General features: G+C 30.8%; 56 protein-coding genes (1 of these 56 running past the window's edge). 25 read left to right on the top strand and 31 right to left on the bottom strand.

Annotation, left to right across the window (positions count from 1 at the left end; all coding sequences use genetic code 11):
* The 3 genes from N534_RS14750 to N534_RS0111350 form a co-directional block, all read right to left on the bottom strand.
* On the bottom strand, nucleotides 1-1995 hold a 1995-nt coding region (locus N534_RS14750), incomplete at its 3' end, for an Ig-like domain-containing protein (RefSeq protein WP_038006004.1).
* A gap of 370 nt (nucleotides 1996-2365) precedes the next feature.
* Entirely contained in the window at nucleotides 2366-3499 is a 1134-nt protein-coding gene (locus N534_RS0111345; protein ID WP_028892601.1) for a cysteine desulfurase family protein, read from the bottom strand.
* A 30-nt stretch (nucleotides 3500-3529) separates the two neighbouring features.
* Complete coding sequence (locus N534_RS0111350) at nucleotides 3530-4075, bottom strand: Smr/MutS family protein (protein ID WP_028892602.1); 546 nt, start codon at nucleotides 4073-4075, stop codon at nucleotides 3530-3532.
* An 83-nt stretch (nucleotides 4076-4158) separates the two neighbouring features.
* Between N534_RS0111350 and N534_RS0111355 the strand changes: the two genes are divergently transcribed.
* Complete coding sequence (locus tag N534_RS0111355; RefSeq protein ID WP_028892603.1) at nucleotides 4159-4806, top strand: arsenate reductase; 648 nt, start codon at nucleotides 4159-4161, stop codon at nucleotides 4804-4806.
* On the opposite strand, the gene ppk2 (N534_RS0111360) is transcribed toward N534_RS0111355, so the two are convergent.
* Nucleotides 4795-5574, bottom strand: coding sequence for a polyphosphate kinase 2 (gene ppk2 / locus N534_RS0111360; protein WP_028892604.1), 780 nt, complete (start codon nucleotides 5572-5574; stop codon nucleotides 4795-4797). The genes N534_RS0111355 and ppk2 (N534_RS0111360) overlap by 12 nt on opposite strands.
* A 2-nt stretch (nucleotides 5575-5576) precedes the next feature.
* Nucleotides 5577-6371: a polyphosphate kinase 2 gene (ppk2, locus tag N534_RS0111365; protein WP_369791961.1), complete on the bottom strand. Its 795-nt coding sequence runs from the start codon at nucleotides 6369-6371 to the stop codon at nucleotides 5577-5579.
* A 131-nt stretch (nucleotides 6372-6502) separates the two neighbouring features.
* Here ppk2 (N534_RS0111365) and N534_RS0111370 point away from each other — a divergent pair, with 131 nt between their 5' ends.
* The 10 genes from N534_RS0111370 to N534_RS15120 all read left to right on the top strand — a co-directional run bounded on the left by N534_RS0111370 (nucleotide 6503) and on the right by N534_RS15120 (nucleotide 15372).
* Nucleotides 6503-7447, top strand: coding sequence for a lipid A deacylase LpxR family protein (locus N534_RS0111370; protein WP_028892606.1), 945 nt, complete (start codon nucleotides 6503-6505; stop codon nucleotides 7445-7447).
* Nucleotides 7448-7533: 86 nt separating this feature from the next.
* Complete coding sequence (gene dnaN / locus N534_RS0111375) at nucleotides 7534-8652, top strand: DNA polymerase III subunit beta (RefSeq protein WP_028892607.1); 1119 nt, start codon at nucleotides 7534-7536, stop codon at nucleotides 8650-8652.
* Between the two features lie 132 nt (nucleotides 8653-8784).
* Nucleotides 8785-9549 (top strand): ParA family protein, encoded by a 765-nt coding sequence (locus N534_RS0111380; RefSeq protein WP_028892608.1) that lies wholly within the window; start codon nucleotides 8785-8787, stop codon nucleotides 9547-9549.
* A 9-nt stretch (nucleotides 9550-9558) separates the two neighbouring features.
* Entirely contained in the window at nucleotides 9559-10446 is an 888-nt protein-coding gene (locus N534_RS0111385; protein WP_028892609.1) for a ParB/RepB/Spo0J family partition protein, read from the top strand.
* A complete protein-coding gene (locus N534_RS0111390) occupies nucleotides 10447-11025 on the top strand; it encodes a DUF5683 domain-containing protein (RefSeq protein ID WP_028892610.1) in 579 nt (192 codons plus the stop codon).
* 1 nt (nucleotide 11026) lies between these two features.
* Nucleotides 11027-11728: a 4-hydroxy-tetrahydrodipicolinate reductase gene (gene dapB / locus N534_RS0111395; protein WP_028892611.1), complete on the top strand. Its 702-nt coding sequence runs from the start codon at nucleotides 11027-11029 to the stop codon at nucleotides 11726-11728.
* A 79-nt stretch (nucleotides 11729-11807) separates the two neighbouring features.
* Nucleotides 11808-13394: a signal peptidase I gene (lepB, locus tag N534_RS0111400; RefSeq protein WP_028892612.1), complete on the top strand. Its 1587-nt coding sequence runs from the start codon at nucleotides 11808-11810 to the stop codon at nucleotides 13392-13394.
* Entirely contained in the window at nucleotides 13394-14014 is a 621-nt protein-coding gene (locus tag N534_RS0111405) for a WbqC family protein (protein WP_028892613.1), read from the top strand. The genes lepB and N534_RS0111405 overlap by 1 nt, the downstream gene beginning before the upstream one ends.
* Before the next feature lie 21 nt (nucleotides 14015-14035).
* Nucleotides 14036-14608: a Crp/Fnr family transcriptional regulator gene (locus N534_RS0111410; RefSeq protein WP_028892614.1), complete on the top strand. Its 573-nt coding sequence runs from the start codon at nucleotides 14036-14038 to the stop codon at nucleotides 14606-14608.
* A gap of 176 nt (nucleotides 14609-14784) precedes the next feature.
* Nucleotides 14785-15372 (top strand): Crp/Fnr family transcriptional regulator, encoded by a 588-nt coding sequence (locus tag N534_RS15120; protein ID WP_028892615.1) that lies wholly within the window; start codon nucleotides 14785-14787, stop codon nucleotides 15370-15372.
* A gap of 169 nt (nucleotides 15373-15541) precedes the next feature.
* Here N534_RS15120 and N534_RS0111420 read toward each other — a convergent pair whose 3' ends face one another.
* The 5 genes from N534_RS0111420 to N534_RS0111440 are packed head-to-tail and all read right to left on the bottom strand — an operon-like array spanning nucleotide 15542 to nucleotide 21109.
* Nucleotides 15542-17047 carry a lipopolysaccharide biosynthesis protein gene (locus N534_RS0111420; RefSeq protein ID WP_028892616.1) on the bottom strand — a complete coding sequence of 502 codons (1506 nt, stop codon included), beginning with the start codon at nucleotides 17045-17047 and terminating at the stop codon, nucleotides 15542-15544.
* Nucleotides 17048-17051: 4 nt separating this feature from the next.
* Nucleotides 17052-18134: a non-hydrolyzing UDP-N-acetylglucosamine 2-epimerase gene (gene wecB / locus N534_RS0111425; RefSeq protein ID WP_028892617.1), complete on the bottom strand. Its 1083-nt coding sequence runs from the start codon at nucleotides 18132-18134 to the stop codon at nucleotides 17052-17054.
* Nucleotides 18131-19411 carry a glycosyltransferase family 4 protein gene (locus N534_RS0111430; RefSeq protein WP_028892618.1) on the bottom strand — a complete coding sequence of 427 codons (1281 nt, stop codon included), beginning with the start codon at nucleotides 19409-19411 and terminating at the stop codon, nucleotides 18131-18133. Before N534_RS0111430 ends, wecB begins: the two co-directional genes overlap by 4 nt.
* A 1-nt stretch (nucleotide 19412) precedes the next feature.
* On the bottom strand, nucleotides 19413-20585 hold the full coding sequence (locus tag N534_RS0111435) for a glycosyltransferase family 4 protein (RefSeq protein ID WP_028892619.1): 1173 nt from the start codon (nucleotides 20583-20585) through the stop codon (nucleotides 19413-19415).
* Nucleotides 20582-21109, bottom strand: coding sequence for a methyltransferase (locus N534_RS0111440; RefSeq protein WP_028892620.1), 528 nt, complete (start codon nucleotides 21107-21109; stop codon nucleotides 20582-20584). Before N534_RS0111440 ends, N534_RS0111435 begins: the two co-directional genes overlap by 4 nt.
* A 309-nt stretch (nucleotides 21110-21418) precedes the next feature.
* Here N534_RS0111440 and N534_RS0111445 point away from each other — a divergent pair, with 309 nt between their 5' ends.
* A complete protein-coding gene (locus N534_RS0111445; RefSeq protein ID WP_028892621.1) occupies nucleotides 21419-23107 on the top strand; it encodes an AraC family transcriptional regulator in 1689 nt (562 codons plus the stop codon).
* Here N534_RS0111445 and N534_RS0111450 read toward each other — a convergent pair whose 3' ends face one another.
* A complete protein-coding gene (locus tag N534_RS0111450; protein WP_028892622.1) occupies nucleotides 23108-25510 on the bottom strand; it encodes a YfhO family protein in 2403 nt (800 codons plus the stop codon). It lies immediately after the preceding gene.
* 1 nt (nucleotide 25511) lies between these two features.
* Entirely contained in the window at nucleotides 25512-25793 is a 282-nt protein-coding gene (locus N534_RS0111455) for a DUF4834 family protein (RefSeq protein WP_051435914.1), read from the bottom strand.
* A gap of 140 nt (nucleotides 25794-25933) precedes the next feature.
* Between N534_RS0111455 and N534_RS15125 the strand changes: the two genes are divergently transcribed.
* The 7 genes from N534_RS15125 to N534_RS0111490 all read left to right on the top strand — a co-directional run bounded on the left by N534_RS15125 (nucleotide 25934) and on the right by N534_RS0111490 (nucleotide 33470).
* On the top strand, nucleotides 25934-27277 hold the full coding sequence (locus N534_RS15125; protein WP_051435915.1) for a transporter: 1344 nt from the start codon (nucleotides 25934-25936) through the stop codon (nucleotides 27275-27277).
* Between the two features lie 18 nt (nucleotides 27278-27295).
* A complete protein-coding gene (locus N534_RS0111465) occupies nucleotides 27296-28414 on the top strand; it encodes a hypothetical protein (protein ID WP_028892624.1) in 1119 nt (372 codons plus the stop codon).
* Nucleotides 28414-29124 carry a 16S rRNA (uracil(1498)-N(3))-methyltransferase gene (locus N534_RS0111470; protein WP_028892625.1) on the top strand — a complete coding sequence of 237 codons (711 nt, stop codon included), beginning with the start codon at nucleotides 28414-28416 and terminating at the stop codon, nucleotides 29122-29124. The genes N534_RS0111465 and N534_RS0111470 overlap by 1 nt, the downstream gene beginning before the upstream one ends.
* A gap of 42 nt (nucleotides 29125-29166) precedes the next feature.
* Nucleotides 29167-30345, top strand: coding sequence for an AraC family transcriptional regulator (locus N534_RS0111475; protein WP_028892626.1), 1179 nt, complete (start codon nucleotides 29167-29169; stop codon nucleotides 30343-30345).
* Nucleotides 30346-30881: 536 nt separating this feature from the next.
* On the top strand, nucleotides 30882-31523 hold the full coding sequence (locus N534_RS0111480; protein WP_028892627.1) for a DUF4159 domain-containing protein: 642 nt from the start codon (nucleotides 30882-30884) through the stop codon (nucleotides 31521-31523).
* Nucleotides 31507-32418 (top strand): bile acid:sodium symporter family protein, encoded by a 912-nt coding sequence (locus tag N534_RS0111485; protein WP_028892628.1) that lies wholly within the window; start codon nucleotides 31507-31509, stop codon nucleotides 32416-32418. Before N534_RS0111480 ends, N534_RS0111485 begins: the two co-directional genes overlap by 17 nt.
* Nucleotides 32419-32420: 2 nt before the next feature.
* Nucleotides 32421-33470 carry a lysophospholipid acyltransferase family protein gene (locus N534_RS0111490; RefSeq protein ID WP_038006009.1) on the top strand — a complete coding sequence of 350 codons (1050 nt, stop codon included), beginning with the start codon at nucleotides 32421-32423 and terminating at the stop codon, nucleotides 33468-33470.
* On the opposite strand, the gene N534_RS0111495 is transcribed toward N534_RS0111490, so the two are convergent.
* The 4 genes from N534_RS0111495 to N534_RS0111510 all read right to left on the bottom strand — a co-directional run bounded on the left by N534_RS0111495 (nucleotide 33448) and on the right by N534_RS0111510 (nucleotide 38753).
* Nucleotides 33448-36375 carry a glycoside hydrolase family 3 N-terminal domain-containing protein gene (locus N534_RS0111495; RefSeq protein ID WP_028892630.1) on the bottom strand — a complete coding sequence of 976 codons (2928 nt, stop codon included), beginning with the start codon at nucleotides 36373-36375 and terminating at the stop codon, nucleotides 33448-33450. The genes N534_RS0111490 and N534_RS0111495 overlap by 23 nt on opposite strands.
* Nucleotides 36376-36437: 62 nt before the next feature.
* A complete protein-coding gene (locus N534_RS0111500) occupies nucleotides 36438-36923 on the bottom strand; it encodes a hypothetical protein (protein WP_028892631.1) in 486 nt (161 codons plus the stop codon).
* A 75-nt stretch (nucleotides 36924-36998) separates the two neighbouring features.
* Entirely contained in the window at nucleotides 36999-37829 is an 831-nt protein-coding gene (locus N534_RS0111505) for a 3'-5' exonuclease (RefSeq protein WP_028892632.1), read from the bottom strand.
* A 69-nt stretch (nucleotides 37830-37898) separates the two neighbouring features.
* Nucleotides 37899-38753: a phosphate--nucleotide phosphotransferase gene (locus tag N534_RS0111510; protein ID WP_038006036.1), complete on the bottom strand. Its 855-nt coding sequence runs from the start codon at nucleotides 38751-38753 to the stop codon at nucleotides 37899-37901.
* 144 nt (nucleotides 38754-38897) lie between these two features.
* Between N534_RS0111510 and N534_RS14770 the strand changes: the two genes are divergently transcribed.
* Nucleotides 38898-39413 carry a flavodoxin family protein gene (locus N534_RS14770; RefSeq protein ID WP_038006011.1) on the top strand — a complete coding sequence of 172 codons (516 nt, stop codon included), beginning with the start codon at nucleotides 38898-38900 and terminating at the stop codon, nucleotides 39411-39413.
* On the opposite strand, the gene N534_RS0111520 is transcribed toward N534_RS14770, so the two are convergent.
* The 6 genes from N534_RS0111520 to N534_RS0111545 are packed head-to-tail and all read right to left on the bottom strand — an operon-like array spanning nucleotide 39403 to nucleotide 42878.
* Entirely contained in the window at nucleotides 39403-40158 is a 756-nt protein-coding gene (locus N534_RS0111520) for a LytTR family DNA-binding domain-containing protein (protein ID WP_028892634.1), read from the bottom strand. The genes N534_RS14770 and N534_RS0111520 overlap by 11 nt on opposite strands.
* Before the next feature lie 17 nt (nucleotides 40159-40175).
* Complete coding sequence (locus N534_RS0111525) at nucleotides 40176-40484, bottom strand: 2TM domain-containing protein (RefSeq protein WP_028892635.1); 309 nt, start codon at nucleotides 40482-40484, stop codon at nucleotides 40176-40178.
* Nucleotides 40468-40809 carry a 2TM domain-containing protein gene (locus tag N534_RS0111530; RefSeq protein WP_028892636.1) on the bottom strand — a complete coding sequence of 114 codons (342 nt, stop codon included), beginning with the start codon at nucleotides 40807-40809 and terminating at the stop codon, nucleotides 40468-40470. The genes N534_RS0111525 and N534_RS0111530 overlap by 17 nt, the downstream gene beginning before the upstream one ends.
* Before the next feature lies 1 nt (nucleotide 40810).
* Complete coding sequence (locus N534_RS0111535) at nucleotides 40811-41098, bottom strand: 2TM domain-containing protein (RefSeq protein WP_028892637.1); 288 nt, start codon at nucleotides 41096-41098, stop codon at nucleotides 40811-40813.
* A 1-nt stretch (nucleotide 41099) separates the two neighbouring features.
* The gene (locus tag N534_RS0111540) at nucleotides 41100-42434 is read right to left on the bottom strand and encodes a 2TM domain-containing protein (RefSeq protein ID WP_231517324.1); all 1335 of its coding nucleotides are present in this window, start codon (nucleotides 42432-42434) and stop codon (nucleotides 41100-41102) included.
* A 27-nt stretch (nucleotides 42435-42461) separates the two neighbouring features.
* Nucleotides 42462-42878 (bottom strand): DUF2141 domain-containing protein, encoded by a 417-nt coding sequence (locus N534_RS0111545; protein ID WP_028892639.1) that lies wholly within the window; start codon nucleotides 42876-42878, stop codon nucleotides 42462-42464.
* A 149-nt stretch (nucleotides 42879-43027) separates the two neighbouring features.
* On the opposite strand from N534_RS0111545, the gene N534_RS0111550 reads away from it, so the two are divergent.
* Nucleotides 43028-43522 carry an RNA polymerase sigma factor gene (locus tag N534_RS0111550; protein ID WP_028892640.1) on the top strand — a complete coding sequence of 165 codons (495 nt, stop codon included), beginning with the start codon at nucleotides 43028-43030 and terminating at the stop codon, nucleotides 43520-43522.
* A 4-nt stretch (nucleotides 43523-43526) separates the two neighbouring features.
* Entirely contained in the window at nucleotides 43527-44135 is a 609-nt protein-coding gene (locus N534_RS0111555; protein ID WP_028892641.1) for a hypothetical protein, read from the top strand.
* Nucleotides 44136-44174: 39 nt separating this feature from the next.
* On the opposite strand, the gene N534_RS0111560 is transcribed toward N534_RS0111555, so the two are convergent.
* A complete protein-coding gene (locus N534_RS0111560) occupies nucleotides 44175-45194 on the bottom strand; it encodes a low specificity L-threonine aldolase (RefSeq protein ID WP_028892642.1) in 1020 nt (339 codons plus the stop codon).
* Nucleotides 45195-45230: 36 nt separating this feature from the next.
* On the opposite strand from N534_RS0111560, the gene prfB reads away from it, so the two are divergent.
* The 3 genes from prfB (at nucleotide 45231) to N534_RS0111575 (ending at nucleotide 49635) form a co-directional block, all read left to right on the top strand.
* Nucleotides 45231-46325 carry a peptide chain release factor 2 gene (gene prfB, locus N534_RS0111565; RefSeq protein ID WP_028892643.1) on the top strand — a complete coding sequence of 365 codons (1095 nt, stop codon included), beginning with the start codon at nucleotides 45231-45233 and terminating at the stop codon, nucleotides 46323-46325.
* Nucleotides 46326-46344: 19 nt separating this feature from the next.
* Nucleotides 46345-46686 carry an arsenate reductase (glutaredoxin) gene (arsC, locus tag N534_RS0111570; protein ID WP_028892644.1) on the top strand — a complete coding sequence of 114 codons (342 nt, stop codon included), beginning with the start codon at nucleotides 46345-46347 and terminating at the stop codon, nucleotides 46684-46686.
* Nucleotides 46687-46806: 120 nt separating this feature from the next.
* A complete protein-coding gene (locus N534_RS0111575) occupies nucleotides 46807-49635 on the top strand; it encodes a pitrilysin family protein (protein WP_028892645.1) in 2829 nt (942 codons plus the stop codon).
* Nucleotides 49636-49696: 61 nt separating this feature from the next.
* On the opposite strand, the gene N534_RS0111580 is transcribed toward N534_RS0111575, so the two are convergent.
* The 8 genes from N534_RS0111580 to N534_RS0111615 form a co-directional block, all read right to left on the bottom strand.
* Nucleotides 49697-50818, bottom strand: a complete 1122-nt coding sequence (locus N534_RS0111580; RefSeq protein WP_028892646.1) for a hypothetical protein — start codon at nucleotides 50816-50818, stop codon at nucleotides 49697-49699.
* A 7-nt stretch (nucleotides 50819-50825) separates the two neighbouring features.
* Nucleotides 50826-51779 carry a glycosyltransferase family 2 protein gene (locus N534_RS0111585; protein ID WP_028892647.1) on the bottom strand — a complete coding sequence of 318 codons (954 nt, stop codon included), beginning with the start codon at nucleotides 51777-51779 and terminating at the stop codon, nucleotides 50826-50828.
* Complete coding sequence (locus N534_RS0111590) at nucleotides 51779-52558, bottom strand: DUF3050 domain-containing protein (RefSeq protein WP_028892648.1); 780 nt, start codon at nucleotides 52556-52558, stop codon at nucleotides 51779-51781. Before N534_RS0111590 ends, N534_RS0111585 begins: the two co-directional genes overlap by 1 nt.
* Before the next feature lie 71 nt (nucleotides 52559-52629).
* On the bottom strand, nucleotides 52630-53442 hold the full coding sequence (locus N534_RS0111595) for an enoyl-ACP reductase (protein WP_028892649.1): 813 nt from the start codon (nucleotides 53440-53442) through the stop codon (nucleotides 52630-52632).
* 50 nt (nucleotides 53443-53492) lie between these two features.
* Nucleotides 53493-55145, bottom strand: a complete 1653-nt coding sequence (gene recN, locus N534_RS0111600; protein ID WP_028892650.1) for a DNA repair protein RecN — start codon at nucleotides 55143-55145, stop codon at nucleotides 53493-53495.
* A 247-nt stretch (nucleotides 55146-55392) separates the two neighbouring features.
* Complete coding sequence (locus N534_RS0111605) at nucleotides 55393-56283, bottom strand: DUF4835 family protein (RefSeq protein ID WP_028892651.1); 891 nt, start codon at nucleotides 56281-56283, stop codon at nucleotides 55393-55395.
* On the bottom strand, nucleotides 56276-57487 hold the full coding sequence (gene coaBC, locus N534_RS0111610) for a bifunctional phosphopantothenoylcysteine decarboxylase/phosphopantothenate--cysteine ligase CoaBC (protein ID WP_028892652.1): 1212 nt from the start codon (nucleotides 57485-57487) through the stop codon (nucleotides 56276-56278). The genes N534_RS0111605 and coaBC overlap by 8 nt, the downstream gene beginning before the upstream one ends.
* Nucleotide 57488: 1 nt before the next feature.
* Nucleotides 57489-57671: the 3' portion of a DNA-directed RNA polymerase subunit omega gene (locus N534_RS0111615; RefSeq protein ID WP_028892653.1), read on the bottom strand. 138 nt of this gene lie beyond the right edge of the window; the window shows 183 of its 321 coding nt (coding positions 139-321); its start codon lies off the right edge, out of view; its stop codon occupies nucleotides 57489-57491.

Raw genomic sequence — 57671 nt, forward strand, 5'->3', positions numbered from 1 at the left:
TAGTGTTGCCATAGCATCTGAACAGCCTCCTGCTCCTGTTAACGTATATGTTATTGTTGCCGTTCCTGCTGCAACTCCTGTTACAACTCCTGTTGAAGCTTCTACCGTTGCTATTGCTGTATCAGATGAACTAAAGCTTCCTCCTGTATCGCCATCACTTGTAAATGTTGTCGTTCCTGCTACACAAATCGCTTGAGTACCACTTAACGCTCCAGCATCTGGTGCCGTAGTTACTGTTACGGTAATACCTATACTTGTATCTTCACATCCTGATGGAGTATTTTTAACAGCACGAACAGTAACAATTTGACCATTTGTAAGTGATGTCGTATCAAATGTATTATCAGTAGATAATGCTTGAGCATTTAAACCATCTACTAAGAACTGGTATTGGTCTGCTCCTCCAGCTGTAAAAGTTACACTATCTCCAGCGCATATTGTATTATCTGCATCATTACTCACCAACGTTGCAATTGGAGGATTCACTATATTCACAGCTGTATCTGAAAGAGCTGTTGCTAAATTAGTAGCATCTATCGTTGCTGTATTAGTAAGTGTATTACATTCAGTATCTGAATTTACCGTTGCCTTAAATGTTACTGTTACTGTTTCTCCTGGTTGAATATCTATACCTTCAGAACTCGTAATTAAATTAGCTACTGTACCATTGGTATCATTAGTTTGAGTGCGTGTATATGTTGTATATTCATAACCTACAGTAATTATAGCATAATTAACTTCATTTAAGAATCCATTTGGATCAATATCATACCAATCAAAACGATATTCACCGAAAATAGAACCACTTATTGAACTAGTACTTCTACTAACAGTATTCCAACCTCCGGGGCTATTTCCTCCAAACTCATCATTATCTGAATCGCCATTATGATCTACATAAAAAACATAACCAGGAAAATATACTGCTAAATCAATATCACTCCTCCAATCATCCGTGTGCCCATTACCATTTCTATCAGGTGTAGAACCATCCACTTCAAAAGAAAAAGAAGTAAACATTGCATTCGAATAAGGAACATCTGCTGACGTTAATGTAAAAGACTGACTTCCGGATTGATCAAATTTTAAATCCCCTAAATCCCTCTGAAAACTACTAGTACTAGTGTTTCCTACACTAGTATAATACTGTCTTGTGATACTATTATTTACATAAGTTACTTCTGAAGGTAATATATCAATTAAGTCAACGTTATCAGCTGTAACACTACCTGTATTTTCTATTTGTATAGTATAAGTAATTTCATCACCTACATTAACATTTCCTGAAGGACTTGAAGATTTAGTGATATTTAGTGTTGGTTCTTCTGGACAACAAACTGAGTAATTTGAAAACCAAATAGATTGTGCTACAGCAACATTTCTTGTTGTCCCTGCCTCGTATATAATTACTAATTTTTTAATAGGCTGAGAAGAGTTTACTAAGACAGCTCCACTATCACTCGTATCTGTGTTATTATTTGATGTACCTGTAGCTGTTTGTCCTGATATACTATAGGTTGGCGTACCTCCTGAATTTGTTAAAGATAGAGGTATATTAACACCATCATTTTCTGCGGTAAATTTTACAATATCTAAATGACTTGTACTTTCATCAATATCCTCTACTCTAAAATTACTTAATATTAAGGGACTTGAAAATGTTAGCTCCCATACAACTTGGTCTCCTATGGTAACATTACCCATAGTTACTCTATATCTACTTGATGATTCAGCTCCTGTATCTGTTAAATTTAAAGGTGACTGATCTGTAAAAGTAGAAGACAAAATAGTTTCTACACCACATGAAGTTGTTGTGTAACTACCATTTAAATCACTCCCACTACTGTACATTTGATTCCAATTTATTACTTCAGAACCATTTGTACATTGCGAATAAGATAAATTTGAGTAAAAGAAAGAAGTTATTAAAAGTAATAATAATTTACTTCTAACTAAGTTTTTTACCGAATTAATTGAAATGTAATTTTCCCCCATATCAACACATTTAATTTATATATAAAATTTAGCCCAAAATCTTTCTGGGTTTTTAATTTTTAAAAACATGGTGGGATACAAAAAACCCCACACAAAAAAACTTAAGTTGCTCTATTACAACTTTTTTCTCGTGGGGGGCTTCTATTTTTCGAATGCGCAAAAGTAAACTTTTTTTGCTATTTCTTATAGATTAGACGTAATTTTAACAATCCAAGTCACTTTATAAGAAAAAAAAATATTTAAAACCAAAAACATCAATAAAAACTATTGGTAAATTTCATCTAAAAAGAACCTTTGTTAAGCTTTTCCATAGTTCTCAAACACCTTACTCATCTATAAAAAGCTTTTAAAAAATATTAGAGACATATAATTATAGCTTTAACACTTTTTTTAATTGATTTACAACATAATCAATCTCAGTAATTGTATTTAACTTACTAAAGGAAAATCGTACTGAAGTTTTTTTAGCTTCTTCTTCTCTTAAAAAAGCATTTAACACATGAGAACCTTTATTACTACCACTTTGACAAGCACTTCCTCCAGACACCGCAATTCCAGATAAATCCAAATTAAACAGTAACATTTTATCTTCTAAAGGAAATCTTACATTAATAATAGTATAACTTGTTTTATCAACAGGCTCTCCATTTATTTCAACATTCGGAACAAGTTCTGTTATTTTTTTTACGAAATAATCTTTTAGTCCTTTAATATATATGGTGTCTTCTGTAAGATTTTTAAAAGCTATGTTTAACGCTTCTCCCATACCTATTATAGCATGAACATTTTCAGTACTAGACCTCGCTCCTTTTTCTTGTTCTCCTCCAAAAAACATTGGCTGAATTGGTATTCCTTTTTTAATATAAGCAAACCCAACTCCTTTAGGACCATGAAATTTATGTGCACTCGCCGCTATAAAATCTATTGAAGTTTGTTGTAAATCTATCGGATAATGACCAATAGCCTGAACCGTGTCTGAATGAAAATAAGCATTGTATTTTTTACACATACTTACTACCTCTTCAATTGGTAAAATATTACCAATTTCATTGTTCACGTACATTAAACTCACTAAGGTTTTTTCGTTTGACTTTTCTAAAGCTTCCCCCAAACTACCCAATACAACAGCCCCGTTTTCATTTACCCTAACATAATCTACATTTATTTTATGTTTTTTTTCTAAAAACTGAACTGTATTTAAAACAGCATGGTGCTCTACCTTAGATGTAATAATTCGTTTTACTCCTAAATGTAAAACCGCATTTTGTAAAATTAAATTGTCTGCTTCTGTTCCTCCAGCAGTAAAAATAATTTCACTTGCAGAAACATTTAAATGCTTCGCTATATTTTTTCGAACTGTTTCAATAGCTGCTTTTGCTTTTCTTCCATACTGATGAGTTGAAGATGGGTTTCCAAAATTAACAAGCATTGATTCTTGCATTACCTGAACTACCTCTGGCAACATAGGTGTTGTGGCTGCATTATCTAAGTATACTGAATTCATAACACAAAAGTAAAGTTTTAGATAGTACGATTAGTAATTTTGATAAACATATACTTCAGTTGCACCTTGACCATATTTTTGATAAGAAGCATCGTAATATTTTACCGGATAATTATTTAATAAATAAAGTAATTCTGTTTTTAACACTCCATCACCTACTCCATGGATTAATACTAATTTTGATATTTTTTTTGATATACAGTACTCTAATTTTTGTTTTGCTGTATCCAATTGCAGAGATAAAATATCAAAATTATCCATCCCTCTTGTTGATTTTACTAATTTTTCAGCATGTAAATCAACTTCCATTACAACCTCATTTCTATCTTTTACAAAAGACGATTTTTTTGCTTTTTTTGACGGTTGAATTTTAGCTTTCAGCATCGGATTATTAATGTCTGAAAATTTACTTAACTCATTCTGATCTACTTCAATCTTTACCAATTCTCTTTTTAAAAAGCGGTACTCCATCCCCTCAAAATCTTTAACAAAAACTTCTTCTTTATTAATTTTTGTTACGAATCCTCTAATATCAGCGTCAATCACCGCTACTTTATTGCCGATTTCTAAACACATTCTTAACCTTTATTTAATTAGCTAAAAGGGTATTAGCTCGTATTTTTGCAAATAATTACACACTGCAAAAGAACTGCAAATAAATGATAAACACTAAAAATATCAACACAAAAGTTTTCTTTGAAGAAGCACGAAAAGAAATGATAATTACTGACGATAGAAAAAATTTATTACTTTCTATCTCTGACGCTATCTTCGATGAATATCTTGAAAGAGATAAAATAAATTTAAACTTTATTTGCACTCACAACTCACGAAGAAGTCAATTAGCTCAAGTGTGGAGTTTCTTTGCTGTCGAGTATTTTAATTTAAGAAACATTTTTACTTATTCGGGAGGTACTGAAACCACATCTTTTCATAGAAACACTGTAAAATGTTTACAAAAAACTGGGTTTATTTTTAATGTTGTTGATTTTTCTCACCAAAACCCTAGATATTTAATTTCTTTTGAAGACACTAAAAAATCTATTTTAGGCTTTTCTAAAGTTTTTGATCATCCTCAAAACAGCTATCCTTTTGTTGCCATAACAACATGTGACAGTGCCGATAAAGACTGCCCTTTTATTCCTGATGCGATAGAGCGTTTTCACTTACCTTATTCAGACCCTAAAACTTCAGACAATACCGATTTAACCGAAGAGACTTACCTACAAACGAGTAAGCAAATTGCAGGAGAATTGTATTTCATTTTTGAGGAATTTAAAAATCGATTACCTGAATCATACCTCTAGATTTTTATCATAAGGAATACTTTTTAAAATGTGATTAATCACATTAATACGGGCTGCTGTTTTTCTGTTTGCACGAATGACTTTCCAAGGAGAAATCTCGGTATTTGTTTTAGAAAACATTGCTTTTTTATATTCTGTATAATCATCCCACAACTCTTGCGCTCTTTCATCAACAGGAGTCATTTTCCATTGTTTAAGCGGATCGTTCTTAATATCATTAAATCGCTTAGCTTGCTCTTTTTTAGTTATAGACATGTAAATTTTAACCAAGCGGATACCTGATTCTAAAATCATTCTTTCAAAATCATTTACTTGATTCATAAATACCTGATACTCTTCTTGAGTACAAAATCCATTCACAGGCTCTACTACTGCTCTATTGTACCAACTACGATCGAAAAAGAGTATTTCTCCTGCCTTTGGAAACTGCTCTACATAACGTTGAAAATACCATTGCGTTTTCTGATCTTCATTAGGTTTAGGTAATGCTACAATTCGCATATGACGCGGATTGATTCGCTCAGTAATTCTACGAATCGCCCCTCCTTTTCCTGCTGCATCACGTCCTTCAAAAATTACTATAATTCGTTCGTTTTCTCTAATCGCCCAAGCTTGTAAACGAATCAACTCTACTTGTAATTTTTTCAACTTTCGCTCATAATCTACATAACGAATTGACTTCTCTATATTAAAAGGCTTTGATAATAACGCTTTTAAACCTCTTGTACTATTTAACTTATTTACGTCTCTTTGAGTTAATTTTCTCATTCTTAATCTAACTGTTTTACTGAACGATAATAACGCATTACTACATTTGGATCTGGTGTAAGAATAGTTTGCGCTTCATCCTTTCCATCATAATTAAACTGTGTTAATACATGGCGCATACACTCTACCCTTGCCTCTTTTTTATTATTTGTCTTTACTACAATCCATGGGCTATATGTTGTATGGGTTCTACTAAACATTTCGTCTTTGTAAAAGGTATAATCGTCCCATAATTCTTGCCCTCTTTTATCTACTGGACTAAACTTCCAACGTTTTAACGGATTATCATTTCTTGAATTAAATCGACGTAGCTGTTCTTCTTTTGAAATGGATAACCAAAACTTAATTATCATTACTCCATCTTCATATAACATGTGTTCAAACTCTGGAACTTGTACCAAAAAGTTCTTATACTGATCATCAGTACAAAACCCCATCACAGGCTCTACAACAGCTCTGTTATACCAACTCCTATCAAAAAAAACAATCTCCCCTGGGTTTGGTAATTCTTTTATATATCGTTGAAAATACCATTGTCCTTTTTCAACATCAGTTGGTTTATTTAAGGCTACTAAACGTGTAGAACGAGGGTTTAGGTGCTCCATAAATCTACGGATACTCCCTCCTTTTCCTGCCGCGTCTCTTCCTTCAAAAATTACAGCTACTCTTTTATTCTTTTTAGCAATCCATTGTTGAAGTTTCACCAACTCTATTTGAAGCTTTTTTAATTCTTCTTCATAGTCTAACTTCATTTGAACTTTTGCTATAGAAATTCCTTTCTTTCTAATTTTAGCCATTAGTTCTTCATTAGAAGAAACACTTTCAAAGTCTTCAATAGTTAATACAGATTCTTTACTCATAAAACCACTAATTATTCTTCTTAATAATTTAACCTAGGTTGTGCTAAAATAATACGATATTTACAGCTATGAAAAAAAACATAACACTTTTATTCATCTTATTTTCACTCACTATCTTCTCGCAACGAAAATACGCTAAAGAGTTCAGCTTCCTAAACGACAATGACTTATACACTTCTACTTACTATGATAGATACTATACAAACGGTGTGTTTTTAACTTATCGTTATCTTAGTGAAAAACAATTTAAAAATATTGAAAAAAAAAGCTACGAAATTCAACTAGGACACCATATGTACACACCTCATAAAGCGATTGTAGAAACCGTGGAAGAACATGATCGACCATTTGCTGGATATCTCTACGGAAGTTTTGGCATCAATTATTTCTTCAAAAAAGAATCAATCTTAAAAACATCTGTACAGATTGGTAGCATTGGATCTTCTGCTTTTAGTGAAGAACTGCAAGATTTTATCCATGATATTTATGGATTTAAAAAAGCTAGCGGTTGGAAATATCAAATAAAAGATGCTTTTGCCTTCAATTTAAAAACTGAATATATTAGAAAACTTGCCAAAGACAACATTTTTGATCTTAACTGGAGAAATACAGCAAGAATTGGTACAGTTTATACCGATTTATCAACTGGTTTATATAGCCGTATTGGTTTTAAACCTTTAGAAAGCATTATAAACTCTATTGCTTTTAACGGAAATTTAAACAACCAAAACACCCAGTTTAACAACAATTCGGAAGTTTTTTTATATATTAATCCCATGATTCGTTATGCAGCGTATGACGCAACCATAGAAGGAAGTTTTTTAACTGACGGAAGCCCCGTTACTTTTGACATTCAACCTTTTGTATTCACTACTGAGCTTGGAATACGTTTTACTAGTAACCGTTTTAATTTTGGTTATGCTATGAATTATCACACAAGAAAACTGAAAAGTGCTCGAGTTCCAAAAGGTAATATTTACGGAACCATTCAATTAAATTATCAGTTTAACTAAGGTTAAAATCTGGTTAAAAAAAATAATTTTTATAATCATCAAATTAAAATATATTTGTAAGTCTAATAATATAGAAAAACTATTCAATGAAATTTATCGTATCTAGCTCACAGTTATTAAAACAGCTACAAGTTTTAGGAGGAGTTATAAACAGCAATAACACATTACCAATTTTAGATAATTTTTTATTTGAACTATCTGAAAACGAATTAAAAATATCTGCATCTGACCTTGAAACTACAATGTCTTCAGTTATTGATGTTGAAAGTACAGATACTGGAGCCATTGCTATTAACGCTCGTTTATTGTTAGATACTTTAAAAACATTTCCTGAGCAACCGCTTACTTTTAAAGTAGAAAGCGATAGTACTATTGAAATTATTTCTGAGCAGGGTAAGTATGATATGGCTTATTTTAGTGGAGATGAATTCCCTAAGGCAGTGGAACTACCTTCTCCAAGTAGTACTGAAATTCCATCACATATTTTAGCAACTGCTATTTCTAAAACTATTTTTGCTGCAGGAAACGACGATTTACGTCCTGTAATGAGCGGTGTTTTTTTCCAGTTCAACTCTAAGGAATTAACATTTGTAGCTACAGATGCTCATAAATTAGTAAAATATACACGTACAGACATTACCGCTGAAAAATCAGCAGAATTCATTATGCCTAAAAAACCTTTAAACTTATTAAAAGGAATTTTAGGAGGTTCTGAAAATAACGTAACTATTGAATATAACGACACCAATGCTAAATTCACTTTTGATAACGTCGTATTAATTTGTCGTTTAATTGACGGAAAATACCCTAACTACGAAGCGGTAATTCCTAAGGAAAATCCTAATAAATTAACAGTAGACAGAGCCTCTTTCTTAAACTCTGTTCGTCGTGTTTCTATTTTTTCTAGTAAAACAACACATCAAATTCGTTTAAAAATGGCTGGAACTGAGCTAAATATTTCTGCGGAAGATTTAGACTACTCTAATAAAGCTGACGAACGTTTACATTGTGATTACCAAGGAGATGACATGCAAATTGGGTTTAACTCTCGTTTTTTAAGCGAAATGTTAAACAACCTAAACTCTAACGATGTTTTAATTGAAATGAGTTTACCAAATAGAGCAGGAATTTTGACTCCAATTGATGGTACTGAAGAAGGTGAACAAGTTACTATGTTAGTTATGCCAGTAATGTTAAACGGATAAAAAAAAACAACTTATAACATTATAAAAGCCACAGTATCAATACCTGTGGCTTTTTTGTTTTTTATAACATCTTTCACTTTCAAAAACGATAAATAATTGTAAATTTACCTCTTTCAAACTTTATAAATAATAATGGGTAGAATTATTGCAATTGCAAATCAAAAAGGTGGAGTAGGTAAAACTACTACATCTGTAAACTTAGCTGCGGCTTTAGGTGTTTTAGAAAAAAAAGTATTATTAATTGATGCTGATCCCCAAGCAAATGCTACTTCTGGTTTAGGTATAGATGTTGAAAGTGTAGAAGTTGGAACGTATCAGGTTTTAGAGCATACAATTCTAGCAAAAGACACGATTGTAAAAACAGAATCTCCTAACGTCGATTTAATTCCTGCTCATATTGATTTAGTAGCTATTGAAATTGAATTAGTTGATAAACAAGAGCGTGAATACATGCTAAAAAAAGCCTTGGAAGATATTAAAAATGATTACGATTATATTTTAATAGATTGTGCTCCTTCTTTAGGTTTAATTACCTTAAACTCACTTGTAGCAGCAGATTCTGTTGTAATTCCTATTCAATGTGAATACTTTGCTTTAGAAGGTTTAGGAAAGTTATTAAACACCATAAAAAGCGTTCAAAAAATACATAACCCTGATTTAGAAATTGAAGGTTTGTTATTAACTATGTTCGATTCTCGTTTACGTTTATCTAACCAAGTAGTTGATGAAGTTCGTAAACACTTCAGTTCTATGGTTTTTGAAACAATAGTACACCGAAATACTCGTTTAAGTGAAGCGCCTAGTTACGGAGAAAGTATAATTTCATACGATGCAACCTCTAAAGGTGCCGTAAATTACTTAAATTTGGCGAACGAAATTTTAACTAAAAACGCATAATCACGATACATGGCAAAAGCAACAAAAAAACAAGCTTTAGGTAGAGGTTTATCAGCATTATTAAAAGAAACTGCAGAAGTAAATTCGGCATCAGATAAAAATGCTGATAAATTAGTAGGTAATATTATTGAATTAGACATTAAATCAATAGAAGTAAACCCATACCAACCTAGAACTTATTTTGATGAAGAAGCATTACGTGAATTAGCGAGTTCTATTAAAGAATTAGGGGTTATCCAACCTATTACCGTTCGTAAATTATCGAGCGATAAATTTCAGTTAGTTTCAGGAGAGCGTCGTTTTAGAGCCTCTAAACTTATTGGAAACACAACAGTTCCTGCATACATTCGTTTAGCCAACGATCAGGAAATGTTAGAAATGGCGTTGGTAGAAAACATCCAACGTAAAAACTTAGATCCTATTGAAGTGGCTCTTTCATACCAACGTTTAATTGATGAAATTCAATTAACACAAGAAGAATTGAGCACACGCGTAGGTAAAAAACGTTCAACAGTTACTAACTACTTACGTTTATTAAAATTAGATCCGATTATTCAAACAGGAATGCGTGACGGATTTATCTCAATGGGTCATGGTCGTGCATTAATTAATGTTGATAGTACTACCGACCAGTTAAACATTTACGAAAAAATTGTTCGTGATAAACTATCTGTTCGTCAAACTGAAGAATTGGTTAAAAACTTAAAAGCTGGTACCGTAACCAAAGCCGCTAAAAAGAAAGTTTTACCTAATTATATTTCTGATAGTGTAAAAGATATTAGCGATTATTTCGGGCATAAAATTGACGTAACTGTTAACAATCGTGGTAAAGGAAAAATTTCTATTCCTTTTCACTCAGAAGAAGACTTTAACCGTATTAAAAACTTATTAAAGTAATTGAACATACGTGTAATCATATTCGCTTTTTTTAGTCTTTTTTTGTTTCAAAATACCTTTGCTCAAAAAGATTCTATTGCTGTAAGAGCTAAGCAACTTCAGTTATCAAGCGACAAATACAATCCACTTTCTCCATCTAAAGCAGCATTTTATTCTGCTATTTTTCCCGGAGGTGGGCAGATATACAATAAAAAATATTGGAAAGCTCCAATAGTTTGGGCTGCTATGGGTACAAGTATGTATTTTTACTTGGACAATAGCGATCAGTACGATCGATACAGAACAGCCTTTAAACTTAGAAATCAAGGATTATCAGATGAGTTTAATGGTAAAGATGGAAATCCATTTATTTCAACAGCTGGTTTAGAAAGCGCTCAAAAAACCTTGCGTAAAAACAGAGACTTATCATTACTAACTGGGGTACTTTTATACGTTTTGCAAATTGTAGAAGCTAGTGTAAACGCGCATTTATTACAATTTGATACCGATGACAGTTTATCTATAAACCCTGTAATTACACCAGACCCTTTATTTATTGAAGCACCAAAAGTTGGTTTAACACTAAAATATTCTTTTTAAAATGAAAATAGCCTTACTTGGTTATGGTAGAATGGGTAAAGAAATCGAAAAGATTGCTTTACAGAGAGGACACGAGATCGTTATTAAATCTACTGGAGAAAACACTTATGATATTAACGAAGCTGATGTAGCTATTGATTTTAGCGTACCTACTTCTGCTTATAACAACATTAGTAATTGTATTAACAATAACGTCCCAGTAGTTTCAGGAACTACAGGTTGGTTAGACAGGTATAATGAAATTGTTGATTTATGCAATGAAAAAAATGGTGCTTTTATCTATGCTTCAAACTTTAGTTTAGGTGTGAATGTTTTTTTTGAGTTAAACAAACAACTAGCTAAAATGATGAGTACACTTGAACAATACAATATTGCTATTGAAGAAATTCATCACACACAAAAATTAGACGCTCCAAGTGGTACTGCAATTACTTTAGCTGAAGGAATTATTGAAAACACCAATAAAAAAGCTTGGGAATTAGACGGAAAAACTTCCGAAGACAATATTCCTATTACAGCTCTTAGAACTCCAGATGTACCGGGTACTCACACAGTAACCTATAATTCTGAAGTAGACACTATTGATATAAAACACACAGCACATAACCGACAAGGTTTTGCTTTAGGAGCAGTTATAGCTGCAGAATGGCTACTTAACAAAACAGGTGTTTACACCATGAGAGATGTGTTAAACTTAGGTTAATACCGTAACAACAAGCAGCTAAAAAGCACTAATAAGCTTAGAATTACATTCCTTAAAAGGAAAACAAAATATACAGATTATGACATTTACTGAATGGTTTTTATTTTTCATATTCATACAAGTTGTTCATTTTTTAGGTACTTGGAAACTATACACAAAAGCTGGTAAAAAAGCTTGGGAAGCGGCTGTACCTGTATACAACGCCATAGTACTAATGCAAATTATTAATCGCCCAAAATGGTGGGTGATTTTGCTATTCGTTCCTATTGTAAACCTACTTATGTTTCCTATAATATGGATTGAAACTTGCAGAAGCTTTGGTTTTAACAAAAAACCAGACACTATTCTAGCTGTTCTTACTTTAGGGTTATACATCTATTATATCAACTATTTTACAGACGCAAAATACATTGAAAACCGAAGTTTAAAGCCAAGATCTCCTTTAGGAGAATGGGTAAGTTCTATTGCTTTTGCTATTATCGCTGCAACTTTAGTACACACTTATATTATGCAGCCTTATACCATTCCTACTTCGTCTTTAGAAAAAACATTACTAGTAGGTGATTATTTATTTGTTAGTAAATTTCATTACGGTGCTCGTGTTCCTATGACTACTGTTGCTGCACCAATGGCACACGATACTATTCCTTTTTTAGGAACAAAATCATTCTTATCAGACGATAAAAACAAAGACGGTTTATTAAATAAACTATCATTACCATACATGCGTTTACCTGGTTTTCAAAAAATTAAGCGTAATGATATTGTTGTTTTCAGCTGGCCTTCAGACTCTCTTGCTACGATGTGGGGTGACAATTCTGGTAATTTTACTTATAAACCTATTGATAAGCGTACAAACTATGTAAAACGTGCTGTAGGAGTTCCTGGTGATAGCTTAGAAGTACGTGATGGATATGTTTTTATTAATGGAGAGAAAACTGTATTGCCTGATAGAGCTAAACCACAATGGTACTTTTTTGTTGATACTGAAGGGAAAGAATTACCTCAAAACATTATAGAAAAATACAACAAAAACAGAGAAGGTAAAATGACTACCGATGGTAAGTATGCATTAAACCTTACCGATGAAGAAGCTGCTTCAATCGCCAAAAACCCTCTTGTTAAAAAAGTTGAAAAATTTTTAGCACCTAAAGGATTTTATGATGAATCTGTTTTTCCTCATAATCCAAGATATGCTTGGTCTAATGATAATTTTGGTCCTATCTATATTCCTAAAAAGGGAGTTACTGTCGAGTTAAACGCTAAGACCATTCCTTTTTACGAGCAAATTATCCGAAGATACGAAAACAATAACCTTACTTTTATAGGTGACGATATATACATTAACGGAAAAAAAGTTGAAAACTATACTTTTAAACAAGATTATTACTGGATGATGGGTGACAACCGTCAGCGTTCTTTAGATGCAAGAAACTGGGGTTATGTACCTTTTGATCATGTAGTAGGTAAACCTGTAATGATTTGGTTAAGTTGGGATGCTAACGCTCCTAATTTTGTTGCTAAGCTAAACTCTATTCGTTGGGATAGAATGTTTACAACCGTTGGAGGTAGTGGAAAACCCGTATCATATTTATGGTTAGTGCTACTATTAATTGGAGGTTACACCGTGTATAGTTTTAGAAAAAGTAAAAAGAAGAAAGCATAATGTCACTTTTTATTCCTACTTACTTCGCTCCTATCTCTCAATATTCAGCGATATACCAATCAGAAGCAATTACTTTTGAAATAGAAGACAATTTTCAAAAACAAACCTACCGTAATCGTTGTTACATATATGGAGCTAATGGTAAATTAGCTTTAAATATTCCTGTAAAACAAAAAACTACAGAAGGAAGAAAAAAAACAAAAGACACCTTGGTAGAAAATGATTTTCCATGGCAACAACAGCATTACAAATCGTTACAATCTGCGTACCGTTCTTCTCCTTTTTTTGAGTTTTTTGAAGAGGATTTATTAAAAATTTTCAATAAAAAATATACTTTTTTACAAGACTTAAACATCGACACTCACCTATTTGTAACTGATGCTTTACAAATGGAACAAGATTTTGCTAAAACAACGAGTTATGAATTGGCTCCAAATAATACAGATTATAGAGGTTTAGCCATTGCTAAAAAAGGTATTGAAATAGAAATGGATTCCTACATTCAAATGTTTGATGACAAATATGGGTTTATCCCTAACTTATCTATTTTGGATTTACTATTTATGGAGGGACCTAATACGATTAGCTTTTTAGAAAAAATTGATGTAGATTTGAGATAATCTCAACATTTACATCTTTGTATGGACTTTTTTAAAGAATTTGCACTTAGTTTCCATCCTTTATCAGAAGATGGATTGGAGAGAATTTTTAGCCTTTTAACAATAAAAAAATTCCCTAAGAACCACGAACTAGTTTCATTGCACCAAACACCTGTAAATGCTTACATTTTAAAAACTGGTGTTATACGCGCTTATAGTATCGACGAAAAAAACAAAGAACATACTAGAACTATTTACACTCCTATTAGTACTTCTGGTAATTTAGGAGCCCTTATAAAAAACGAACCATCTACATTAATTTACGAATGCTTAACTGATTGTGAGGTACTAGAATGTAACTATAAAGATTTTTATAATTTATCTTTAAATCACCATGAAATATCAATTTTTCATTATAAAATTTTACAAAGTGTTTATATCAGAGAAGTAGATAGAATTTTAGAACTACAAATGTTAGATGCATCTCAGAGATACAAAAAACTTCAAGAAAATTACCCTGGTATAGACAACCTAATTAATCAATACCATATTGCTTCTTACTTGAATATCACTCCTGTACAGTTGAGCAGAATAAGAAAAAATTTCATTTATTAACATATGTTAATGGTTATAACTTAAAACCGCTATAAATTTGTAGTGTAATTAACAAGTTACTACCCCTTAAAATATCCAGACCTAATTCCCCTTAAAGTTAGGTCTGTTTTTCACGTACTTACTTTATTTTTTTTAGTATATTAGTTTTTCTGTTATCAGCATCCAACTTGTTAATTATGAATGATGATATTAAAAACTTTCTTAATTCCCATATAAAACTACCAGATAGTCTAATTTCTATTTTTGAAACACTGGTTACGTTCATTGAACTTGAACCTAATGAAATCTTCACAAAGGTAGGTGAATATCCTACAGACTTCTTTATTGTTAAAACAGGAATTATGCGTTCGTTTTTATTAAATGACAATGGAACTGAAACAACTCGTGCCTTTTTTACTTCTGGAGATATAACTGGAGCCAATTCAGCTATGATGCAAGAAATACCGTCTGATGTTAACTACCAATCTTTAACCAAAGTAACCGGATATAAAGGTAGTTTCCATGAATTAATAAAACTCACTTTAAAGCATCATGAATTTAGTTTATTTTATATCAAAACATTAGAAAGTGCCTATGTAAAGGCTGAAGATATACTTTTAAAAATTTCTAGCCTTACTGCAACAGAGCGTTATTTAGCTTTAAAAAAAAGAATTCCGAATATAGATGAATTGATTACGCAAAAATATATAGCATCGTATTTAAACATTTCTCCTGTTCAACTTAGTAGAATTAAGAAAAAACTTAATGTTAATAAACTTTCTTAACATATGTTAACAATGATATTGTTATTTTTTTCTATATTTGACCCAGAGACAAATTCCCCCTTATTATTTGTTTCATTCCCCCTTAATAAAAGGCTTACCTCTTGTGTGTGTAAGTCTTTTTTTCTTTTATAATAATTTTGGTTTAAAGTGTATTATAAAAAATCAAAAACTACTTTACATACCTTTTAACAAGGTTATTGATTTGTTCTGAAATAGACATTCTAACAACTATAGCCACATAAACAGCTATAATAATTATACTTTTTAACAGAATGTTTACTATTGGATGAATAGGAAAGTCCAAAACATAAAACTCAGAGACTGAGAAGTTCCAAAAGTTAAATCCTAAAAACATAATTAAGATAATTACAATCATTAAAAATGTTTTATTTGTAAATGGTGTCATATTAAACTTTTCTTTAACAAACCACAGTTTATAAATATTAAATACTACAACTGTTATTAAAGTTGCTAAAGCCAATCCTTCTGTTCCCATCCCTAAACTATTGTAAAAATAATCGTTTAAAAAGTACACTGATAACGCCATTCCCACTCCTACCGGTAACGTAATACGGTAAAACTTAGAATTACTAATGATGGCTCCGTTACTTCCTAAAGACATTAAAAATAGCTTAGCTGATGATATTAACAACACCACTAAAGCACCTCCATCTGCATAATTTTTATTAGGCATTAACCTAAACAACTCTTCAACATTACAGTTCACTAATACATAGAATAAACCACCTATAAGTAACAGATTAATCGAACTTTTCTTATATAAATTTTCTGTTTCTATAGAATTATTTTCATTAAGTGCCTTAGAGGTTAAAGGTTGTAATATTTGTCCCATCGCCCTACTTGGAGCTTCAATAAAAGAACCAATAAAAACTGCTACCGTATAATAAGCGGCTTTTTCAAAACCTTCTTTACCAGGAATCATTACTTTGTCTATATCTAAAATAATTGCCCCTGCACTTCCTGCTAAAATGATATAAAATGTATAGCGTAATACTTCTTTAATATTATCAGGTAACGAAAAAGAAAACTTTGGTGTATATAAACGAAATGCATAAATCATCATTAAAAAAGTTCTTAAAATATATGCTATCGACATATAAATTAGAAATTCTTCTTTTGTGATAAATTGAAAAAACACAGCAAGCAACATTACCATTACAGCTACTCTGTTATATAACTCCTTTAAAACATTTCCAAAAACCGATTGCATTTGCACTCTAGCCCATGAATAAAACACTTCAAAATAAGCTGTACAAACCGCTATTATGTATATATAAATTGTGTAGTTTTCAATAACTAAATTTTCCTTTGAATTGCTTTTAGCAACATAATGCATTATCCAATTATGAAAGTAATCCCAAAAATACCCTATAGGAATAGCAATCAAAAGCGGTAGAAAAATTACAGAACTTAAAAACTTATCTTGTTCATTTTTTGAGGTATACCCTGAAAAAAACTTGATAATCGTAAAATGGACACCAAAAGCTGTAATTGGCATAATTAAGTTAGATGCCGAAAATACGTAGGTTGCTAATCCGTAATATTCATCACCTAAAAAACGCGTGTATAAAACCAAGGTATTAATACCTCCAATTAAAAAACCTAAATAGATTATTAACGTGTTTTTGAACGATTGTTTAAATACAATTCCCAAAGTATTATTGAATTAGTTTTTTTATTGATTGATATATTTTTTCTCCTACATTATTTCCATACAATTCTTCTTCAAAACTTTTATTTAAAGTTAAAAATTGATTGAAATCTTTCACCAAAAACTTAGTATTAGCACCTGAAATAGTTGCATATCCATTTTCTTCAAGCTCTTTCCATTCGGTTTCTTCACGAGCTATTACACAAAACTTTTTATTAAAGAATGCTTCCTTTTGTAACCCTCCACTATCAGTAATTACCATGCAACAATTTTTCAATAATTCTAACATTGAAAAATATCCTACAGGATCAATAAATGTAATGTTAGGTTGTAATTGATACTTCTCCAACATCTTTTTTGTTCTAGGATGTAAAGGAAGTATTACTTGTTTTGTTTTGTGAATTTCTTCTAAAGCTGAAAAAACATTAGCTAATTTTTCTTTGTCATCTGTATTCTCTTGTCGATGAATTGTTGCTAGTACGAATTCGTTCTCTACTAAATTCAAATCATTTATGATAGTAGATTTTTCTTCGGAAACCTTGCTGTAAAACTCAACAGCATCTTTCATAATATCACCATGCTTTTCTACTAGGATATCAAATCCGTCAAAACCTTCATTTTTTAAATTTGAGACAGCTATTTCTGTCGGACAACTTAATAGATCTGCTATTCTATCTGTTAAAATTCGATTTACTTCTTCTGGCATTTGCATGTTAAAAGAGCGTAATCCTGCTTCAATATGTACAACTTTAACATCAAGCTTTTTAGCTGCTAAAGCCCCAGCTAATGTAGAGTTTGTATCTCCATACACAACTACTACATCTGGTTTTTCATCAAGTAAAATCTCTTCGATTTTTTCTAACATTTGACCAGTCATCGCTCCGTGATTCAATCCATTAATGTTAAGATTGTATTTCGGTTTCGGAATTTGCATTTCATCAAAAAAAACAGCACTCATATTAGCATCAAAATGTTGACCTGTATGCACTATTATTTCTTCAATTTCATTATGCTTTTTAATTACTCTACTTAACACAGCTCCTTTAACAAACTGCGGACGAGCACCTAATATAGTTACTATTTTTTTCAAGAATTAACGACTTGTTTAAGTATAATAGACAATTGTTCTGTTAATTTTTTTCGATGATATTGTGTTATATTCTTAGAAGCTACTTGCAGATCACCTTTTTTATAATCAGCATACAACTGCATAATTTCTTTCTTCATTTTAGCTTTATCATCAAAATCAACTATGGTTCCTGCATTAGTTTTAGTTAAAATTTCAGCTAAATCTCCGTCTTCAGGACCAACTGCTAAGATAGGACGTTTTGCTTGTAAATATTCAAAAATTTTACCTGTTATAATTCCTTTAGCACTTGGCACTTTATTTACCGCCAATAATAAAACTTGTGATGCTTTTTGATGTTCTTGCACTTCACTATGAGGTACGTAGGCTATTCTTGTAATATTTTTAAACTGATATTTAGCTAACTCCTCCTCTACCTCACTTGCTATGTTACCTATTAATTTTATTTCTAAATCTTCTGAAAACTCAGCGTTTTCTTGACTCAATTCTGATAATGCTTCCCAAACTATTTTTGGATTCCTATCAGCATTCATCAAACCTATATGCGTAATTGAAAATTTCTCATCAAGCTTCACTTCTATTTCTTTTTGCTCTTCGGAATCATAACCATTTGTGATAACGTGAATATTGTTTGAAAATTTTTCGTAATTTTTTTTCATGGTTTCACCTACTACTAAAGTGACATCAGCATTAATAAGCACCTCTTGCTCTAATTGATGATGCTTAGCTCTCGATCTTTGCGTTAATGGTAATTGATGGAAATAATCTATATCTGTCCATGGATCTCGAAAATCTGCAATCCATTTTATTCCTAACTCTCTTTTAAGTTGTAACCCTATAAGATGTAAACTATGAGGAGGTCCAGTCGTAATTATTGCATCAATTTTATTTTCTTGCAGGTACTTTTTAAGCTTTTTAACCGAAGGTTGTATCCAAAACTTACGAGCATCAGGAATAAAATAATTAGCTCGAACATACTGCATTATTCTCCCTGCAAAACTCGGGTTTGGATCTAAAAACCCTGCACTGGTTTTAGCTCCTTTTTTCTTAAAAATTGAAAATAGATTATTAGGCTCCCATATTGGATTTTTAACCACTTCTATTCCTTCAGGTATATCTTTCTCTAAAGAAACATCAGTAATTGGGTAGTTTGCCTCATCTACTGTAAAAATTACAGGCTCAACATTAAAGTCTCGTAAGTATTTTACAAACTTTAACCAACGTTGCACTCCAGATCCTCCTGCAGGTGCCCAATAATATGTTATAATTAATACTTTCAAGTTAAAAGCTATTGTATAGATTCACCAATTCTTTAGAAGTTTTATTCCATGTAAATTCACTTCGAATAAAAGCTCCTCCGTTTTTTCCTAATTCTTTTCTCAGCAGCTCATCTTTGTATAACCTCAATACTTTATCGGTAAAATCTTCTACGTTTTTTGCTTCATGAACCAATCCTGCATTTACTTTTTCTACTATATTTTTTTGCGCTGTTGCATCACTTACTAATAAAGGTTTTCTCAAACTCATATATTGAAATAATTTATTAGCATGTGTTGTATCGTGATGTAAATTTCTATGTAAAGGTGATAAACAAACATCACTATGCTTTATATACTTAGGAAATGTAGTTTCTTCCTGCCATCCTTCAAAACTTACTTGTTTTTCAACTTTTAATTCTTCGGATAGTTTTTTTAATTCGGCATTAACACTTCCTACAATTACTAATTGAATATTTTCTATTTCTTTTTTTAACGTTGGTAAACTTTTAATTGCCGTTGCTAGACCTCTTCTTTCACCTGTATCTCCTATGTATAATAGCTTAAAAGTATCTTTTTCAGTTCTTTCATCTAAACCCTCGTCCTCTTCAAAAAAAGATTTTCTAACTGTATTAGGAACTACAACAACTTTATCAGAATTTATGCTAGTCCTTTTACACACTTCTTCTTTTGCTTCTTCAGTAACAACAATTACGTTATCTACATTTTTCACAAACTCTTCTTCTTTCTGTTGCCATTTTTTGGGAGATATCAACACACTTTGCGGGAACTTTTTTAAATGAGGGTAAAACTTCATGATCTGAGGTCTGTTCTCATGCAAATCTAACACTACAGGAAGTTCCTTTTTTTTACAAGCATTCAAAACTGCTTCTGCAACAACCATATCGTGTATGTGAATCGCTTCAATAGAAAATTTCTCAAGAAAATGAACTATCTTCTTCTTCATTAAAGTAGAATATAATGGAATTGTATATGCCAAAGCCGATAGTTTATATTCTAAAGTATTTGATTTATACCTTTTAACTTGAATTCCGTCTATTACTTCTTCTGAAGATTGATTTGAGTAAGTTAGACTAAACAAAAAAACCTCGTGCCCTGATTTAATTAATTCGATTGCTTCATTATGCACTCTTGGATCAGGAGGAAATGTTTTGTCTAAAATCATTCCTATTCTCATTTCAAAGTCTTTTTTTCAGCAAAAACAGCGTAATACCTTGGGGTATATTTTCTTAAAATAGGTCTCACTCCTAATTTATTAATCGGACTTGTCCATTTTTGTGTATCTACTATATTCCAACCAGATTTTTCTAACAACCAATCGTATTGCCAATCTTCAAACTCGTGGTAATGCCTATCCCACATATCTGTTTTACTTCTATAAGCATTCGTAAACCACAACTTTAAAGGAACGGTAGTAATAATCTTTGTTGCTTCTATTTCTCTTAATACATTAAAAGGAGCTAACAAATGTTCAAAAATTTCAAAAGCTGTTACTGCATCAACTTTATGCTCTTTCACTATATGAGGCAACACATCTAAATCTTCTCCATTAGTATTGTAAACCGTATATCCGTTTTCTTCCATTATTTCAGAAAAAGGGTTACGAACTCCTAAATCTAATATCGTTGCTGGAGCAGGAAGATGTTTTTGTAAAAACTCAAGCGTATGGTTGTATCTCTTTTTTGGTAGTTTAGAATACATAAAATTTATTTTAAAACAAATGTATTATTATTTTACCATTCTAAGTAATAGAAGTAAAAATACGTTTTGAGAGGTATTAAAAACATAAAAGCGAAGGCAAATCCCTCGCTTTTAACTTTTTAATTTTCCATAGCAATCCGTACATTTATTACATGTACTTTTTACTTACTGCAAACATATTGTTGTTTTAGATATGAAAAAAACACTATATACCCTATTTTATAAAAAGCACGACTAAAAAATGTTATATTTGGTTTTCTAACCTATGCTTTTTATAGAAAGTATGTGTTTTTATTGATTTTACACAAAATGACCAGATTTTTAATTACTATACTTATTACCTTTTCTTTTTCTGCGAAAATTACTTCTCAAGTTAAAAATTTAGATTCATTTTACCTTGATAAAATCAATTATTATAAAAACATAAATAATGATAGTTTATTTTTTTATTGTAAAAAATTAGAACAATCTGACAACATCTGCAAAAGTCTTGAAGGTTCTACTGGTAAGTCTTATGGATTTTACCGAAAAAAAGACTACGATAAAGCTGAAAGCATATCACTCAAGGTTATTAAACAAGTTGATTCTATATTAAAACACAAAGATCTAACCTGTCTTTTGGACAGAAAAATAGCTGCTTTAAATAGGCTTTTCTGGATTAAAAAAAATCAAGAAAAATATCAGGAAGCTTTTGCTATTCTGATACAAAAAGAAGATTTAATAGTAAACCACCCTGTTAAAGATGATGTCAACTTTAGGAATTTACTCGGCTTGACTCTTAGTAAAGCTGTTATAAAAAATAAACTTGATATGCAGGGCAAAGCCAAAAGTATTTTGCTTCAATCATTATCAGAAGCTAAAAATCCTATTTTAAAAAACATACAAAAAGATGAATTTTTTCTTCACTGGAAAGCTAACTCTTATAATTGTCTTGGTAATACCTATGTTTCCCTAAATAATCAACACCCGAATAAAGCTTTTCTAGACTCTGCTAATTACTATTATGACAAAGCTTATGAAGTGGCTAAAATGTTTGATCCGCCGCATAAAGATTCTGAAATTATTTACAATTTCAGAAAAACCGAGGTGTTAATGAAACAAAACAAATATCAAAAAGCCATAGATCTTATTAATAATTATAAAAACATTAACAACGGTTACAACTACCTTCATAGAGAATATTTTCAAAAGGCTATTTGTTTCCATAACTTGAACAATTCTGACTCAGCTGTTTATTACTCTAATAAACTTTTAAAAAATCATAAAAACTGTGAAACAAGTAAGTTAATCACTATTTATGACATTCTTTCAAAGGAATACAACAACTTAAATAAATTAGACAGTGCCTTTAAATACTCAGCATTAACTTTAGAACAATTTAATTTAGCTAGAAATAATAAAGACAAGACTTTTAACTTATTTTACAGCAACAACTTCAACAAAGCTCAACTACTTAATCAGGAAATCAAAGAAAAAGAAGCTAGTAAACAAAAAAAACTCACCATTTCATTTGTTGCTCTATTAATAACTTTCTTCATTATTACTTTTTATCTATTGAAAAAAGAAAAAGAAAAAAAGAAAGAGCTTATTTTAATGATAAATAATGACAAGGCTGTAGAAACAGAAAAAAAGGAATATAATATTGATGAAGAACTAGAAAATAAGATTTTAAATGAGTTTACAAATGCTAAAAAAAATCTAGACTTTTTAAAACCTGATTTTTCTATTAACTATATTGCTGACAAATTAGAAACCAACAATACCTATGTTTCTTTTGTTTTCAACAAACACCACGACGAGTCGTTTAAGCAATACTGTACTAAACTTAAGATTAATTATGTGGTAGAAAAACTAAAGAGCGATAAAACCTTTAGAAAGTATTCTATTCAAGCTATTGCCGATGAAATAGGCTATACCAATGCTTCTGCTTTTACAAGAGCTTTTAAAAAGCATATTGGTGTAACACCTTCTGCATTTTTAAAAACTCTTGACGATTAATTAAAGCTTTTTTCTTTTACCAGACACCACAAACCAACCTATAGGCACAAGGATTAGCAATCCATAACAGAATAACGATAATAAACTTCCTGTTTTAATAACTCTTGGTTCATATTTAAATATAATAGTGTGTTTTCCTGTAGGGATTTCCATACCTCTTAACACATAGTTTACTCTGTAATACGGAACGTTTTCACCATCAATATAAGCATTCCAACCATCTTTGTAATATATTTCAGAAAACACTGCAAACTGCTCAGAACTTGCATTTGTCTCATATACTAATTCTGTAAGATCTTTCTTCACTAAATTGATAGTAGCTGTAGTATCTTTCTGATACGCATCTGCTCCGTTGAAATCAAACTCCTTTGTGTTGATTACGGCTTTTATTTTTGTTTTTAAACTATCTAAGGCAATAATTTCCTCGTTAGCTGAAGCTACTTTCTCTAATGAGTTTACAAACCATGCGCTTCCATTTACTTCTGGGTTTTCTTGAAATTGCTCATCACTAATAATAAAATACTTGGTATTCAACATATTCAACACCTCCATATTGTTTCTTGCTATCTGATAATCAAACAATTCTTGATAACGCTTCATTTTGGCTGCATGGTACCCTCCTATTGAATTGTGGAAATATGAAGTTCTTCCATCCTGTAACGGACTTCCTCCAAAATTCGCTACACGATAATCACTTTTATCTTTTAATATTTCAATATCCGCTTTAGTCTCGGTAAATGGTTTTTCTACTCTTCTTGCTGAAGTAAAATCCTCTTTATTTACATAATTCATATCTACCGACACCAAATCAAATAAAATTAAACCTCCTAAAGCTAACACTACAGGCGCCTGCTTAAGTTTTCCTTTTAAATACAACCATAATACACCTCCACTCCCTAAAACAAGTAATAATGAACGTAAACTATCGTTGAACAACATTGACTTTCTATCAGCTATTATAGCGTCAATCAACTCTGGAAGTTGTTGATAATTCGCATCACGTAATCCTTCAAAAGCAAATAAACTTGATCCGAATAATAGGAATAATAACGAGATTCCTCCTACTATATAGAATGCTTTTTTTACGGCATTTTCTTTTTCTTCGGAAGAATTCTCTGACGAGAAAAATTCTTTTAATGCTAAAATTCCCAACAACGGCACACACAGTTCTGCTATTACTTGAATTGATGAAACTGCTCTAAACTTGTTGTATAACGGAACATAATCAATAAAAAAGTTTGTGACTGCCGGAAAATTCTTTCCCCAACTCAAAACTATTGAAAATACTGTGGCTGCTACCAACCAATATTTTAAACGTCCCTTTACTAAGAAAACTCCTAAGATAAACAAAAAGAATACTATTGCTCCTATATACGCAGGAGCTTCAACAATCGGTTGCTTCCCCCAATAGGTTAATGCTTGACTTGAATAATCTTTCGCTACACTCTTACCTGCATTCTGCTCTAAAACTTGATAAAAATTAGAATCTTCTCCTAACTTTTCAACAGTTCCTCCTCCAGTAAAACGAGGTATTAGTAAATTGAATGTTTCTGCAATTCCATAGCTATATTCAGTAATATATTCTTTATCTAATCCTGAAGATTTTTCTTTTGGACTTCCGTCAGGATTGATAGTCAATTCTGATTTACCTCTCGTACTATAATCAGCATATTCCTTCATTGCCATCAACCTAGTTGAATTCGCTCCGACACCAATTAACATAGCCGCAACTAAAATTGCTGATTGCTTGAAAAATACTGATAATGTTCTCGATTTGAAGGCTTCAATAAATTCAACAACAGCTAAAATTAACAAACAAAACCCTAAATAATACGTCATTTGTGGGTGGTTCGAATATATTTCTAAAGCCATGGCTAAAGCTGTAAGTACAAACCCGAGTAAATATCGTTTTCTAAAAATATAAATAACTCCTGCAATTACCATTGGCATGTATCCGATAGCATGTGCCTTTGCATTATGCCCTGCTCCAAAAATAATAATCAAGTAGGTTGAAAAACCAAAGGACAAGCTACCTAAAACAGCTAACTTCCAATCTACTTTTAAAGCAGTTAACAGTATGAAAAAACTTAAAAAATATAAGAAAAGATAATCGGCAGGTCGTGGTAAAAAACGAATTACTTTATCAATATAACGCGCAAAATCATTCGGATAATAAGCACTTACTTGATATGCAGGCATTCCGCTAAAAGCATTATCTAACCAGTATGGTTCTTCTCCTTTTTCTACTCTGTATTCATTAACACTTTTCGACATTCCTATAAACTGAGTAATGTCGCTTTGTTTTATTTGCTTTCCGCTTAAAACAGGGTTAAAATACAACACCGATGCTATTGCAAAAACAATAATTGCAATTGCAAACGGTAAAATCTTCTTTAAGTTCATGTTAGTCTATTTCTTCATAGTCAACGTATTCGCCAACCGAATTATTACTTTGTTTTGTAGTATTTGGTTTTTTATCAATAACAGTTTTTCCAACTTCAACATCAGATGCTTTTTGTTGATTTCTATACTGTTGTTCTGCTTTCTTTTGTACTTTATCTACTGCTTTTTTTATCAGATAAGGTGCAAATAATCTCGCCAAAAACTTAATAGCGTAATAAACTAACAGAATAATTAATATGGTCTTTAAAAAATTCACAGGTCCAGCTTCATTTATATATGTCATCTTTTTCTAAAAAATAAAAAAATCAACCAAAAATAACAATTTGAAGCAAAAGGAAGCGTTAAGACTTTACAAAACTTATATTATATAGGTAATTGTATTTTTACGTATGTTTGTAAAACCTGAAAATCTGGACTTATTATATGATTAAGAAACTCCTTTTGTTTTTTGTATTTTTCTCAGTATTAACTGCAAATGCGCAATATACACCTGTTATAAATTCAAATAGACCAGGTTTTTCTGAGAGTCCTTATAGTGTTGGTTCGGGTGTGTACCAGTTTGAATCGAGCATTTTTTACAGAAAAATTAATGCTACACCAACATTTAGTAATCCAGAAGCCTTAGGATTAAATCTATTTTTCAGAACAAGTTTTATTTCTGAAAAACTAGAAGTTAACTTAAATACATCTTTACAAAAAGACAAAATAGCTTTTAAAAACATCTTTGAATCGTCATATAACAAAACAGGCCTAAGTCAGTTTAGTATTGGTGCAAAATACCTTATTTACGCTCCAAAATATGATGATAAAAGTAAAGAAATTAGAAGTTGGAAAGCTCGTCATTCTTTTGATTGGAAACGTTGGATACCTCATATCGGTATTTCTGCTGGATTAAATATTGGAGACTTTTTAACTGATTACCATAAAAGAGATGGTTTTAGCCCAAGAGTAGGACTTTTATTACAGAATGAGTTTTCAGATAAGCTAAACGTTATTACCAATCTTCATTACGATTATATTGGAACCGACTTTTCACAGCTTTCTTATATTGTAACAGGAACTTATAATTTTAATGACTACTGGTCTGGTTTCGCTGAAATACAAGGAATTTTTGAAGAGTATGAAAAGAAGACTAATATTGGTGCTGGTGCTGCATATTTATTTAGCGAAAACTTACAATTTAATGCATCGTTAAGAGCCAACATGAAACAAGACGAGATTGGTCTTTACACTTCGTTAGGGGTTTCTTATAGACTTAACAGGCACCAAGATAAATTTGTTGAAATTGATGAATTTGGAAATAAAATTGAAGAAGGAAAACAAGTTAAGTACGATGAAGATAGAAACTTCTTTGGCCGTATGTTCAGCAAAGTGGGGAAATTATTCTCTAAAAAACGAGAGCAAAAAGTTGATTTAGACATTTCTAAAAATACTGACGACGACGTATTGAATCAAAAACCAAGAAGAGAACGCCAAGGATCTTTAGTAGATGTTATTGCTAAAGAAGATAAAAAACTAAAGAAGAAAACTGCTAAAGAAGAAAAGAAGGCAGCTAAAAAAGCACAAAAGAAAGCTGAAAAAGAAGCAAAACGAAAAGAAAAGGAACGTTTAAAACTAGAAAAACAAATTAAAAAAGAGCAAGAAAAAGAAGCTAAGGAAAAAGAGAAAGAACGTTTAAAGCTAGAAAAAGAAATTAAGAAACTAGAAGAAGAGATTAAAAAAGAAGAACAAAAGGAGAAAGAAGATCAAGAAAAAGATGACAATTAAAAATCTTACATTTGACCTATGATTCAAATTAAAGAAATAACAACTAAAAAGGAAATGAAACAATTTGTTAAGTTTCCTTTTTCTCTTTATAAAGACAATAAGTATTGGGTTCCTCCTATCATTAATGATGAAATTGAAAGTTTTGACAAGGATAAAAACCCTGTTTTTGAGCATGCGAAAGCTCGTTTTTTCTTAGCTTATAAAAACAATGAAATTGTTGGTCGAATTGTGGCAATCATCAATACTTATGAAACTACACATCAAAACATAAAGAAAATGCGTTTTGGTTGGTTTGATGTAATCGATGATATCGAAGTAACTAAAGCTTTGTTAGATAAAGTTGCTGAAATAGGTAAAGAAAACGAGTTAGAATACATCGAAGGACCTGTTGGTTTTAACAACTTAGACAAAACTGGTGTTCTTGTTGAAGGTTTTGATCATATAGGCACTATGATTACTTGGTATAATCATCCTTACTACGCTAAGCATCTAGAACTATTAGGATTTAAAAAAGAAAAAGAATACATAGAAAGTAACTTTTCTTTTAGTAATGTTGATATAAAAAAATATGGAAAGGCGAGTAATATAATTCAAAAAAGGTATAACTTAACTCCTTTGAATTTTACTTCAACAGATAAAATTATGCCTTATGTTGATGAAATGTTTGAGTTGTTTAGTAAAACATACTCAAAGCTATCAACATACGTACCTATATCGGATGCTCAAATAGATTATTTTAAAAAGAAGTATATAAGTTTTATCAATCCTGAATACATAAAATTTGTCGTTGATGAAAACCATAAGCTTGTTGCTTTTGCTATTGTTATGCCTTCTTTTTCCAAAGCTTTACAAAAAGCAAACGGAAAACTATTTCCTTTTGGTCTTTTTCATCTATTAAACGCTAGAAAAAATTCAAAAGACGTTACCTTTTATTTAATTGGTGTAGATCCTGAATACCAAAACAAAGGAGTAACTGCCGTTATTTTTGAGCAATTTCACGCTGTATTTTTAGCTAAAGGTATTGAAAACTGTATTAGAACTCCTGAATTAGAGGACAACCATGCTATTCATCAAATCTGGAAAGCTTTTGATCCTAAAGTTCACAAACGCAGAAGAACCTATAAACTCGATTTATAATGCAACTATTTTACAATCCTGATTTAGGACCTACTTCAAAAGAAATTACTTTTGACAAAGACGAAAGTCGTCATATTATTAGAGTTTTACGTAAAAAAGAAGGAGACGTATTACATATTACCAATGGAAAAGGTTTTATATTTTCTGCGGAAATTATATTGGGGAATGATAAAAAATGTATTGCCTCAATTATAAAATCAGAAGAAAAACCACGAACCCGTGATTATTATTTACACGTAGCCATTGCTCCTACTAAAAATAACGACCGTTTTGAATGGTTTTTAGAAAAAGCTACCGAAATAGGCATTGATGAAATCACACCAATTATCTGTGAAAATTCAGAAAGAAAAGTTGTAAAAACAGAACGATTTTTAAGAATTGTACAAGCTGCTATGAAACAGTCTTTACAATTCACTTTACCAAAACTTAATGAACCTGTAAAATTTTCTGATTTTATTGATCAAGACTTTTCTAGTGAAACATTTATTGCTCATTGTGAAGAAAATATTGAAAAAAAAGTTTTAAAAAACATCGCTACACCTAACGATTCTTACACTATTCTTATTGGTCCTGAAGGAGATTTTTCATCAAAAGAAATTCAACAGTCCTTAACTAAAAATTTTACTCCCATTTCGTTAGGAGAAAATAGACTAAGAACAGAAACAGCTGGTCTAAACGTAGTTCAAAGTATTGCATACCTACATCAATAATTCATTTTTTGTATATTTAACTTTTTGTTAAAAATATAGGTTGTGACAATAGAGTATTTATTTAATCTCTTTTTATTAGTAAGTGCCTTACATGGCTTTGCTTTTAGTGTGGTATTATTCTCTTCTAAAAATGGAAGAGAAAAAAGTATGGTATACTTAAACCTATTAATTTTAGTTATTTCTATAAATAATCTTCAATCTTGGGCTTTAGAAAGAGGTTTACTTCAAAATAAATTTGCTTTAGAGTACATGCAGTTTTCTTGGCATTTTTTAGCTATGCCTTTTTTATACATGTTTTTAGTTCATTATTTAGATTTACCTCAAAAATCTTTTAATGTTTTAAAATTCGCTATTCCTGTATTTATCCTAATGGTAATTGCTCAAATAAGTTTTGTTGTATACTACAGTGACACTGCTTCACAAGAAAGATTAGACTATATTTATGAAAGATACTCTTCTCTTGAAGAGTTTTTCAGCATGCTTACATCCTTAAGCTTTTTCATCTATTCAATGTATATTTTGTACAAGAAGGAAAACTTGTTCCCTAAAATTTTATCTTTTGATAATCTAAAATGGCTTTATACCTTCTTTATTCTTTCTTCAGTAGGATACCTTCTTTGGATTCTTGCTCTTGTTATAAAAATAAGCTTAAACTTTAGCGATTTTTTATTTTCCTATTATCCTTTAAGAGTATTTACAACTGTTTTAATCTACTGGTTAGGTTACCAAGGTTTTAAACAAATTAGAATCCTTAAAGAAAGAGAGATTATTAGAAAATCTCTATTGATTGATTTAAACGGAAATTTTAGTGTAGATACTATAAAAGTAGATACTGAGAAAAATCCTTCTAAAAGTCAAGCTGAACGACAAAAAGAACAATTTCAAGAAATTGATGATTTTATCAAATCAAAAAAGAAATATTTATCTACAAAGTATACGCTTCAAGATTTAGCTAAAGACACAGAATTGAGCTCTAGTACTCTTTCTTTGATTATTAATAACGTAGCCAAAAAATCTTTTACTGATTACTTAAATGAAATGAGAATTGATTTGGCAAAAACATTATTACTTGATTCAGAATATTCAGATTATACAATTACTTCTATTGGTTTAGAATCTGGTTTTAATTCTAAATCTACTTTTTATACTGTTTTTAAAAAACATACAGGACACACCCCTGTAGAGTTTAAAAATTTATCATTAGTTACTCTTAACAGTTAATTTTTAGTCTCTTTTTATAAAAAGACAGTCCAAAACACCCAAACTGGATGTTTTCGAACTCACTTCTTTAATCTATATTTTATATTTACATAGTGAAATTAAAAAATTAGTAATTGAAAATAGTTGAAGGGGTTTTCAATTTATAATTAAGATTTCTAAAAAATTATTGAGAACTACTCAGTCTCAATACGAAAAAGGGAGAGCTATAACTTTAAAAACACCAATATTAAATATTGGTGTTTTTTATTTTTTATGTACTAAGAACATTTTAAAAACTTCGAAGTTTTTCATTTTTTACAATATGCTTTTTATAAAAAGTAAGTTTTAAAACATCCAATCAGATGTTATTGTACTTGTTATTTTTAATCTTTTATATTTTCGCAACGTAAATTAATTACTTTTTGAAAAAGTGGGGACTTTTCAAATTAAAAAGTATGATTTACATTTAAGGGGAAATTAAAAACACCAACAACTCAGTTGTTGGTGTTTTTTATTACTGTTTTATTATATTGCTTCTGCTAAGCAATACTTAATTTATGAGAAACATTATAACATTTTATTTCCTTCTTTTCTTTACAAGTATTTTCTCTCAGCAAATCGCTATTTTAAAATATAATGGTGGAGGTGATTGGTATGCTAACCCTACTGCTTTACAAAACCTCATCAACTTTACCAACCTTAATACAAAAACCTCAATCGAAAAAGATATTGAAACTGTAACATTAAATGATGAACAGATTTTTAATTACCCTATAGTTTTCATTACTGGTCATGGTAATATTTATTTTACAAGTGATGAAATTACAATGTTAAGAGACTATCTAATTTCTGGGGGTTTCATACATATTTCAGATAATTATGGATTGGATTCTTACATTAGAAGAGAATTAAAAAAAGTATTTCCTGAATTAACACTACAAGAAATCCCTAAAAATCATTCTATTTATCATCAAACATTCTCTTTCCCAAACGGATTACCTAAAATTCATGAACATGACAGAAAGCCTCCTCAAGGTTTTGGCCTCTTTTATAAAGGTAGATTAATTTTATTTTACGATTATGAAAGTGATTTAAGCGACGGATGGGAAGATAAAGAAGTACATAATGACCCAAAAGAGATAAGAGAAAAAGCTCTAAAAATGGGAGCTAATATAATTGAATATGCTTTTAAAAATTAACCCCTTACAAATAGATGACATAAAGATTAATTTTGATACTGAAGCTTTGTGGATGCTTAATATAGCACTTGCTATAATTATGTTTGGTATAGCTTTAGATATAAAATTTGAGGATTTTAAAAGGCTAATTAATAACCCTAAAATATTGTTTGTAGGATTATTATCTCAATTTATTTTACTTCCATTTTTAACCTTCATATTAATATACATCATTAAACCTTATCCTAGTTTTGCTTTAGGAATGATTATGATCGCTGCTTGCCCTGGCGGAAATGTATCTAACTTTTTTAGTAAAATGGCAAAAGGAAATGCTGCGTTATCTGTTAGTTTAACTGCTTTTGCTACCATAATATGTTTAGTTATGACTCCTTTAAACTTACAACTATGGGGAAGCTTGTATGAACCAACTAATATTATTTTAAAAAGCGTTTCTTTAAACCCTTTTGAGCTATTTAAACTTGTTTTGTTAATATTAGGGATTCCTATAATTCTAGGGATGCTTATAAATCATTATCACCATGAAATGGCTAAAAAAATAAATAAACTATTACGCCCTTTTTCTATTTTCTTCTTTATTTTACTAATCGTTATTGCTTTGTATGACAATGCTGAAATTTTTAAAAACTATATTCATTTAGTTTTGTTTTTAGTCATATTTCATAACATTTACGCTTTTGTAATAGGTTATGTTACTGCAAAATCTTTCAAACTAAATAACAAAGACTGTAAAACAATTTCAATGGAAACAGGTATTCAAAATGGTGGATTAGGCCTACTACTTATCTTTAGTTTTTTTGATGGTTTAGGTGGTATGGCTTTATTAGCAGCTTTTTGGGGTGTTTGGGATATTTTTTCAGGAATGATATTAGCTACTTACTGGGGAAGAAAAAAATAGAAATGGAAACTTTAGTATACTACTTTTTTAAAGCATTTGTTAAATCTGGCTTATTCTTTTATACAAAAAAAATAAAAGTATCAGGAAACGAAAATATTCCTAAAAAAGGTGCTATTCTTTTTACTGCTAATCACCCTAACGGATTGGTTGATCCTCTTTTTATAGCCACACATATAAAAAGAAAAACACATTTTTTAGTACGTGCCTCTGTTTTTAATAACCCTATCATTGCTAAATTTTTCAATTTACTTGGAATGATGCCTGTTTACCGTATTAGAGATGGGATACAACAGCTATCTAAAAATGAAGAAATCTTTAACAAATGCCAAAACCTTTTAAAAAATAATAAAGCTTTATTAATATTTCCCGAAGGAACCCATAGTAAAGCCAGAACTGTTAGACCTTTAAGTAAAGGATTTACTAGAATTCTTTTTAGAACTTTAGATGAGTATCCTAACACAGATATTCATATCATCCCAATAGGAATTACTTATCAAAATGTATCTAGTTATCCTTCTAAAGTTGCAATACATTTTGGTTCTCCTATTTTATCTAATAATTTTTACAATCAGCAAGACATTAATCAATCTGTTAAAACACTTAAAAAACTTGTTTCAAAACAATTAAAAGAATTAAGCGTACACATTCCTTTTAATGAAGAGTACGAAGAAACTCTGACTTTTCTTAACAAAAAACAAACGGATTTTACGGATGTAAATACTGTAAATGCAGCAATAAACAATAGACTTACTATAACAGAAAAAAAGCGTAGTAAAAACTACACTCTCTCTTTATTTTATCTTATTATTTTAAATAGTGTTATTCCTTTCACTATCTGGAAACTTGTAAGCAAAAAAATAAACGAAATTGAATTTATTGATACTTTTCGCTTTGGCTTAAACGTAATTCTTTTTCCTTTCTTTTATTGTATTCAAAGCTTGATAGTAAGCTCTTTTTGGGGTTGGAAATTTGGTTTAGCATACTTTTTCTCTTCACTATTTCTCATACTACTTTACACAAAACTATCACCTACTCACCCGCCATCAGAATAGCATCTTGAATGTCTTGTTGAATTTTAGTTCGAATATTACTCTTAACTAAACCATAATTCCTCATAGTAGGATATATTCTGTTTGACAAGAAGACATATACCACACCAGTTGCAGGATCTGCCCAAGTATAGGTTCCTGTAAAACCACTATGACCAAAACTTACATCTGAAACACATCCACAGGTTGCTTTAATGTTTGGATTTAACTGTGGTTTGTCAAAACCTAACCCTCTACGTACCTTTTTATTTTCGTAATAACGCTTATTAAATTTATGCACTGTCTCTGGCTCTAAGTATTTTTTCCCTCCATAAGAACCATCTTGCAAAAACATTTGCATAACCTTTGCTACATCATTTGCGTTTGCAAACAGTCCAGCATGCCCTCCTACTCCACCAATCATAGCCGCTCCCATATCATGAACATAACCATGTACTAACTGATGTCTAAAATAATTATCTCTCTCAGTTGGAACAATCTCGTCTTTATCAAATTTGTTTAACGGCAAAAACGTCATTCTGTTTGCTCCTAATGATTGATAAAATTGTTCATCTACCAGTTTATCTAACGGTTTTCTATACTTTCTTTCTAAAATTTCTTTAAAAATATAATACCCTAAATCGCTGTATTTATACCCAGGCCTTTTACGTTGCTCAGAATCTACTATTTGTTTATAAATAGAATCCTTGTACTCTTTAGCTAAGTATAAATTTTTAGCCACTTTTATACTAAACTTTGAAGTACGTTTCTTTCTGTAATACTTAGTAGAGTTTTCTCCTGTTACACTATCTTTTGTTTGTAAATAAAATGGAATCCAAGAACGTAAACGTCCGTAATGAGATAGAACTTCTTTTAACAACAATGTGTCTTTATTCGATTTACTATAACTTGGTAAAACATCTCCCAAACTTGAAAATAAACTAATTTTTCTTTCCTCTTCGGCTTTCATTATCATTGGTAATGAAGCCAATATTTTAGTAAGTGAAGCCAAATCATATAAATCAGAATTTTTAACTGCTCTTTCTTTTGATAAGGTATGATATCCAAAACTCTTATTGTAAATCACTTTACCATTTTTAGCTACTAAGATTTGACCTCCAGGAGACATTTTTTCCTGCAAAATAGTATCTATTCTTTTGTCAATAATTGATAATTTTTCTGAGGAAACTCCAGCTTCTTCAGGAATTGTGTACTGCAAAACATCCAAACCATCTAATAAAAGTCCGTGACCAATTTTAAACTCATTTTTTATAGATACTGGTAGTTTTCCTTTCAACTCAAAAGCCCCGAAAAGAGCTTGCGCTGAAAGCTCTTGAGATAACTTGCTGTTTTGATATGACATGACAAGACCTTCAATATTTGTAAAAGAAGGTACTTGAAGTAAGCTATAAGGGCTTGCAAAAACATCTAAAATCACTTTATGATTCCTTGCTATTTCTTGTACCCAAGTTAAATCTTTATTTGAAAACTTATAGCTTTTCCAAGGATTCTTATCTGATTTATGAACTCCTACAATTACCAAATTATACTTCTGTAATTTTTGTAATAAAACACTCAAATGGGTTTCAGAAATTTTATCAATCTTCGTATAATTAGAAAGCATTTCATAAAAATCAGAACCACTATCATTACCTAATGACACATAAGCTATTTTTTTATCTTGAAGGTTTTTGATTGGTAAAACACTCTCTTGGTTTCTTAAAACCGTTATAGAGTTTTTTATTAATTTTCGATGTAACACCTCATCATATGGTGAGTTTAAATCTTTTGATATATTTTCTGTGGCAATCGGCTTGTAGTTATTTAAACCAACTAGATATTTTGCTTTTAAAATCTTTCTTACAGAGTGATTTAAACGCTCTTCTGTCAATTTCCCTTCTGCTAACGCTTTTTTAATTAAGCTTATAGACCCTGGAACATCTTGAGGAATTAACAACATATCATTTCCTGCTAAAATTGCTGCTAAATCAATTTCTGCAGGGGTAGAATAGTTTGCCGCTCCTTTCATATTTAACCCATCTGTAATAATAAGTCCTTGAAACCCTAATTTATCTTGTAACAAACCAGTTACAACACTATTTGATAATGATGATGGTAACTTCGGATTTGTTTCAATAGCAGGAATACTTAAGTGTGCAGTCATAACACTAGCAACTCCATTAGCAAATACTTCCTTAAAAGGATATAATTCTATTGAATCTAATCGCTGTTCGCTAAAATTAATCGTTGGTAGCGTATGGTGAGAATCTGCTTCGGTATCACCATGTCCAGGAAAATGCTTTGCATTAGCCAAAACCCCTGCTCCTTGCATTCCTTTAGTAAATGCGATAGCTTTTTGTGCTACATTTTCTTTACTTTCACCAAAAGAACGGTTTCCTATAATAGGGTTATCAGGATTGGTGTTAATATCAACCACTGGTGCAAAATTCATATGAATTCCTACTCGTTTACAATGTTCTCCAATTCTTTTTCCTACTTCTTGTAACAATAAAGTGTCTTGTATAGCGCCTAGAGTCATATTCCAAGGAAAACGATAGGTGTTTTTCAAACGCATATCTAACCCCCATTCACCATCAAAACCAACCATTAATGGCACTTTCGCTAATTCTTGGTATTTATTATTTAGTACAACCTGCTTGTCTGGTGTGCCTTGCATAAAAATAATATTTCCTACATGGTATTTTGTAACCATATTGGATATAAAATCTTCATGCTTCTTATCTTTATTTGAATATGCTTGTATCATAAACAACTGTCCTATTTTTTCATCTACAGACATGTTTTTCATAATACTATCTACCCAAACACCTTGGGCATCTGAATCTTTTGCTAACAACGGATCTACCTGCTGTGCTTGAATTATTTGTATAAAAACGAATGCTAATAATGTAAGCGCCTTTTTCTTCATGTACCTTACTTCTTTTAAACTTTCGGGGGTTAAAATATTTCTTTCTTAAACAACGTCAATAGTTATACCAAAAATCGTGCGTGCCAACTTTGGTTTGCTGGTACTTCCCATTTGGTTTCAAAATCTTCTTTGGTATTTACCATATTGTTAAACACTACAGTTTCTGCTGTAATTTTTTGTGCTTTGGCAAAGTTTTGAAATTCGGGAAGTTTAACAATATTAATATTGTCTCCATCTTTAAAAGAAACATTCATTTTATTCATTAAATCTAACTTCAACTCGTTTTCTATCTCTTGTATAAAACGTACTGAAGCATCTATTGAACAACCTGAAACATTGTTGAAGTTTTCATCAACAGCAATAACCAAAAACTGATTGTATTTAATGGTAAATGAACCTTTTAAATCATCTCCATGTCGCGTCCAATTTTCAATAAAAACTAACGCTTTTGCAGTTATATATTCTATTTCTTCGGTTGTAAACTCTCTATCTGATTGATATACCCAAACTCTTGAATTTTTGGGCAATTCTTTATATTCTGTATACATTTTTTTATGTATTAATTTCACTATATCTAAATTAAAAAAACAACTTAGATAATTACTAAAAATAAATGTTAAAGGTTACCTTAAATTAAATTTTTGTTGTAAAGCCTGTAATTTCTCCTCATCTGTCATGGTTTCTTTCTTCGATGCCGACATTCGCTCTTTAATTTCTCGTAATACTTTTTTAGTGTATAATGGAAAATCGGCATTTTGAATCCATGCATTATATCCAGGATTTTCTTTTAATACTTCTTCTACTGTTCTTCCTTTATACTTCCCAAAAGAAAAGATTTCTTGGTCTTCATCATTAAATAAAATAAAACCTGCAAAATCTGCTCTTTTTCCGTGAGTAGAAAACTCGCTTAATGCTTCTACAGTATTCTCTAAATCTTCATATTTATCAACCTGAGCTAATAAAATTTCATACGTTGCATTCGTATCTGCCTCTGCAGAGTGTGCTCCTTCTAAATCTTTTCCACAGTAAAACTGATACCCTGCACTTAATGTACGCTGTTCTTTTTTATGAAAAATAGTTTGTACATCAACTGCTTTACGATCGTTCATATCGAAATCTATCCCAGCTCGTAATAATTCTTCTGCTAATAGAGGAATATCAAATCGGTTAGAATTGAATCCTGCTAAATCAGCATCGGCTATCATTTCATTTATCTTATCTGCTAACTCTTTAAATGTTGGTTCTGTTACCACTTTTTCATTTGTGATTCCATGTACGGCTGTTGCCTCTGCTGGAATTTCTATTTCAGGGTTTACTAACCAAGTTTTACTTTCTTTATTTCCGTTTGGAAATACTTTTAAAATTGATATTTCTACAACTCTGTCTTTAGCTATGTTGATTCCTGTAGTTTCTAAATCGAAAAATACAATGGGTTTAGTTAAGTTTAAATTCATTTTTTAATTAAGAGTTAAAAGACAATGGCTTTATTTACTTTAAACACTCTTTTATTGCCTTTTTATATATTATTCGTTGTTTAATTGCTTTTTAAATTCGTCTATTTGATCTAAGACTTTTTTGGGTAACGTAGGTTCTTTAAAATTATACTTTTCTAATTCTTTTTCTAAAGTTTTTGCTACGATATAACGTGCTGTTGGTTTATCATCTGCAGGTATTACATACCAGGGAGCATAATCGGTTGATGTTCTTTGTAACATATCTTCATAACACTCTTGATAATTATCCCATAGTTTTCTTTCTTCTAAATCTCCAGCAGAAAATTTCCAGTTTTTTTCTTGAATATCTAAACGTCGTAATAATCTGTTTTTTTGTTCTTCTTTAGATACATTTAAAAAGAATTTTAAGATAATTGTTCCGTTTTCTGCAATATGTTTTTCAAATTGATTAATATGTTCCATTCTACTATGATAAAACGCATCATCTAAATCTTCTAAACTTTTTACTGTCGGAATATTTTCGGCAAATACATACTCTGGATGCACTCTTGTTACCAAAACATTCTCATAGTGTGTACGATTAAAAACTCCTATTTTTCCTTTCGCCGGTAATGCTATATAATGACGCCATAAAAAATCGTGTTTTAATTCCAAATTTGTTGGTACTTTAAAACTGTGTACTACTACTCCTCTCGCATTTACATCTTTAAAAACTTCACGTATTAAACTATCTTTTCCTGCGGTATCCATACCTTGTAAACAAATTAAGACACTATACTTACCTTCTGCATACATGGTATCTTGTAGTTCACTAATTTTTTTTCGCGATTTTTTTAATTTCTTTTTAGCTTCCTCGTCTGTCTCTTTTGTAACATAGTCTTTTAAAACTGTTCCCTTTTCAAACTTGTAAGCGCTTACATCCATTTTTTCTCTTAATTTTAGCATAAAAGTACAAAAATATAGACTTCTAGCATTGATTTTCTCTTGGTTATTATCAATTTTTACAATTAAGAACGTCACTTTCGTCTTAATTATTTTTAGAGTTTTAACATCAAAATAAATCTACAAATGAAAAAAACTATAATTATACAAGCAAGCTCTAAAAGTAACGGAAATACAAACAGAGTTATTAACTACCTCAACAACAACAAATCTTTTGATGTTATTGATTTAAAAACAAAAAATATTGGTGTTTTTGAATATGACTTTAGCAATGCTAATGATGATTTTATTCCTGTTATGGAAAAAGTAATTAACAACTATGACACCATTGTTTTTGCGACTCCTGTATATTGGTACACCATGAGTGCTACTCTAAAAATATTTTTTGACCGTTTGTCTGACTTATTAAAATATAAAAAAGAGTTAGGACGGTTGTTAAGAGGTAAAAACATGGCAGTAATTAGCAACTCTGGTCATAACGATCTTAAAAACGGTTTTGAAATGCCTTTTATTGAAAGTGCTAATTATTTAGGTATGAATTACCTTGGAAGCATTCACTCTTGGTTAACTGAAGACGGAGAAAACATTCATCCTGAAGCTATGGATAAAATTGATTCCTTTAGAACCATACTTACTCAATAAAATGTTTAAAATCTTTTACTCGCTCTCTGCTTACAATTATTTCTGAATGGTTAAAAGATTCTAGCTTTAATTGTAAGCGAGAGTTTGTATAAGACACAATATCTTTGATCGCATTTATTTGCACTACAAAAGTTCTATTTACTCTAAAAAACTGTTCAGGATCTAACTGCTCTTGCCAGTACTCTAATGAGTTATCTATTAAATAACTTCTATTAGAATTCGTATGAATATAAGTTGCTTTATTTTCTGAATAAAAACACTCAATATCTTCAATATTTATGATTTTTAAATGTTGCCCAATTTTTATTGTAAATCGCTTTTTGTATTTTCTATCTACAGGATTTATCAATAATTTACGAATGTCATTTATATTAACTTGTATGTTATTTTGTAAAGGTTGGTGTTCTTTAAACTTATTTACAGCAACTTTTAACTCATCTTCATCTATTGGTTTTAAGAGATAATCAATTGAGTTTAGTTTGAATGCTTTTAAAGCATACTCATCATAAGCCGTTGTAAAAATGATGGCTGATTTTATAGTTACTTCTTCAAAAATTTCAAATGATAATCCATCAGAAAGCTGGATGTCTAAGAAAATTAAATCTGGGTGTTCATTATTCTGAAACCAATCTATAGACTCTTCTACTGAGTGCAACATTTGCTGAACCTCTATATTTAGTTCTGCTAACATTCTATTTAATCTTCTCGCTGCTGGCTTTTCGTCTTCAATAATTATAACATTCATAGTTTTATTCTCAGTAATTATTGATTCATATATTCTTTAACTTTTCGCTCTTCCCACTTTTTTGAAAATAGCTTGTCTCTGCTCAAAACACTAAATCCGTGTATAAATACTACAACTCCCCACCAAAAGAACAAATTATAATTATTTACATCTAAGAAAGCATCTAATATGGATTCATCTCGGTAAACAATATCTTTATATATTCTCCTTCCAATAAAAAATAAGTTTATTAGTATATAAATCGCTAAATGCTTGTAGAACTTTTTTATTTCTTCTACTCTTTCTTTAGCCTTTATGTATTTTTCCTCTTTATTTAAAACTTCCATTTTCTTTTTTTTTTAATTCTTCTAAATATTCTTGAATTTTTTGTTCTTCCCAATCTTTACTAAAGAAAGATTTTGTTCCGAATACTCCTAACCAATGAAAAACCATTCCTATTCCCCAAAACAGCCAAGTAGCATACACTCCAAAATTACTAATTGCTTCAACAAAAGTATAATTGTCATCTTTCATCAAACCTACAATAATTACTATAGATATGAAGATATTTACAGCTACATAAACCAACAAATGAGTATAAAAACCTTTTATTTTATCTACTCTCTTTTTAGCTAATAGATATTTTTGTTCTTCTGAATAATCTCTTTTCATACTAATCTTGTTTTTTAAGATATTCGTTTATCTTTTTTTCTTCCCAGTCTTTACCTAAACCTATTTTTCCCATTCCGAAAACACCAAACCAATGAAAAAATAAACCTAAAAACATTCCTATAGTTGGATAATAAAACCAATGATAACTACGTACAAACTTTAAGTTTATAAAAATCAAAACTGGTATAATTAATACGGTTACTATAAGATGAATGTATAACCCTTTTATTTTTTCTACCTTTTTCTTTGCTTTGGCGTATTTGTATTCTAATGTATAATCTCTTTCCACCTTATTTGTATTTTTCTTCTTCCTCCATTAATTCTTTAATCTTACGCTCTTCCCAGTTTTTCCCTAAAAATAAATTGTAGTTATTTACTTCTAAGTAGTGAAAAACTAATCCTATACCCCAACCTATCATCGGAAACCAAAACCATTGAAATCTTGAATACGTTTTAAGATTTATAAATATTAAAAAAGGGATAACTATAAAGTACGAAACTAAATTTTGATAAAATTCTTTTAGTTTCTCTACTCTTTCTACTGCTTTTACGTAATTACTATTTTCTAGACTTTTTGTATCCATAATACTATTTTTTATATTAATTAACAGTGGTAAACACACTGTAAATGTTTTGTTATTATTAATTATTTGAACGTTTCTATCGGTTATTAATCCGTAACGATCTGCTATGTTTCTTAATCCTACTTTTGTACTTTTACCTATAGCTTCTTTCGGATTGATATTATTTTGAATTTTTAGAAAACCATCTTCTTCAAAAATGCTTATCTCTAGTGGTTTTGAAGCCGAAACCACATTGTGTTTCACAGCATTTTCAAGTAGTAACTGAAGCGACAACGGAACTATCTTTAACTCAGAGTTACTTACTTCTTCAGGTATTGTAAACTTTACTGCCTCTTCAAAACGCATTTGCAATAATTCCATATAAGTTTTAGCAAATTGTAATTCCTCTTGAATTGGTACTAGCTCTTTATTTCGTTGCTCCAATACATAGCGATATACCTTTGATAGTTTTGTTGTAAACTTTTCTGCTTGTTTCGGATTTTCACTAATTAAAGAGGTCAACACATTTAAACTATTGAATAAAAAGTGTGGATCTATCTGGCTTTTTAAAGTTTCAAACTTTGCCGTTTCTGTTTTTGCTACTATTTCATGCTGGGTGGTTTCTTGTTTTATAGATTTCTTCCAATTTACAATGAAACCTTTTGCATGAAAAAAAGCTGCAATTCCTAAAGAAAGTATAATAGCAAATAGATGCATCCATAGAAATTGTCCTGTAAAAAAGTTTTCTACTTTGTTTGAAAAGATTACAAAATATTGAATGTAATGTATTCCTAAAACTGCTACAATTGTATAAATTACTGTTGCAATAATACCCCACCAAACTCGCTGATTGGTTTGTGTAACCCAATCCCACTTAGCACTTAAATAATCATTAATTACACCATTCCCTAGCCCGAGAATAAATGAATACATTCCTGAAAATAAAAACACCAACCCTGCTTCTTTTAAAGTAAATGCTTGATTTATTAACGTAAAAACTATACCGAAAACAATCGTAAGTTTTAAGCAAAGCCAAACATCATTTTTAAAGTTCTTAAACATTTTTTTTGATGAGGGTTTCATATAATATTAAAATTTTATTTCGAAAGATACATCTTTATCTGTAACTAAAAACCTAGCCTCTTCATATCGTGGAGGACCAAAACGAGATAAACTATTATTCGATGCTCCATAATCTTCTAAAGGCATTCCACTAGGTTCAAAATCCATTCTGTTATTATTGTTTGCATCATGAAAACAAATAATTGCATACTCACCTGCAGGTATATTTTCAAATACTACAGTGCTTTTTCCTTCCTTAATCTTAGCTTCTTTTGCTTGTACTGGCTCTTTCCTAAAATTCTCTTTGGTATATAACGCATATTTAATACTCCCTGCATCAGATGTTGCGTTAATAACTGTAGTTGTGACGTTGTGTTTTTGAGCAGAAATTGTTTCGACTGTAAACAATATTATTGCTATTAAAATGTGTGTTAAAAATTTCATGTTATTATTTTATGGTTAATTCTTGTACAAATCTCTATTAGAAATCAGCTTTTAAAAACAAAAACAAACTGAATTGTATTTTTTTTAGGATGAGTTGTAACAATTTGTATTTTTAAGCTACCTATAACATATCAACTTTATCAAACTTTGTGGAAAAAGAACTAGAAAATAAATTTTTAGACGATTTCGAAGCCAATCAAAACATTGTACATAAGGTATGTAGAATTTACACTACTAACCAAGATGCTCATAATGATTTGTTTCAAGAAATTACTATTCAACTATGGAAAAATTACAGCAAATTTAGAGGAGATGCAAAATTTAGTACATGGATGTATCGTGTAGCACTTAACACTGCAATTTCTTTATATCGTAAATCAACTAGAACAATACAAACACAAGATATCACAGAATATTCATTTAAAATTAAAGCAGAGGATTATGATGACACAGAAGAGTTACAATTAAAAGCACTGTACAGTGCAATACGTAAATTAAATGATATTGATAAAGCACTCATCTTTTTGTATTTGGAAGATAAATCTTACAGAGAAATTTCAGATACTTTAGGTATTAGTGAGGTAAATGCTCGAGTAAAAATGAATAGAGCAAAGGATAAATTAAAAAAAGTATTAAACCCATAAGTTAATGGATTTAGATAAATATAAAAAAGCTTGGGAAAATCAACCAGAAGAAACACACAAAGTTTCTAAGGTTGATATATATAAGATGGCACATTCCAAGTCATCATCAATAGTAAAATGGATTTTTATTATTGGAATTTTAGAATTTGTTTTATTGAATTCTTTATATTTTGTTGTTGATATGGAAGAAGCATACAACGAATACCGACAACTTGGACTATATAACTTCATGTTTTATTCGCAATTTGTTCTTTATCCAATATTATTTTATTTTTTAATTAAGTTTTATTTGAACTATAAAAGTATATCTGTAGTCGACTCAACAAAGACTCTAATGGACAAGATTATTAAAACAAGAAAAACTGTAAAGTACTATGTTTTATTTAACTTATTGTATGTATTTATTTTTGGAGTTATTGTTTCTATTGCAACACTTAAAACTCATCCAGAATTTAACTCTAAACAAATTTTAGTTTCTATAATTATTACTATAGTAGTATTAATTATTATGGTGATAATTTTATGGTGCTTTTACCAATTACTATATGGTATTCTATTACGTAAATTAAATAAAAACTACAAAGAGTTAGCTAAACTTGAAGAATTAAATTAAACTAAAAAAGAGGTTGTTTCTACAACCTCTTTTTTAGTTTTAATACGATTTCAACTCTTGTAATAACTTTTCGTGCATTATATCAGTATAATCTAAATGTGTTACAATACGGATTTTTCCTTCCCCCATTGAAATTAGTAATACACCTCTTTCTGCCATCTTTTTCATAAAGTCATCTGGGTTTATTGAATCTTCTACATAAAAAATAACAATATTCGTTTCAATAGGTTCTACTTTTACTACGTAAGAACATTTTTCTAAAACAGCCCCTATTTCTTTTGCTTTCTTATGATCCTCAGCTAAACGTTCCACTTGATTATCTAAAGCATAAATTCCCGCTGCTGCTAAAAAACCTGCTTGACGCATTCCTCCACCAAATAACTTACGTACACGTAATGCTTTTTCAATATGAGCTTTACTACCCACTAATGCAGATCCTACAGGAGCTCCTAATCCTTTTGACAAACAAATTGAAATTGTATCAAATAACTCTCCATATTGTTTTGGAGTTTCATTTTTTGCTACCAAAGCATTAAATAAACGTGCTCCATCTAAATGATATGCCAAATCATTTGCTTTAGCTACTTTTTGAATCTTTTGCAATTCTTCAAAATCCCAACAAGCACCACCTCCTTTATTCGTTGTATTTTCAACACAAACTAACCTACTATACGGAGTATGGATATCATTTCTACCTCCAACTAAACTACCTAACTGTTCAGCTGTAAACATTCCTCTATCTCCATCAATCAAACAAGATGTTACTCCAGCATTAAACGCAGCTCCTCCGCCTTCATAGTTATACACATGTGCCCACTTATCACAAAACATTCTATCTCCTGGCTGTGTATGAATTTTTATCGCAGTTTGGTTTGCCATTGTTCCTGAAGGAAAGAATAACGCTGCTTCCATTCCAAACATATCAGCTACTCTTTCTTGTAACAAATTAACTGTTGGGTCGGCTTTAAAAACATCATCTCCCACTTTAGCACTCATCATTGCCTCTAACATACCTTTGGTTGGTTTTGTTACCGTGTCACTTATTAAGTTTATTTCCATTTCTAACTACGATTTTTAAAATGTATTTTTGCATTTATGATTACACACGAACAGCTTAAAAATATCGCTGAACGAATTGGCAAGTTAAAAGGATATTTAGAAATTGACAAGAAGTTAATTGAAATTTCAAATGAAGAAGAAAAAACAGCTAACCCTGATTTTTGGAACAATCCAAAAGAGGCCGAAACTGTTATGAAGTCACTCCGTTTTAAAAAGAAATGGGTAGAAGATTACAATGCTGTTGTAAGCATGAATGACGACTTAGCAGTATTGTATGACTTTTATAAGGAAGGAGATGTTGAGGATAGTGAAGTTGAGGAACAATATGAAAAAGTAGCTTCTTTTTTAGAAGATATTGAGTTTAAAAACATGCTTTCTGAAGAAGGTGACAGCTTAAGTGCTACTATTCAAATAACGGCAGGTGCTGGAGGAACAGAAAGTTGTGACTGGGCAGAAATGCTTACTCGTATGTATACCATGTGGGCAGAAAAACAAGGTTATAAAATAAAAACCTTAAACTACCAAGAAGGGGATGTTGCTGGTATAAAAACAGTTACTTTAGAATTTGAAGGTGATTATGCCTTTGGATGGTTAAAAGGTGAAAATGGCGTGCATCGTTTGGTCCGTATTTCTCCCTTTGATAGTAATGCTAAACGTCACACTTCTTTTGCTTCTGTGTACGTGTACCCTGTAGCTGATGATTCTATCGAAATTGAGGTAAATCCAGCTGATATTGAAATAACCACCGCTCGTTCTAGTGGAGCTGGAGGACAGAATGTAAATAAAGTTGAAACTAAGGTTCAATTAGTACATAAGCCTACGGGAATTCAAATTCAGTGTTCAAATTCTCGTTCGCAACACGATAACAGAGCTACAGCTTTACAGATGTTAAAATCTCAGTTATACGAAATTGAATTACAAAAACGATTGGCTGCCCGAGATGAAATTGAAGCTAACAAAATGAAAAATGAATGGGGAAGTCAAATTCGTAACTATGTAATGCACCCTTATAAATTGGTAAAAGATGTCCGAACTGCTCATGAAACAGGAAATGTTGATGCGGTTATGGATGGAAATATCAATCCTTTTTTAAAAGCTTATTTAATGATGATGGGACAAAAAGAAGATTAAAACTATAAAACTCATTAAAATGATAAAAATATACCACAATCCACGTTGTTCTAAATCTCGTCAGGGGTTAGAAATCGTAGAGAACTCTGCAAAAGAATTTGAAGTTGTAAAATACTTAGACAATACTCCTTCTGAAGGAGAATTAAAAGATATTATCAATTTATTAGGTATCTCTCCTATTCAATTAGTTCGTAAAAATGAGCAAATTTGGAAAGATAACTTTAAAGGAAAAGAATTATCGGATACTGAAATTATAAAAGCTATGGTAGAGAATCCGAAATTAATAGAGCGACCAATTGTAATTAATGGCTACAAAGCTGTTATTGGTCGTCCACCAGAAACTATTAAAGAAATCATCTAACTATTATAAAAGCTCTCAAAAAATTGGGAGCTTTTTTATTTTAACACAATTTAAATAACTAATTCTTTAGTTTATTAATAATTCCATGTAAATTGCTCTCAAATTAAAAATTCATTCACTATGAAAAAAGTCGTATTAGGACTATCCCTGGCCTTCATTATATCCACGGGGTATAGTCAAGCTTTAAAAGAAACACAACAAAAGCTAAACAAAAAAGAAAAAGTAACTGCTATGAACATTCCGACTGATTCTTCAGTTAAGATAGGAAAACTGTCAAACGGAATGACCTATTACATCAAACAAAACCCTAAACCAGCCAATAAAGTAGAGCTACGATTAGTTGTAAATGCAGGTTCAATCTTAGAAGATGATGACCAATTAGGGTTAGCTCACTTCATGGAACACATGAACTTTAATGGTACCAAAAACTTTAAAAAGAATGAGTTGGTAGATTACCTACAATCAATTGGAGTAAAATTTGGTGCCCACTTAAATGCATATACAGGTTTTGATGAAACTGTATACATTTTACCGATTCCAAGTGATGATAAGGAAAAACTTGAAAAAGGTTTTCAAATTCTTGAAGATTGGGCACATGGAGCCTTATTAGAAGGAAAAGACATTGATGAAGAACGTGGTGTTGTTTTAGAAGAATACCGTTCTCGTAGAGGAGCTGACAGCCGTATGTTAGAAAAATACTTACCAAAAGTAATGCATGGTTCTAAATATGCCGAAAGGTTACCTATCGGTACTAAAGAAAATATAGAAAACTTTAAACATGAAAGTATTCGTCGCTTTCACAAAGATTGGTACCGCCCAGATTTAATGGCTGTGGTTGCTGTTGGTGATGTAAGTGTTGAGATATTAGAAGAAAAAATCAAATCACATTTTAATAAAATACCCGCGGTTAAAAATCCTCGTAAAAGAGAAGTTGCTCCATTAAAAAATCATAAAGAAACTTTTATTGCTATTGAAGCTGATAAGGAAGCTCCTTTTGCAAGTGTACAATTAATGTACAAAGATTACGATGAAGCAAAACCTGAAACAACTGTTGCTGATTACAGAAATTCTATTGTTCAGTCTCTATTTGCTCAAATGATTAATAATCGTTTAGATGAATTACGTAATAGTGAAAATCCTCCTTTTGTTTACGGATTCAGTTACCATGGTGGAACCTGGGCTCGTGGTAAAGAAGCTTATCAATCAAGAGCAAGTGTAAGTGCCGATGGTCAATTAAAAGGGTTACAAGCTTTATTAGATGAAAGTGAACGTGTTAAAAGATACGGTTTTCAACAAGGAGAATTAGATCGTGCAAAAATGAACGTTAGTGCTCGTATGGAAAAAGCTTTTAAGGATAAAGACAAAAGAGAATCTAACAGAATTATTAGTCAATATGTAAATAATTTCTTAGAGCAAGAGCCAATTCCTGGTATTGAATGGGAGTACCAAGCACACCAAACGTTATTACCTTCTGTAAAATTAGAAGAAGTAAATAACCTTATTAAAAATTATTTGCATGACGATAACCGTGTTGTAGTAATTACTGGACCTAAAAAAGTAGTTACCGAGCAACAAGTTTTAGACGCTTTAAACAACGTTAAAACTAAAGAATTAAAACCTTATGAAGATAAAGCTGTTGCTGCTTCTTTAATTACCAAGCAACCAATACCTGGTGCTATTACAAAGGTTACTGAAAATAAAGACTTAGGGACCAAAACCATGATTTTAAGCAATGGCGCTAAAGTTACTTATAAGAAAACTGATTTTAAAAATGATGAAATCTTATTTGAAGCATTTAGTTTCGGTGGAACTTCATTATATTCTGATGAAGAGTTAAAAGCTACTGCTTTTGCTAATAGCGGACTTTCAGAAGCAGGTATTAACGGTTTCTCTAAGACAGATTTATCTAAAATGATGTCTGGTAAAATCGTTCGTGTTTCTCCTTACATTTCTAGTTTAAGTGAAGGATTTAGAGGTACTGCTACTCCTAAAGATTTAGAAGAGTTATTCCAAATGGTACACTTATACTTTACCTCTTTAAATAAAGATGAAAAAGCATTTGGTTCTTATGTAAACAAACAAAAAAGCTTCTTAGGAAACTTATTAGCTAGCCCTAATTTCTTCTTCCAAAAAGAAATGAGTGAATTTACTTATGGAAAAGATCCTCGTTATACTGGTTTTCCTTCTCCTGAAAAATATGAAGCTGCTGATTACAACTTAGCTTATCAAAAATACCAAGAGCGTTTTGCAGATGCAGGAGACTTCAACTTCTATTTTGTTGGAAACGTTGATGAAAAGAAACTTGCTGAATACGCTACTAAATATATTGCTGGTTTGCCAGGAAAAAATTCAAACGAAAAGTATAAAGTTACTGATTTTAGACCTTTATCAGGTTCTCACACTAAGGTGGTAGAAAAAGGAAAAGATCCTAAAAGTAATGTTCGTATTACTTACCAAGGAGAAGCGAATTACAATAAAAAAGATGCCTTAGCCTTTAAAGTTTTAGGAGAAGTAGTAGGAATTAAGTTAATTGAGAAACTACGTGAGCAAGAAGGTGGTGTTTATTCTGCTGGTGCTCGTGGTAGTTTAAACAAAATGCCTTACGGTTGGTATAACTTTACAATTTCATATCCTTGTGCTCCTGAAAATGTTGAAAAGTTAAAGAACATTTCTGTTGCTGAAGTTGCTTCTGTGGTTAAAAATGGGCCAACTAAAGAAGATTTAATGAAAGCTCAAAAAGGAATGATTGCTGACTACAAAGAAGACCTTAAAAAGAATCGTTTTTGGTTAAGTACTATTAAAAATGTGGATTATCAAAATAATGATGCTTCAGAAGTAGCTTCTTTTGAAAAAAGTGTAAACTCTTTAACTACAAAAGATATTCAAAAAATAGCTAAGAAATATTTAACTAACGGATATATCTTAGGTATTTTAAATCCAGAGAAATAATTCTTAACATGTTATAACTTATGAAAGCTCTCAAGAAATTGGGAGCTTTTATTTTTAAATACTATCCAAAAGTTATTTCTTTTTTTTCTATTCTAAATAAAAAATCTTGTGGAATATAAAACTGAGAAACGTTTTTATAATGCTCTGGCTTAGAATATTTTAAAATAGATTCTAATAATTCTGTATTATCTGTAGGGTTTTGATAAACTATTTTTTTTTCTTTTCCGCTTGAAGACTCTTCAAAAGCTTTTAATAATTCACTATCAATTTCTCTATTATATGATGGAAAAGAATATCCTATTATAATCAATATATCAGTACTTTTTAAAATTTCAATAGATTCCTGTCTTGTCTTAGAATTTTCCTCCCAAGCATACTTTATGTTATTCTGATAATCAATATTAAATCTATTTACCCCACTACTATTAAAATCATCTTTATTTCTTAAAATGCCCAATAAGTAATCTTCTAAACACCCCCAATATTCTTTATCAACATTAGAATATATGGTGTCATCATATTTAAACGCACCTCTAAACCCATTCAAATGAATAATCTTTCTTTTCTCTTCTTCTTCAAAAAAAGGTAAACTCTCATTAACATTTTCTATCGTTTGTTTTTCTGAATCCCTCATGAAAGATTTATAAGCCATTTCTAACTGTAAATCATAATTCCAACTTAAAAATGAAACACCCTTCTTAACTTCTGGATGATTTTTACCTCTATCTAAGAGAACAGATAACAAACTGTAGTATCTTTTGTCTATTTTTGAATACTTGACAGTATCAGTCAACAAATTTCTATCTCCAACAAAATGTTCCCAAATATCAAAATAGATACTTAAATGATATTTTAGATAATTCAGCTCCTCAAAATTTTCTAACAAATATAAATTCCTAGCATAAATATCTAGAGTTCCAAACTCTTGGGCCTTTTTAGAATACTTCTTTAAATTAAAAACAATATCATTAATAATATTATTCTCCACTAACTCTTTATGACGTTGTTCTGCATCATCTTGATATTGGATATACTTAATACGACTTTCAATAAACTCAGCTACCCATTCCATAGAAAGAGCTTGCTTATTCCAAATAGGAACTGAATTGTAACTTGCTCCCGCTCCTAATAAATAGGTTATTTTTATTCCTTCATTAGAGTTGCTTCTTGATTCTTCTTCCATACTTATTTTATACTTTTAGAAACCTAGATTCTAAAAAACCTAACCCGTAACCATAAAATTGAGTTATCGTTGTAACAACACTTAACAAAGCTACTTTTAGGTTTTTATTTTGTAGAAGAGAATCTAAAAAAATACAGGTAAAATAAAATCCATAAAAAATTAACAACTGCCAACACCCAAAAAATGCTACTATAATCGAAAAATCAATCCCGATAATAAACAAACTCGGAAACCAATAGGTTAATTTTGCTGTTTCAGGATGTTTTTTGTTTAAAATAGGTCTTGCTGTACCAAAAGCAAAAGTTTGCTTAAAAAACTGTTTAACGGTACTTCTGCGTTTGTGATATACAAAAGCTTTATCTATTAGTTGCGTTTCAAAACCATTTTCCCACAAACGAAAAGTCAAGTCAATATCTTCTCCTGCCTTCATCTTTGAAAAACCTTTTGTTTTTTCAAAAGCAACTTTTGATAAACCCAAATTAAAACTTCTAGGTTGAAATTTCCCTACCGACTTTTTCTTCCCTCTAATTCCTCCAGTTGTCAATACCGAAGTCATCGAATAATTAATAGCTTTTTGTAAAGAGGTGAAACTAGAGTGTGCCGCATCTGGACCACCAAAAGCATCGGTATAATTTTCTTGTAATGCTTTTTTTACTTCGGAAAGATATTGTGATGGAACAATTACATCAGAATCGAGAATAATGAAGTAGTTTCCAGATGCTCTTTTCATTCCATAATTACGACTCGCTCCTGCTCCACTATTCTCTTTATAAAAATAGTTTAAATTGAGTTGAGCCGTATATTTTTTTACAATTTCTTCAGATGAATTTTCTGAACCATCTTCAACAATTAATACCTCAAAATCGTCTTTTAACTCTTGTTTTGTTAGACTATCTAACAACTCATCAATTTCTTGAGGACGATTATAAACAGGTACTATTATTGAAAACTGTAAATTCATTATGCTAACACTGTTTGATTAATTTGTTTAGCAATTCCATCCCAAAGTTGTATTCTTTTTTGTAATGATTCTTTAGCATAATATAATACATCATCCCACTTTTGTTGATCTTCACCACACAACTCTTCTATCATTTGTAACGATAACGGTCCGTGTTCATCACCATCTAACTCTATATGTCTGTTCAGATAATATGTAAGTTTACTGTAAGAACTTCCTTCTTTCTCTTCTGTATTTTTTACAATTTCTAAAAACATATCAGGAATCACATCTTCTCTTCCAAAGGTAAAACTAGATGCGATAATATGTGGTTGTCCTGTTTTGATTACCTCAAAAGAGAAATTTACAAAGTCTTTAACTTCTTCAATAATAGAAAAACCTTCTAGTGCAAGTTCAACAGGCTTTCCGTCAATAATATCTGAAATAAAATTTGAAATTTGAATTGTACTAGCTCCTGCTTGACGCATCGCATCAATATACATTTCAAAGTGACTTTTAGGCTCTCCTAACTCATTTATGTCTGTTTCCTCACCTAATACAATTTCATTGATAAAACGAGCTGTTTTGGTATTTACAGCAGGTAACCAAGGTAAGGTTACGCAAGTAAGCTCTCGTTGCAAAGCTTTTAACAACGACATAAAATCCCATACAGCAAATACATGTGATTCCATAAATAGTTTTACATCGTCAATATGTTGTAACGAATTGTACAACTCGTGCTCTTTTAATTGTTGTCTTAACGGTGCTAACTCCTTTTCTATCTGTAAAATATTGTTCATTTTGTAGCTATCAATAAAAAATGCAAATCTAACGATTTGCATTTTATCTATATTCTATTTCAATAAAGATCTTACTCTTCTATAAATCTTTCCATTACTGAATCACTAACTCCCATGTTAGAGAAACCTCCGTCATGGAATAAGTTTTGTAAGGTTACTTTCTTCGTTAAATCTGAGAATAACGAAATTGTGTAATCTGCACATTCTAACGCTGTCGCATTTCCTAATGGAGACATTTTTTCAGCATATGAAATAAATCCGTCAAAACCTTTTACTCCTTGACCTGCTGTTGTTGGTGTTGGTGATTGAGAAATGGTATTTACACGTACTTTATGATCTCTTCCAAAGAAGTATCCGAAGCTACGAGCAATACTTTCTAAATACGCTTTGTTATCAGCCATATCGTTATAATCTGGGAATACACGTTGTGCTGCCATATAGGTTAACGCAACAATGCTTCCCCACTCGTTCATAGCTTGTTTGTTGTATAAAACATTCATTACTTTATGAAAAGATACTGCAGAAACGTCCCATCCTTTTGTTGTAAAATCGTAGTTAGAATCTGTATAGTGTTTTCCTTTACGTACGTTTACTGACATTCCGATTGAATGTAAAACGAAATCAATTTTACCTCCTAAAATTTCCATAGACTTTTCAACTAAATTGTTTAAATCGTCCATAGAAGTAGCGTCAGCAGGAATAATTTCTGAACCGGTTTTTGCTGCTAAATCTTTGATTCCTCCCATACGCATTGCAATTGGCGCGTTGGTTAACACAAATTCTGCTCCTTCTTCGTGAGCACGTTCAGCAACTTTCCATGCAATAGAATTTTCATCTAATGCTCCAAAAATAATTCCTTTTTTTCCTTTTAATAAATTATACATATTTAAAATATTTTAGTCTATCGTCGTTTGTTCTAAAAGCAAATATACTCTTAATTTAATAATTCTTTTGCATGAGTTAAAGCACTTTCAGAAATGTCTTTTCCACTTAACATTTCAGCTATTTCTCTAATTCGTTCATTTTCTGATAACAATTTTAAATTTGAAGTAGTAACTCCTGCTTCTTCTCCTTTAAATACTTTGTAATGCTGTACACCTTTTGAGGCAATTTGCGGTAAATGTGTAATTGTTATTACCTGCATATTGGCTCCCATATCTTGCATTATTTTTGCTATTTTATTAGATACTTCACCAGAAACTCCTGTATCTATTTCATCAAAAATGATGGTTGGTAATTGTATGTTTTCTGATAATATTTTTTTGATAGATAACATAATTCGCGATAATTCTCCTCCTGATGCTACCTTTTTTAACTCTCCAAAATTTCCGCCTTTATTAGCAGAGAATAAAAACTCTAAAGCATCCTTTCCGTTAGATAAATATTCTTCAGAAGGTTGCAATTCAATTGCAAAACGAGCATTGGGCATTCCTAATTCTGATAAAAGGTATTCTAGTTCTTTTTTCAACTTTGGAATAACCTTATTTCTCGATGTAGTAATCATGTTTGCTACTTCATCTAACTTCTGAGCAACTTCTTTTATTTCTGCTTCTTTTTTCGCTATCAATCCTCCAGCATCTTCAACCTGTGCTACTTTTTCCGATAACGACTCGTAAATTTCTTGTAACTCCGTTATCGTTGCTACAGAGTGTTTCTTTTGAAGATTGTAGATTAACTGTAACCTATCGTTCAATTCTTCTATTTCATTTGGGTTGAACTCTACTTCTTCGTTGGCGCTCTCCAATTCTGTAACTACATCGTCTAACTCAATTTTAACACTCGTTACTCTATTGGCTAATTCTTCATATTCTTTTGAATATGAGCTTATTTTCTGCAGCTTATTTTCTAAGGAAAGTAATAAGGTTTGAATACCAATTTCTTCATTTATTGACAGCCCTAGAGCCTCCGATAAATTCAATTTTATTTCTTCAATATTATTTAATTTATCAAGCTTCTCTTCTAAAACTTCTTGTTCTCCTACTTGTAATTTTGCTTCTTCAAGCTCATTAAACAAATGTAAATTATACTCGTATTGCTCTTTTGATTTTTCAGTTTCTTCGTGAAGTGCTTTTAGCTCTTTTTTTAATTTACTGTAGGCTTTTAATCCTCTTTTATAAGAAGCTATTTTTGCTTGATTCTTTGCCAAGGCATCAATTACTGAAAACTGAAAATTTACATCTGATAACTGTAAAGTTTGATGCTGTGAATGAATATCTATCAGTTTCGTTTTTAAAGCAGAAAGTACCGATAAGGTAACTGGTGTATCGTTTACAAAAGCGCGTGATTTTCCTGAAGGTAAAATTTCTCTTCGAACGATTGTCTCTACTTCATAATCTACATCTAACTCTCCAAACAGTTCTTGTAAGTCATGACCTTCTAATGAAAATTGTGCTTCAATTACACATTTTTTTTCAGTGTCTTTTAAAGATGATAAATCAGCACGGTTACCCATCACTAAACCCAAAGCTCCTAATAAAATAGATTTTCCAGCTCCGGTTTCACCAGTAATGATAGATAAACCTTTTGTAAAGTCAATCGATAATTGATTGATTAGCGCGTAGTTTTGTATGGATAAGTGTGTTAACAAATTTTATTCTTTAAAAGGAATAAAAGTAAGGATTTTGATTGAATTATATCAACCAAAAACTAATGAAGTCTAGCGAATTTTCAACAGTTTATAAACTTTCTCTTTAAATATTAAAAACAAGAAAATAATTAGTAGTAATACATGGTCAAACTTTGTTAAGTCTCCATCAAATACTATTCCTTTTACCGTAACAAATATTATAATCAAGATTAGAACTAAAAATAAAACTATTTTTCTAAACTTCATTTTACTTAATATTTTTCCACCTACTTTTATAGGTCGGGGCAATTCTATTAAGAACAGCTAGCATTTGTGATTGATTTTTAGAAGGAATTCCATCAGAAAAAACATTTACGATTTCATCTCCTTTTGCATCTAAAAAAACACGAATCATGTAGTTTCCTATAGCAATATTGAATAGTTTATCCAAATCTAAAACACTCTTTTCTATAGCTTCTTTTGCAGAACTTTTATCGTCAGCTAAATTGTCAAACCCATTACGGTGATAATTATAATAAATATTGCGTAGCGTACTAAACTTTGACGATAACAAATTATCTATCAAAGCAAAACGGTTTTGTTTTCCTACTTCGTTTTGCCAACCCGATTCACCACTAGATTGCGCTAATAGCATAATACTTTCTGCTTGCTTTAAATAAGTTTCTCCTCCTTTTAAGGCAAAAGTATCAGCATCTAATCCTATAATAGCATACGCATAAAAAGCTATCATAGAAATTAAATTAGATTCGTAAACTGTTGGGTTATAAATTAGCGGATCAAATTCGTTGTAACGGAAATTAAAATTCGTATCGTTAATATTTAAAACTGGCGTTGCATAAGTTGAATTATAAACTGGTCGTGTAGACTGCACTTGTAAAGTACCTGAAAAGTTACTTCCGTTTTGCTCGTTTATAATAATGTTAAATGCACAGTTTATGCGCTCTTGCTGTTTAAAGTTTCGGTTCGTCCATTGTTTATCGTTGATAAACTCTGTTAACGCCTTTTGCAAGGTTTGATACACTTGTTTATTACTACTTTGTACTTTATCTGAATTGATAATTACAGTAGCATTCAATTCTTGCGAATGAGATGAAAAAACAATTGAAAAAAGAAAAACTATAAAGAAAAACTTACGCATTTAATTTTTGTATTATTTCGTTAACGATATCTTTTGACACTTCTTTTTTCGATTTTAAATCGAATGATTTTTCGTTCAAATCAGCATCAATAATTGTAATTTTATTAGTGTCGGTTGCAAAACCGGCACCTGCATCACGTAACGAATTTAATACAATAAAATCTAAATTTTTGCGTGTAAGCTTACTTTTTGCGTTTTGTACCTCATCGTTCGTTTCTAATGCAAACCCAACTAACAACTGTTTTTTCTTAATTTCTCCTAGAGATTTTAAAATATCTTTAGTTGGTTCTAACTCAATACTTAACCCTGCTTCCTTCTTTTTTATTTTTTGAGTTGCCACATTTTTTGGTCTGTAATCGGCAACTGCAGCAGATAATACTGCTACATCTACATCAGCATAATATTGATGACAAGCGTCATACATATCTTGCGCCGACTTTACATCAACTCTATGAATAAATGAATGATTTACTTGTTGATGTGATGGACCTGCTATTAAAAACACTTCTGCTCCTAAATTAGCAGCTGTTTTAGCAATTTCAAATCCCATTTTACCAGAAGAGTGGTTTCCAATAAAACGTACAGGATCTATCGCTTCATAGGTTGGTCCTGCTGTAATCAATATTTTTTTTCCGCGAAGTGGTAATTTAGACACAATGTCCTTTTCTATAAAATCGACAATATCTTCAGGTTCTGCCATACGACCTTCACCAACCAATCCACTTGCTAATTCACCAGAAGTAGCAGGAATTAATATATTTCCAAAACTTTGTAAACTTTCTAAACTAGTTTTTGTTGATGGATGTTGATACATATCTAAGTCCATCGCAGGTGCAAAATACACTGGGCATTTTGCTGACAAATAGGTTGCTAATAATAAATTATCACATGTACCATTTGTCATTTTAGACAAGGTATTTGCTGTAGCTGGGGCAATTAACATTAAATCTGCCCATAACCCTAAATCTACATGATTATTCCACAATTCATTTTCATCTTCTTTATCATAAAAAGTAGAATGAACTGGATTTTTTGATAAGGTGGAAAGTGTAAGAGGTGTTATAAAATCTTTAGACGCAGGAGTCATAATTACTTTGACTTCTGCGCCTGATTTTATAAATAAGCGAACTAAGTTCGCTGTTTTGTATGCCGCTATACCGGCGGTAACACCAAGTAAAACTTTTTTACCGCTTAGTACAGACATATTATTTTGTCTCTGGAGTTCTATAATAAACTTTACCATTTAACCACTCTTCTACTGCAATAGCATGTGGTTTTGGTAAACGCTCGTAAAATTTAGAAACCTCTATTTGCTCTTTGTTTTCGAAAACTTCTTCTAAACTATCATTATAAGTAGCAAACTCATCTAGCTTATCTACTAATTCCTT

The organism is Tenacibaculum sp. 47A_GOM-205m (genome assembly GCF_000518405.1).
In the GTDB taxonomy this organism is placed as follows: Bacteria; Bacteroidota; Bacteroidia; order Flavobacteriales; family Flavobacteriaceae; genus Polaribacter; species Polaribacter lutimaris.

Bases quoted from the DNA above. Each gene is read 5' to 3' on its own strand.
- N534_RS0111345 (WP_028892601.1), bottom strand. From the start codon at position 3,499: ATGAATTCAGTATACTTAGATAATGCAGCCACAACACCTATGTTGCCA.
- N534_RS0111350 (WP_028892602.1), bottom strand. From the start codon at position 4,075: ATGTGTTTAGAAATCGGCAATAAAGTAGCGGTGATTGACGCTGATATT.
- N534_RS0111355 (WP_028892603.1), top strand. From the start codon at position 4,159: ATGATAAACACTAAAAATATCAACACAAAAGTTTTCTTTGAAGAAGCA.
- ppk2 (WP_028892604.1), bottom strand. From the start codon at position 5,574: ATGAGAAAATTAACTCAAAGAGACGTAAATAAGTTAAATAGTACAAGA.
- ppk2 (WP_369791961.1), bottom strand. From the start codon at position 6,371: ATGGCTAAAATTAGAAAGAAAGGAATTTCTATAGCAAAAGTTCAAATG.
- N534_RS0111370 (WP_028892606.1), top strand. From the start codon at position 6,503: ATGAAAAAAAACATAACACTTTTATTCATCTTATTTTCACTCACTATC.
- dnaN (WP_028892607.1), top strand. From the start codon at position 7,534: ATGAAATTTATCGTATCTAGCTCACAGTTATTAAAACAGCTACAAGTT.
- N534_RS0111380 (WP_028892608.1), top strand. From the start codon at position 8,785: ATGGGTAGAATTATTGCAATTGCAAATCAAAAAGGTGGAGTAGGTAAA.
- N534_RS0111385 (WP_028892609.1), top strand. From the start codon at position 9,559: ATGGCAAAAGCAACAAAAAAACAAGCTTTAGGTAGAGGTTTATCAGCA.
- dapB (WP_028892611.1), top strand. From the start codon at position 11,027: ATGAAAATAGCCTTACTTGGTTATGGTAGAATGGGTAAAGAAATCGAA.
- lepB (WP_028892612.1), top strand. From the start codon at position 11,808: ATGACATTTACTGAATGGTTTTTATTTTTCATATTCATACAAGTTGTT.
- N534_RS0111405 (WP_028892613.1), top strand. From the start codon at position 13,394: ATGTCACTTTTTATTCCTACTTACTTCGCTCCTATCTCTCAATATTCA.
- N534_RS0111410 (WP_028892614.1), top strand. From the start codon at position 14,036: ATGGACTTTTTTAAAGAATTTGCACTTAGTTTCCATCCTTTATCAGAA.
- N534_RS15120 (WP_028892615.1), top strand. From the start codon at position 14,785: ATGAATGATGATATTAAAAACTTTCTTAATTCCCATATAAAACTACCA.
- N534_RS0111435 (WP_028892619.1), bottom strand. From the start codon at position 20,585: ATGAGAATAGGAATGATTTTAGACAAAACATTTCCTCCTGATCCAAGA.
- N534_RS0111440 (WP_028892620.1), bottom strand. From the start codon at position 21,109: ATGTATTCTAAACTACCAAAAAAGAGATACAACCATACGCTTGAGTTT.
- N534_RS0111445 (WP_028892621.1), top strand. From the start codon at position 21,419: ATGACCAGATTTTTAATTACTATACTTATTACCTTTTCTTTTTCTGCG.
- N534_RS0111450 (WP_028892622.1), bottom strand. From the start codon at position 25,510: ATGAACTTAAAGAAGATTTTACCGTTTGCAATTGCAATTATTGTTTTT.
- N534_RS0111455 (WP_051435914.1), bottom strand. From the start codon at position 25,793: ATGACATATATAAATGAAGCTGGACCTGTGAATTTTTTAAAGACCATA.
- N534_RS15125 (WP_051435915.1), top strand. From the start codon at position 25,934: ATGATTAAGAAACTCCTTTTGTTTTTTGTATTTTTCTCAGTATTAACT.
- N534_RS0111465 (WP_028892624.1), top strand. From the start codon at position 27,296: ATGATTCAAATTAAAGAAATAACAACTAAAAAGGAAATGAAACAATTT.
- N534_RS0111470 (WP_028892625.1), top strand. From the start codon at position 28,414: ATGCAACTATTTTACAATCCTGATTTAGGACCTACTTCAAAAGAAATT.
- N534_RS0111480 (WP_028892627.1), top strand. From the start codon at position 30,882: ATGAGAAACATTATAACATTTTATTTCCTTCTTTTCTTTACAAGTATT.
- N534_RS0111485 (WP_028892628.1), top strand. From the start codon at position 31,507: ATGCTTTTAAAAATTAACCCCTTACAAATAGATGACATAAAGATTAAT.
- N534_RS0111490 (WP_038006009.1), top strand. From the start codon at position 32,421: ATGGAAACTTTAGTATACTACTTTTTTAAAGCATTTGTTAAATCTGGC.
- N534_RS0111495 (WP_028892630.1), bottom strand. From the start codon at position 36,375: ATGAAGAAAAAGGCGCTTACATTATTAGCATTCGTTTTTATACAAATA.
- N534_RS0111500 (WP_028892631.1), bottom strand. From the start codon at position 36,923: ATGTATACAGAATATAAAGAATTGCCCAAAAATTCAAGAGTTTGGGTA.
- N534_RS0111505 (WP_028892632.1), bottom strand. From the start codon at position 37,829: ATGAATTTAAACTTAACTAAACCCATTGTATTTTTCGATTTAGAAACT.
- N534_RS0111510 (WP_038006036.1), bottom strand. From the start codon at position 38,753: ATGGATGTAAGCGCTTACAAGTTTGAAAAGGGAACAGTTTTAAAAGAC.
- N534_RS14770 (WP_038006011.1), top strand. From the start codon at position 38,898: ATGAAAAAAACTATAATTATACAAGCAAGCTCTAAAAGTAACGGAAAT.
- N534_RS0111520 (WP_028892634.1), bottom strand. From the start codon at position 40,158: ATGAATGTTATAATTATTGAAGACGAAAAGCCAGCAGCGAGAAGATTA.
- N534_RS0111525 (WP_028892635.1), bottom strand. From the start codon at position 40,484: ATGGAAGTTTTAAATAAAGAGGAAAAATACATAAAGGCTAAAGAAAGA.
- N534_RS0111530 (WP_028892636.1), bottom strand. From the start codon at position 40,809: ATGAAAAGAGATTATTCAGAAGAACAAAAATATCTATTAGCTAAAAAG.
- N534_RS0111540 (WP_231517324.1), bottom strand. From the start codon at position 42,434: ATGTTTAAGAACTTTAAAAATGATGTTTGGCTTTGCTTAAAACTTACG.
- N534_RS0111545 (WP_028892639.1), bottom strand. From the start codon at position 42,878: ATGAAATTTTTAACACACATTTTAATAGCAATAATATTGTTTACAGTC.
- N534_RS0111555 (WP_028892641.1), top strand. From the start codon at position 43,527: ATGGATTTAGATAAATATAAAAAAGCTTGGGAAAATCAACCAGAAGAA.
- N534_RS0111560 (WP_028892642.1), bottom strand. From the start codon at position 45,194: ATGGAAATAAACTTAATAAGTGACACGGTAACAAAACCAACCAAAGGT.
- prfB (WP_028892643.1), top strand. From the start codon at position 45,231: ATGATTACACACGAACAGCTTAAAAATATCGCTGAACGAATTGGCAAG.
- arsC (WP_028892644.1), top strand. From the start codon at position 46,345: ATGATAAAAATATACCACAATCCACGTTGTTCTAAATCTCGTCAGGGG.
- N534_RS0111575 (WP_028892645.1), top strand. From the start codon at position 46,807: ATGAAAAAAGTCGTATTAGGACTATCCCTGGCCTTCATTATATCCACG.
- N534_RS0111580 (WP_028892646.1), bottom strand. From the start codon at position 50,818: ATGGAAGAAGAATCAAGAAGCAACTCTAATGAAGGAATAAAAATAACC.
- N534_RS0111585 (WP_028892647.1), bottom strand. From the start codon at position 51,779: ATGAATTTACAGTTTTCAATAATAGTACCTGTTTATAATCGTCCTCAA.
- N534_RS0111590 (WP_028892648.1), bottom strand. From the start codon at position 52,558: ATGAACAATATTTTACAGATAGAAAAGGAGTTAGCACCGTTAAGACAA.
- N534_RS0111595 (WP_028892649.1), bottom strand. From the start codon at position 53,442: ATGTATAATTTATTAAAAGGAAAAAAAGGAATTATTTTTGGAGCATTA.
- N534_RS0111605 (WP_028892651.1), bottom strand. From the start codon at position 56,283: ATGCGTAAGTTTTTCTTTATAGTTTTTCTTTTTTCAATTGTTTTTTCA.
- coaBC (WP_028892652.1), bottom strand. From the start codon at position 57,487: ATGTCTGTACTAAGCGGTAAAAAAGTTTTACTTGGTGTTACCGCCGGT.